The 52,478-nt window shown below is 73.4% G+C and carries 48 protein-coding genes, 1 tRNA gene and 1 pseudogene; 13 read left to right on the top strand and 37 right to left on the bottom strand.

Going from position 1 to position 52,478, the window contains the following annotated elements; genetic code table 11:
• Nucleotides 1–28 precede the first annotated feature (28 nt).
• Nucleotides 29–103: transfer RNA gene (locus tag ACWEV0_RS22595), tRNA-Val, on the top strand.
• 93 nt (nt 104–196) lie between these two features.
• Here ACWEV0_RS22595 and ACWEV0_RS22590 read toward each other — a convergent pair.
• From ACWEV0_RS22590 to ACWEV0_RS22580, 3 genes are all read right to left on the bottom strand, one after another.
• Nucleotides 197–469: a TFIIB-type zinc ribbon-containing protein gene (locus tag ACWEV0_RS22590; protein ID WP_453151198.1), complete on the bottom strand. Its 273-nt coding sequence runs from the start codon at nt 467–469 to the stop codon at nt 197–199.
• 40 nt (nt 470–509) lie between these two features.
• On the bottom strand, nt 510–1,604 hold the full coding sequence (locus ACWEV0_RS22585) for a phosphotransferase (protein ID WP_453151197.1): 1,095 nt from the start codon (nt 1,602–1,604) through the stop codon (nt 510–512).
• Between the two features lie 145 nt (nt 1,605–1,749).
• Nucleotides 1,750–1,917: a hypothetical protein gene (locus ACWEV0_RS22580; RefSeq protein ID WP_453151195.1), complete on the bottom strand. Its 168-nt coding sequence runs from the start codon at nt 1,915–1,917 to the stop codon at nt 1,750–1,752.
• Nucleotides 1,918–2,393: 476 nt separating this feature from the next.
• Between ACWEV0_RS22580 and ACWEV0_RS22575 the strand changes: the two genes are divergently transcribed.
• Complete coding sequence (locus tag ACWEV0_RS22575; RefSeq protein WP_453151194.1) at nt 2,394–3,656, top strand: serine/threonine-protein kinase; 1,263 nt, start codon at nt 2,394–2,396, stop codon at nt 3,654–3,656.
• Nucleotides 3,657–3,781: 125 nt separating this feature from the next.
• Here ACWEV0_RS22575 and ACWEV0_RS22570 read toward each other — a convergent pair whose 3' ends face one another.
• From ACWEV0_RS22570 to ACWEV0_RS22535, 8 genes are all read right to left on the bottom strand, one after another.
• Complete coding sequence (locus ACWEV0_RS22570; protein ID WP_453151193.1) at nt 3,782–4,600, bottom strand: TrmH family RNA methyltransferase; 819 nt, start codon at nt 4,598–4,600, stop codon at nt 3,782–3,784.
• 115 nt (nt 4,601–4,715) lie between these two features.
• Nucleotides 4,716–5,960: a uroporphyrinogen-III C-methyltransferase gene (gene cobA / locus ACWEV0_RS22565; RefSeq protein WP_453151191.1), complete on the bottom strand. Its 1,245-nt coding sequence runs from the start codon at nt 5,958–5,960 to the stop codon at nt 4,716–4,718.
• A gap of 207 nt (nt 5,961–6,167) precedes the next feature.
• Entirely contained in the window at nt 6,168–9,422 is a 3,255-nt protein-coding gene (cobT, locus tag ACWEV0_RS22560; RefSeq protein WP_453151189.1) for a nicotinate-nucleotide--dimethylbenzimidazole phosphoribosyltransferase, read from the bottom strand.
• A 401-nt stretch (nt 9,423–9,823) separates the two neighbouring features.
• Entirely contained in the window at nt 9,824–11,017 is a 1,194-nt protein-coding gene (gene cbiE, locus ACWEV0_RS22555; protein WP_453151187.1) for a precorrin-6y C5,15-methyltransferase (decarboxylating) subunit CbiE, read from the bottom strand.
• Nucleotides 11,018–11,074: 57 nt separating this feature from the next.
• Complete coding sequence (locus tag ACWEV0_RS22550) at nt 11,075–11,722, bottom strand: GNAT family N-acetyltransferase (RefSeq protein WP_453151186.1); 648 nt, start codon at nt 11,720–11,722, stop codon at nt 11,075–11,077.
• A 203-nt stretch (nt 11,723–11,925) separates the two neighbouring features.
• Nucleotides 11,926–12,783 carry a MetQ/NlpA family ABC transporter substrate-binding protein gene (locus ACWEV0_RS22545; RefSeq protein ID WP_453151185.1) on the bottom strand — a complete coding sequence of 286 codons (858 nt, stop codon included), beginning with the start codon at nt 12,781–12,783 and terminating at the stop codon, nt 11,926–11,928.
• A 102-nt stretch (nt 12,784–12,885) separates the two neighbouring features.
• The gene (locus ACWEV0_RS22540; protein ID WP_453151183.1) at nt 12,886–13,554 is read right to left on the bottom strand and encodes a methionine ABC transporter permease; all 669 of its coding nucleotides are present in this window, start codon (nt 13,552–13,554) and stop codon (nt 12,886–12,888) included.
• Nucleotides 13,551–14,624: a methionine ABC transporter ATP-binding protein gene (locus ACWEV0_RS22535; protein ID WP_453151182.1), complete on the bottom strand. Its 1,074-nt coding sequence runs from the start codon at nt 14,622–14,624 to the stop codon at nt 13,551–13,553. Before ACWEV0_RS22535 ends, ACWEV0_RS22540 begins: the two co-directional genes overlap by 4 nt.
• Nucleotides 14,625–15,215: 591 nt before the next feature.
• Between ACWEV0_RS22535 and ACWEV0_RS22530 the strand changes: the two genes are divergently transcribed.
• Nucleotides 15,216–15,578, top strand: coding sequence for a hypothetical protein (locus ACWEV0_RS22530; protein ID WP_453151181.1), 363 nt, complete (start codon nt 15,216–15,218; stop codon nt 15,576–15,578).
• Nucleotides 15,579–15,580: 2 nt separating this feature from the next.
• Entirely contained in the window at nt 15,581–16,042 is a 462-nt protein-coding gene (locus ACWEV0_RS22525; RefSeq protein WP_453151179.1) for a hypothetical protein, read from the top strand.
• Nucleotides 16,043–16,055: 13 nt separating this feature from the next.
• Here the strand turns inward: ACWEV0_RS22525 and ACWEV0_RS22520 are convergent, their stop codons facing one another.
• From ACWEV0_RS22520 to ACWEV0_RS22510, 3 genes are all read right to left on the bottom strand, one after another.
• Nucleotides 16,056–16,544 (bottom strand): GNAT family N-acetyltransferase, encoded by a 489-nt coding sequence (locus ACWEV0_RS22520; protein WP_453151178.1) that lies wholly within the window; start codon nt 16,542–16,544, stop codon nt 16,056–16,058.
• A gap of 37 nt (nt 16,545–16,581) precedes the next feature.
• Nucleotides 16,582–17,118, bottom strand: coding sequence for a sigma-70 family RNA polymerase sigma factor (locus ACWEV0_RS22515; RefSeq protein WP_453151177.1), 537 nt, complete (start codon nt 17,116–17,118; stop codon nt 16,582–16,584).
• An 80-nt stretch (nt 17,119–17,198) separates the two neighbouring features.
• Nucleotides 17,199–18,389, bottom strand: coding sequence for a glycerophosphodiester phosphodiesterase (locus tag ACWEV0_RS22510; RefSeq protein WP_453151176.1), 1,191 nt, complete (start codon nt 18,387–18,389; stop codon nt 17,199–17,201).
• A gap of 249 nt (nt 18,390–18,638) precedes the next feature.
• On the opposite strand from ACWEV0_RS22510, the gene ACWEV0_RS22505 reads away from it, so the two are divergent.
• On the top strand, nt 18,639–19,313 hold the full coding sequence (locus ACWEV0_RS22505) for a lysophospholipid acyltransferase family protein (protein WP_453151175.1): 675 nt from the start codon (nt 18,639–18,641) through the stop codon (nt 19,311–19,313).
• Nucleotides 19,314–19,437: 124 nt separating this feature from the next.
• Here the strand turns inward: ACWEV0_RS22505 and ACWEV0_RS22500 are convergent, their stop codons facing one another.
• Together ACWEV0_RS22500 and ACWEV0_RS22495 are read right to left on the bottom strand one after the other, a co-directional pair.
• A complete protein-coding gene (locus ACWEV0_RS22500; RefSeq protein WP_453151200.1) occupies nt 19,438–20,976 on the bottom strand; it encodes an MFS transporter in 1,539 nt (512 codons plus the stop codon).
• A gap of 26 nt (nt 20,977–21,002) precedes the next feature.
• Nucleotides 21,003–21,557: a TetR/AcrR family transcriptional regulator gene (locus tag ACWEV0_RS22495; protein WP_453151174.1), complete on the bottom strand. Its 555-nt coding sequence runs from the start codon at nt 21,555–21,557 to the stop codon at nt 21,003–21,005.
• 66 nt (nt 21,558–21,623) lie between these two features.
• On the opposite strand from ACWEV0_RS22495, the pseudogene ACWEV0_RS22490 reads away from it, so the two are divergent.
• Nucleotides 21,624–21,917, top strand: a pseudogene (locus ACWEV0_RS22490) (hypothetical protein); the annotation flags it as partial.
• A gap of 12 nt (nt 21,918–21,929) precedes the next feature.
• On the opposite strand, the gene argH reads toward ACWEV0_RS22490, so the two are convergent.
• Together argH and ACWEV0_RS22480 are read right to left on the bottom strand one after the other, a co-directional pair.
• Nucleotides 21,930–23,357, bottom strand: coding sequence for an argininosuccinate lyase (gene argH / locus ACWEV0_RS22485; protein WP_453151173.1), 1,428 nt, complete (start codon nt 23,355–23,357; stop codon nt 21,930–21,932).
• A gap of 98 nt (nt 23,358–23,455) precedes the next feature.
• Nucleotides 23,456–24,649, bottom strand: coding sequence for an argininosuccinate synthase (locus tag ACWEV0_RS22480; RefSeq protein WP_453151172.1), 1,194 nt, complete (start codon nt 24,647–24,649; stop codon nt 23,456–23,458).
• A gap of 129 nt (nt 24,650–24,778) precedes the next feature.
• Here ACWEV0_RS22480 and ACWEV0_RS22475 point away from each other — a divergent pair, with 129 nt between their 5' ends.
• From ACWEV0_RS22475 to ACWEV0_RS22465, 3 genes are all read left to right on the top strand, one after another.
• Nucleotides 24,779–26,122 (top strand): hypothetical protein, encoded by a 1,344-nt coding sequence (locus ACWEV0_RS22475; protein ID WP_453151171.1) that lies wholly within the window; start codon nt 24,779–24,781, stop codon nt 26,120–26,122.
• A 137-nt stretch (nt 26,123–26,259) separates the two neighbouring features.
• The gene (locus ACWEV0_RS22470) at nt 26,260–26,865 is read left to right on the top strand and encodes a pyridoxamine 5'-phosphate oxidase family protein (RefSeq protein ID WP_453151170.1); all 606 of its coding nucleotides are present in this window, start codon (nt 26,260–26,262) and stop codon (nt 26,863–26,865) included.
• Nucleotides 26,866–26,903: 38 nt separating this feature from the next.
• Nucleotides 26,904–27,584 (top strand): L,D-transpeptidase family protein, encoded by a 681-nt coding sequence (locus tag ACWEV0_RS22465; RefSeq protein ID WP_453151169.1) that lies wholly within the window; start codon nt 26,904–26,906, stop codon nt 27,582–27,584.
• Nucleotides 27,585–27,598: 14 nt separating this feature from the next.
• Here the strand turns inward: ACWEV0_RS22465 and ACWEV0_RS22460 are convergent, their stop codons facing one another.
• From ACWEV0_RS22460 to argC, 5 genes are read right to left on the bottom strand one after another with little or no spacing between them, the layout of a single operon-like run.
• Nucleotides 27,599–28,135, bottom strand: coding sequence for an arginine repressor (locus tag ACWEV0_RS22460; protein ID WP_403796947.1), 537 nt, complete (start codon nt 28,133–28,135; stop codon nt 27,599–27,601).
• 7 nt (nt 28,136–28,142) lie between these two features.
• On the bottom strand, nt 28,143–29,339 hold the full coding sequence (locus ACWEV0_RS22455) for an acetylornithine transaminase (RefSeq protein ID WP_453151168.1): 1,197 nt from the start codon (nt 29,337–29,339) through the stop codon (nt 28,143–28,145).
• Nucleotides 29,336–30,283, bottom strand: a complete 948-nt coding sequence (gene argB, locus ACWEV0_RS22450) for an acetylglutamate kinase (RefSeq protein ID WP_453151167.1) — start codon at nt 30,281–30,283, stop codon at nt 29,336–29,338. The genes ACWEV0_RS22455 and argB overlap by 4 nt, the downstream gene beginning before the upstream one ends.
• Nucleotides 30,280–31,446 carry a bifunctional glutamate N-acetyltransferase/amino-acid acetyltransferase ArgJ gene (gene argJ / locus ACWEV0_RS22445; RefSeq protein ID WP_453151166.1) on the bottom strand — a complete coding sequence of 389 codons (1,167 nt, stop codon included), beginning with the start codon at nt 31,444–31,446 and terminating at the stop codon, nt 30,280–30,282. The genes argB and argJ overlap by 4 nt, the downstream gene beginning before the upstream one ends.
• Nucleotides 31,443–32,471, bottom strand: coding sequence for an N-acetyl-gamma-glutamyl-phosphate reductase (gene argC, locus ACWEV0_RS22440; RefSeq protein ID WP_453151165.1), 1,029 nt, complete (start codon nt 32,469–32,471; stop codon nt 31,443–31,445). Before argC ends, argJ begins: the two co-directional genes overlap by 4 nt.
• A 315-nt stretch (nt 32,472–32,786) precedes the next feature.
• Between argC and ACWEV0_RS22435 the strand changes: the two genes are divergently transcribed.
• A complete protein-coding gene (locus tag ACWEV0_RS22435; RefSeq protein WP_453151164.1) occupies nt 32,787–34,388 on the top strand; it encodes an ABC-F family ATP-binding cassette domain-containing protein in 1,602 nt (533 codons plus the stop codon).
• Here ACWEV0_RS22435 and ACWEV0_RS22430 read toward each other — a convergent pair.
• The 4 genes from ACWEV0_RS22430 to ACWEV0_RS22415 form a co-directional block, all read right to left on the bottom strand.
• Nucleotides 34,375–35,547, bottom strand: a complete 1,173-nt coding sequence (locus ACWEV0_RS22430; protein WP_453151163.1) for a methyltransferase — start codon at nt 35,545–35,547, stop codon at nt 34,375–34,377. The genes ACWEV0_RS22435 and ACWEV0_RS22430 overlap by 14 nt on opposite strands.
• Nucleotides 35,548–35,616: 69 nt before the next feature.
• On the bottom strand, nt 35,617–36,195 hold the full coding sequence (locus ACWEV0_RS22425) for a histidine phosphatase family protein (RefSeq protein ID WP_453151162.1): 579 nt from the start codon (nt 36,193–36,195) through the stop codon (nt 35,617–35,619).
• 68 nt (nt 36,196–36,263) lie between these two features.
• The gene (locus ACWEV0_RS22420; protein WP_453151161.1) at nt 36,264–36,725 is read right to left on the bottom strand and encodes a GNAT family N-acetyltransferase; all 462 of its coding nucleotides are present in this window, start codon (nt 36,723–36,725) and stop codon (nt 36,264–36,266) included.
• Nucleotides 36,726–36,839: 114 nt separating this feature from the next.
• Nucleotides 36,840–38,282, bottom strand: a complete 1,443-nt coding sequence (locus ACWEV0_RS22415; RefSeq protein WP_453151160.1) for an aminotransferase-like domain-containing protein — start codon at nt 38,280–38,282, stop codon at nt 36,840–36,842.
• Here ACWEV0_RS22415 and ACWEV0_RS22410 point away from each other — a divergent pair.
• Together ACWEV0_RS22410 and ACWEV0_RS22405 are read left to right on the top strand one after the other, a co-directional pair.
• Nucleotides 38,281–39,204, top strand: a complete 924-nt coding sequence (locus ACWEV0_RS22410) for a DMT family transporter (protein ID WP_453151158.1) — start codon at nt 38,281–38,283, stop codon at nt 39,202–39,204. The genes ACWEV0_RS22415 and ACWEV0_RS22410 overlap by 2 nt on opposite strands.
• Before the next feature lie 65 nt (nt 39,205–39,269).
• Nucleotides 39,270–39,473: a DUF1918 domain-containing protein gene (locus tag ACWEV0_RS22405; RefSeq protein ID WP_453151157.1), complete on the top strand. Its 204-nt coding sequence runs from the start codon at nt 39,270–39,272 to the stop codon at nt 39,471–39,473.
• A gap of 48 nt (nt 39,474–39,521) precedes the next feature.
• Here ACWEV0_RS22405 and ACWEV0_RS22400 read toward each other — a convergent pair whose 3' ends face one another.
• Nucleotides 39,522–40,760 carry a glycoside hydrolase family 10 protein gene (locus ACWEV0_RS22400; RefSeq protein ID WP_453151156.1) on the bottom strand — a complete coding sequence of 413 codons (1,239 nt, stop codon included), beginning with the start codon at nt 40,758–40,760 and terminating at the stop codon, nt 39,522–39,524.
• Nucleotides 40,761–40,930: 170 nt separating this feature from the next.
• On the opposite strand from ACWEV0_RS22400, the gene ACWEV0_RS22395 reads away from it, so the two are divergent.
• Entirely contained in the window at nt 40,931–41,791 is an 861-nt protein-coding gene (locus tag ACWEV0_RS22395; protein ID WP_403796974.1) for a 3-hydroxybutyryl-CoA dehydrogenase, read from the top strand.
• 115 nt (nt 41,792–41,906) lie between these two features.
• Here ACWEV0_RS22395 and ACWEV0_RS22390 read toward each other — a convergent pair whose 3' ends face one another.
• From ACWEV0_RS22390 to rpmI, 9 genes are all read right to left on the bottom strand, one after another.
• Nucleotides 41,907–42,437, bottom strand: a complete 531-nt coding sequence (locus ACWEV0_RS22390) for an NUDIX domain-containing protein (RefSeq protein WP_453151199.1) — start codon at nt 42,435–42,437, stop codon at nt 41,907–41,909.
• A gap of 77 nt (nt 42,438–42,514) precedes the next feature.
• Complete coding sequence (locus ACWEV0_RS22385) at nt 42,515–43,885, bottom strand: transcriptional regulator (protein WP_453151155.1); 1,371 nt, start codon at nt 43,883–43,885, stop codon at nt 42,515–42,517.
• Nucleotides 43,886–44,170: 285 nt separating this feature from the next.
• Complete coding sequence (locus ACWEV0_RS22380; protein ID WP_453151154.1) at nt 44,171–45,238, bottom strand: PP2C family protein-serine/threonine phosphatase; 1,068 nt, start codon at nt 45,236–45,238, stop codon at nt 44,171–44,173.
• 211 nt (nt 45,239–45,449) lie between these two features.
• Nucleotides 45,450–47,981: a phenylalanine--tRNA ligase subunit beta gene (pheT, locus tag ACWEV0_RS22375; protein ID WP_453151152.1), complete on the bottom strand. Its 2,532-nt coding sequence runs from the start codon at nt 47,979–47,981 to the stop codon at nt 45,450–45,452.
• Nucleotides 47,981–49,108 carry a phenylalanine--tRNA ligase subunit alpha gene (gene pheS / locus ACWEV0_RS22370; RefSeq protein ID WP_403796988.1) on the bottom strand — a complete coding sequence of 376 codons (1,128 nt, stop codon included), beginning with the start codon at nt 49,106–49,108 and terminating at the stop codon, nt 47,981–47,983. The genes pheT and pheS overlap by 1 nt, the downstream gene beginning before the upstream one ends.
• A gap of 179 nt (nt 49,109–49,287) precedes the next feature.
• Entirely contained in the window at nt 49,288–50,520 is a 1,233-nt protein-coding gene (locus tag ACWEV0_RS22365) for an ATP-binding protein (protein WP_453151151.1), read from the bottom strand.
• A 79-nt stretch (nt 50,521–50,599) separates the two neighbouring features.
• On the bottom strand, nt 50,600–51,439 hold the full coding sequence (locus ACWEV0_RS22360; protein WP_453151150.1) for a TrmH family RNA methyltransferase: 840 nt from the start codon (nt 51,437–51,439) through the stop codon (nt 50,600–50,602).
• 125 nt (nt 51,440–51,564) lie between these two features.
• Nucleotides 51,565–51,951 carry a 50S ribosomal protein L20 gene (gene rplT, locus ACWEV0_RS22355; protein ID WP_225799578.1) on the bottom strand — a complete coding sequence of 129 codons (387 nt, stop codon included), beginning with the start codon at nt 51,949–51,951 and terminating at the stop codon, nt 51,565–51,567.
• A 106-nt stretch (nt 51,952–52,057) separates the two neighbouring features.
• Entirely contained in the window at nt 52,058–52,252 is a 195-nt protein-coding gene (rpmI, locus tag ACWEV0_RS22350) for a 50S ribosomal protein L35 (protein ID WP_041128339.1), read from the bottom strand.
• Between the last annotated feature and the right edge of the window lie 226 nt (nt 52,253–52,478).

Here is a 52,478-nt window from a genome sequence, read left to right as displayed (position 1 = left end):
CTTCGGATCCTCGACTCTCGGATCGCCCGCGCGATTAGCTCAGCGGGAGAGCGCTTCCCTGACACGGAAGAGGTCACTGGTTCAATCCCAGTATCGCGCACCAGAGATGAGCCCCCGGCCGCTGCTCGCGGCCGGGGGCTTCGTCGTGTCGCGCCCCTGGGGAAGGGGGCCGCCCCCGTAGGGGCGGCGCGCAGCCTCAGGAGGAGAACAGCAGCCGGCCGAAGCCGCCCTTGTGGTGGCCGTGGTGACCGTGGTGACCGCCGTGGTGCGGGGCGCCCCAGGCCGGGGCCGCGGGCTGCGCCGGGTAGGCCGGCGGCGGGGCCTGCTTCACCCACTGCGACTCCAGCTGGGTCAGGGCCTCCAGCTCGCCGTAGTCCAGGAAGATGCCGCGGCAGCCGCTGCACTGCTCGATCTGGACGCCGCTGCGGTTGTAGGTGTGCATGGGCGCGTGGCACTTGGGACACTGCATGCGGATCTCAACTCCCTGCCGTTCGAATGGTGCTCTCACCCTAGGGGGACGCGGGCGGGGCCAACTCGGTTCGGAGCGTACCGATTCGGGCACAGGTGTCGATCATCACGTCCTCCACCTCGTCCAGCGGGCGCCCCTCAGCGGTGGACTTGGCGACGGCGAGCGCCGCGGTCTGCACGGTCAGCGCGCGGGCCGGGACGTCGAGCCGCGACCAGGGGTCGGAGCCCGGGTCGCCGCCGGGGCCAGCGGTCGCCGGGCCGCCGGCCGCCTCGTACGCGCCCAGGAAGCGCGCCCAGACCTCCGGCGCCAGCAGTCCCGCCGCGAACCACGCGGCGGGGCGGGCCAGGTCCCAGGCCGGGTCGCCGAGGCCGAGGTCGTCGACGTCGATCAGCCGCCAGTGCGGGCCGCCGCCCGGCCGGACCAGCTGGCCCAGATGGAAGTCGCCGTGGCAGAGCGCCCGGTACGGCCCGGGCCCGCCGGCGTCCGGCTCCGGGACGGTGCGCCAGGCGCGCAGCACCGTGGCCGTGGCCGGATGGTCCGGGGCCGCGCGGCACATCCGCTCCACCGCGAGCGCCGCCTTCACGGGCGCCCGCATGGCCGGCAGGCCCGGCGGGGCCGGGGTGCGGTGCAGCAGGGCGAGCAGCCGGGCCGCCGCCTCCCAGGGTGCGGCGTCGGGGTCGTCCGGGTCGACGGGGCTGCCGTACGGCCAGACGGTGAGCGGGCGTCCCTCCGCGCGCGCGGGCGTGCGCGGCGCGGGGAGCGAGGCCGGGAGCAGCGGGGCTGCGGTCGGGAGGGGCAGGGCCGAGGGCGCCGAAGCCGGGAGCGGCTGGGCCGGGGCAGCCGTGGTCGGAAGGGGCAAGGCCAGGAACGGCGAGGCCGGGAGAGCCGGGGGCGGGAGGGGTGGGAGGAGCACGTCCGTCAGGGCCGGGAGGGCCGCGACGGCGGTGCGCGAGCGCAGCTCCTCGGGGTCGCCGCCGGGGGCGTGCGCCTTCAGGACGAGGTCTCCGTGCCGTACGACCGTGCCGTCGTCCCGGTCCGCGAGCAGGTCGACCGGGCAGGGGCAGGACGACGTCCCCTCGGGGTGTGCCGCGGCCCGTGCGAGCGCGCGCAGGCGTATGAGATCGGTTTCCTCCACCCCGGGAGCCTAAGGGGAAAGCGCGAGGGCCGGTCAGCTCCCCAGCTGACCGGCCGCACGCTGCCGTCCGCCGCACCCCCGTCCCCACGGGGTTGTTGGCCGGATGTCCCCGACCCGGGCCGCTCTCCCGGGTCCGGGGCGCCGCTCAGCGCCCCAGCATCACGCCCACGGACGACGCCTGTGTGACCACCGCGTCCCAGCCGCCGAAGACGACCACGAGCAGGGCCGCGAGAGGGAGGACCATGGCGGTCGCCACCAGCGGGTGACGGCGGCCGGTGGGACGGGGATTCATCCGCGGGGCCGGGAATGCCATGGTTCCTCTCCTGTCGATGGGCGCTGTTCGGACCGTCCGGGCCGTTCGGACCGGTGGGTCGGCGCGGCGGGTGCGGTGACCTCGGGGGACGAGTGCTGCACCCGCCGCTTGACATCCAATCTAGGCAGCGCGGGCCGCGCGGACGTCATGCCCGCGTACCGACTTGCGGGCCTCCCGGAGGATGACGTCCGTCCGTCCGGAGTACTCCCCTGGGTGGAGACGGATCCTCCCGGCCCAGGGTCTTCCCGGAGGGGGTGGGTGACGTCGGTCACGTTTCACCCGCGCGCTCGGGGTGTCGGCCGGACGGATCGCCAACAAGCCTGGTACGAGGGGGTGTTGGCGGCCGCTTGTGCTGACCGGGCCTCAAGTGTCCCCCTCAGCACTGACAATCGACGCGGCCCGGAGGGCGCGGCCTGTGAGCACGCCGCTGCGGCGGTACGTAAGCTGTGCCACGTCGAACGGACGAGGGGACGGACATGGCGATGATGCGGCTCCGGCGCGAGGACCCGCGGATCGTCGGGTCCTTCCGGCTGCACCGCCGGCTCGGGGCCGGCGGGATGGGGGTCGTGTACCTCGGCTCCGACCGCCGCGGGCAGCGGGTGGCGCTCAAGGTCATCCGGCCCGACCTGGCCGAGGACCAGGAGTTCCGCTCCCGCTTCGCGCGCGAGGTGTCCGCCGCCCGGCGGATCCGCGGCGGCTGCACCGCCCGGCTCGTCGCCGCCGACCTGGAGGCCGACCGGCCCTGGTTCGCCACCCAGTACGTGCCGGGGCCCTCGCTGCACGACCGGGTCGCCGAGGAGGGTCCGCTGCGGGCCGCGGACGTCGCCGGGATCGGCGCCGCCCTCTCCGAGGGCCTGGTCGCCGTGCACGAGGCCGGGGTCGTGCACCGTGACCTCAAGCCGTCGAACATCCTGCTCTCCCCCAAGGGCCCGCGCATCATCGACTTCGGCATCGCCTGGGCCACCGGCGCCAGCACGCTGACGCACGTGGGCACCGCCGTCGGCTCCCCCGGCTTCCTCGCGCCCGAGCAGGTGCGGGGCGCCCCGGTCACCGCCGCGACCGACGTCTTCTCGCTCGGCGCCACCCTGGCGTACGCGGCGATGGGCGACTCCCCGTTCGGGCACGGCAGTTCCGAGGTCATGCTCTACCGCGTCGTGCACGAGGAGCCGCAGCTGTACGGCGTGCCCGACGCGCTCGCGCCGCTCGTCCGGGCCTGCCTGGCGAAGGATCCGGAGGAACGTCCCAGCACCCTCCAGCTGTCCATGCGGCTCAAGGAGATCGCCGCCCGCGAGGCCCAGGGCCTGCCCGCCGCCCCTCGACCCCCCGTGCCGCAGGGCCGCGAGCGGGGCGACGAGCGCGGCGCCGGGGGCATGCGGCCCACGGAGCGGTACACCGAGCGGACGACGGAACGGTCGGCGGCGGAGCGGGCGGCCGCGGAACGGGCCGGCGAGCGGGCGCCCGAGCGGGCCGGCGAGCGCGGCGAGCGCAGGCCGGCCGGTGACCGGCCCACCGGCGGGCAGGGGCGTCCGGGCGGCACCAGGGCCTCGGCTTCCCGGCCGTCGTCCTCGCGTACGGGCGGGAGCTCCCGGGCCTCGCAGTCCCGGCCGGGCGGCCGCAGCACCTCCACCGGGCTGCGGCCCGCCAACCCGCGGTTGCTGCGGCAGCGGATCTTCGTCTTCGTCGTGGTGACGCTGGTGGTGGCGCTGGGGATCGCGGCGGCGCAGGCCCTGCAGGGCTGACGCCACGCAGGCGGCTCAGGGGCTCCAGGGCTGACGCCGCGGAGGCGACTCGGGCGCTGCAGGCTGACGCCACGGAGGCGACTCAGGCCCCGCGGGCGCCTGCCGTAGGGCGGAGCGGCCGGCGCTCAGTCCTGGGGGCGGCCGCTCGTCACCGCGTAGAAGGCCACCGCGGCGGCCGCGCCCACGTTCAGCGAGTCCACGCCGTGCGCCATCGGGATGCGGACCCACTCGTCCGCCGCGCGCAGCGCCTGCGTCGACAGGCCGTCGCCCTCCGCGCCCAGCATGAGCGCCACCCGGTCCAGCTTGTGCGGGGCCGCCTCGTCGATCGAGGCCGCCCGGTCAGCCGGGGTCAGCGCGAACAGCTTGAAGCCCGCCTCGCGGACCGCCTCCAGGCCGCGGGGCCAGGTGTCCAGACGGGCGTACGGCACCGAGAACACCGCGCCCATCGAGACCTTCACGGAACGGCGGTACAGCGGGTCCGCGCAGTCCGGGGACAGCAGCACCGCGTCCATGCCGAGCGCCGCCGCGCTGCGGAAGATCGCACCGATGTTGGTGTGGTCGTTCACCGCCTCCATCACCGCCACCCGGCGGGCGCCCGCGAGCAGCTCCGGCGCCGTGGGCAGCGGCTTGCGCTGCATCGACGCCAGCGCGCCGCGGTGCACGTGGTAGCCCGTCACGCGCTCGGCGAGGTCCGGGCTCACCGCGTACACGGGAGCCGGGAGTTCGTCGATGACGTCGCGCATGACGTCGACCCACTTCGCCGAGAGCAGCATCGAGCGCATCTCGTAGCCGGCGTCCTTGGCGCGGCGGATGACCTTCTCGCCCTCGGCGATGAACAGGCCCTCGGCGGGCTCGCGTCTGCGGCGCAGCTCGACATCGGTCAGTCCGGTGTAGTCGCGCAGACGCGGGTCGTCGGGGTCGTCGATCGTGATGAGTTCGGCCACGAGGTGATACTGCCTTGTTCCTGAGGTGGTGCCAATGCGTACGGGTGGGGGCGCGGGGCCCCGGGCCTGTCCGGCGGACCGGACCCGTCGGTCCGGTGCCGTCGGTCCGGACCCGTCAGTGGTCCGAAGGCTGCGGCGGCTTGTTCGGGCCCTCGTGCACCACGTCGCCGATGACGATCACCGCCGGCGGGCGCACCTCCTCGGCCTGCACCGTCTCCGCCACCGTCGCCAGGGTCGCGTCCACCCGGCGCTGGGTGGCCGTCGTACCCTCCTGGACCAGGGCCAGCGGGGTGTCCGGCGACTTGCCGTGCGCGATCAGCGTCTCCGCGATCTTGCCGATCTTGTCGACGCCCATGAGGATCACGAGGGTCCCGGTGAGCTTCGCGAGCGACCCCCAGTCGACCAGCGAGCGCGGGTCGTCCGGCGCGACGTGCCCGCTCACCACGGTGAACTCGTGCGCCACGCCCCGGTGCGTCACCGGGATGCCGACCGCGCCCGGCACCGAGATCGAGCTGGAGATGCCCGGCACCACGGTGCACGGGATGCCCGCGGCGGCCAGCGCCTGCGCCTCCTCCATGCCACGGCCGAAGACGAACGGGTCGCCGCCCTTCAGGCGGACCACCGACCTGCCCTGCTTCGCGTGCTCGATCAGCGCGTTGTTGATGGCCTCCTGGGCCATGTACCGGCCGTACGGGATCTTCGCCGCGTCGATCACCTCGACGTGCGGCGGCAGCTCGCTCAGCAGGTCGCGCGGGCCGAGCCGGTCCGCGATCACCACGTCCGCCTCGGCGAGCAGGCGGCGGCCGCGGACCGTGATCAGGTCCGGGTCGCCGGGGCCGCCGCCCACGAGGGCGACGAAGGGGGTACGGGCGCGGTGCGCGGGCGCCGCGAGCGAACCGTCGCGCAGGCCCTCCACGATCGCGTCCCGCACGGCCGCCGAGCGGCGCGGGTCGTGGCCGGTGAGCACCGCGACCGTCACGCCCTCGCTGGCCCCGGTCGCCGGGGTCCATGCGGTGGCCGCCTCGGCGTCGTCGGAGCGCACGCACCAGGTCCTCGTGCGCTCGGCCTCGGCGGAGATGGCGGCGTTCGCGACCGGGTCGCTGGTCGCGACGAGCGCGTACCAGGCGTCGGTGAGGTCGCCCGCCTCGTACCGGCGCCTGATCCAGGTGATCTCGCCGGCCTCGGCCATCGCGTCCACGGAGGGGGTGGCCGAGGGAGAGACCAGGGTGACCCGCGCGCCCGCCGCGATCAGCGCGGGCAGCCTGCGCTGGGCGACCTGGCCGCCGCCGAACACGACGACGCGGCGGCCGGCGAGGCGGAGTCCGACGGGGTAGGCGGGGTGCTCGGCGTGCTCGGCCATGGTGCGGGCGGCTCCTCGGGACGGCTGGAGTGGTGCGGTGCTTGGCGCACCTCACCCTATCGGTGACCTGCGGGGTTCACGCTGTGACGGATGTCCCCCCGGCCGAGCGCCGTTGGTCGGTGCGCGGGGGACGTGCACGTCCCCCACCCCCGGTCGTTCATGGGGGTGGGGGACGTCCTGCTGCTGCTTTCGCTACTGCTCTGGCCGCTACTTCTCGGTGACGCCCGCCGAGTCGAACGTCGCCACCTCGTGCATCGCGCGCGCCGCGCTCTGCACCACCGGGAGGGCGAGGAGGGCGCCCGTGCCCTCCCCGAGGCGGAGGTCCAGGTCGACCAGCGGGCGCAGGCCCAGCTTGTTGAGGGCCGCGACATGGCCCGGCTCGGCGCTGCGGTGGCCCGCGATGCAGGCCGCGAGGGACTCGGGCGCGATGGCCCGGGCCACGAGCGCGGCCGCGCCGGTGGAGACGCCGTCCAGGATGACCGGGGTACGGAGCGAGGCCGCGCCCAGGATGAGGCCGACGAGCGCCGCGTGCTCCAGGCCGCCGATCGCCGCGAGGACGCCGATCGGGTCCGCCGGGTCCGGCTTGTGGAGGTCGAGCGCGCGGCGGACCACGTCCACCTTGCGGGCGTGCATCTCGTCGTTGATGCCCGTGCCGCGGCCGGTGACCTCGGTCGGGTCCACGCCGGTGTAGACCGAGATGAGGGCGGCGGACGCGGTGGTGTTCGCGATGCCCATCTCGCCGGTGAGGAGCGCCTTGTTGCCGGCGGCCACCAGGTCGCGGGCGGTCTCGATGCCCACCTCGATGGCGGCGACGGCCTCTTCGCGGGTCATGGCCTGGCCGATGGTGAAGTCGGCGGTGCCGGGCCTGACCTTGCGCGGCAGCAGGCCGGGGGTGGAGGGCAGGTCGCCCGCGACGCCCACGTCGATGACGCAGACCTCGGCGCCGACCTGGTTGGCGAACGCGTTGCAGACCGCTCCCCCGCCGAGGAAGTTCGCGACCATCTGGCCGGTGACCTCCTGCGGCCAGGCGGTGACGCCCTGGGCGTGCACTCCGTGGTCACCGGCGAAGATCGCGACGGCGGCGGGCTCCGGGATCGGCGGCGGGCAGACCCGGGAGAGCCCGGCGAGCTGCGCGGAGATGATCTCCAGCATGCCGAGCGCCCCGGCGGGCTTCGTCATGCGCTTCTGCCGCTCCCACGCCTCGCCGAGCGCCTTCGCGTCCAGCGGGCGGATGTTGGCGACGGTCTCCTGGAGCAGGTCGTGCGGCTCCTCGCCGGGCAGCGCGCGGCGGCCGTACGTCTCCTCGTGGACCACCCAGGACAGCGGACGGCGCTTGGACCAGCCCGCCTGCATCAGCTCGGGCTCGTCCGGGAACTCGTCGACGTAGCCGACGCACAGGTAGGCGACCACTTCGAGGTGCTCGGGCAGGCCCAGGGCGCGGACCATCTCGCGCTCGTCGAAGAAGCTGACCCAGCCGACGCCCAGACCCTCGGCGCGGGCCGCGAGCCACAGGTTCTCGACGGCGAGCGCCGAGGAGTACGGGGCCATCTGCGGCTGCGTGTAGCGGCCGAGGGTGTGGCGGCCGCCCCGGGTGGGGTCGGCGGTCACGACGATGTTCACCGGGGTGTCGAGGATGGCCTCGATCTTCAGTTCCTTGAACTGCTTCGCCCGGCCCTTGGGAAGCGACTTGGCGTACGCCTCGCGCTGGGTCTGGGCGAGCTCGTGCATCGTCCGGCGCGTCTCCGCGGACCGGATGACGACGAAGTCCCACGGCTGCGAGTGCCCGACGGACGGCGCCGTGTGGGCCGCCTCCAGGACGCGCAGCAGCACCTCGTGCGGGATCGGGTCCGAGCGGAAGCCGTTGCGGATGTCGCGGCGCTCACGCATCACGCGCAGCACGGCCTCGCGCTCGGCCTCGTCGTAGCCGGGGGCCCTTTCGGTGACCGGGGTCTCCTCCTGCGGCTGCTCGCTCTCGGCCTCGGCCTCGGCCTCCGCCGTGGGGGCTTCGGCCGTCACGGTCTCTGCCGCCACGGGCTCTGCTGTCAGGGGCTCTGCTGTCAGGGCCTCTGCGGCCGGGGCCTCTTCCGCCAGGGCCGCCGGCTGGGCTTCGGCCTCGGCTTCCGGCGCCTGCGCGGCTTCCTGCGGGGCCTCGGGGGCGGCGGCCACCGGGGCCTCCTCGGCGGCCACCTCGACCGGGGCCGGGGCCTCTGCCACGGGCTCTGCCGCCACGGGGGCCTCCGCCACGGGGGCGGGCTGCTCGGGGGTGGCCTCGACCGGGACCTCCGGCTCGGCCTCGCGCGGCGCGGGGACGGCGGCCGGGGCCTCCTGCGCGACCGGCTCGGCTTCGGCGGCCGGTACGGGTACGGGCTCGGGCTCGACGACCGGCTCCTCGGCCACCGCCTCGGCCACCGGCTCGACCACCGGCTCCTCGGCGGGCGCCTCGGCCACCGGCTCGGCGGCCACCGGAGCCTCCGCCACGGGCGCCTCCGCGGCCACCGGCGACTGCTCGGCGGCCGGCTGCGGCTCGGCAGCGGGCTCGGGCGCGGGCTGCGGGGTCGGGGCCAGGTGCGGGGCGGTCGGGACGGAGCCCTCGACCGGGACGAACTGGGCGACCGGCGGCACGGCCGCTTCGGCCGGCGCGGCCACGGCGGCCGGGGCCTCCTGCGGCTGGGCGGTCCACGGCACGGCGCCCTGCGGGGCGGTCTGCTGGTCCTGCGGGATGTCCAGGTACTCCGGACCCATGGTCGGCGGGCCGGGCGTGGGGACGGGCATCGGGGCCGGCACGGTGGCGGCCACGGGCGCCGGGGCCGGTGCGGCGGGCGCCGGGACGGCCACGGGCTGCGGGGCGGCGACCGGCGCGGCCGGGCCGCGGTCGGCCAGTGAGCGGACCACGCCGCCGGTGGCGTCCGACGGCACGGGCGGGCCCATGTGCAGCGGACGGCGGGCGGGCGGCGGAGTCTGCGCGGCCTGCGGCTCGGGCATCCGGACGCCGCCGAGGTCGACGGAGCCGGAGTCGCGGCCGGCCGCCTCGTGGGCGCCGGTGTCGAGGATGCCGGGCTCGTAGCCGTGCTCGGTGACGACGGGCTGCTCCTGCGGAACGGTCAGCGGCACGCCGTGCGCGGGGGTGGGCAGCGGGGGCAGCGGGACGCCCTGCGGCGGGGTGGCGCCGGTGACCTGCTCCAGGGGGGCGGTCAGCGGGTCGACGTCCAGCGCGGGCGGGGCGGGCACGGTGACCGGCGGCGCGGGCATGACGCCCGGCGGCTGCTCGCTCCAGGCGCCCTGCGCGCCCGGCATCAGGAGCACTTCGTCGTCCTCGGCCGGGTTCGCCGCGTTCGCCGGGTCGGCTGTGTCATCGGAGGGGCTCGGGTAGGTGAACGCACCGGGAGCGGGAACGCCCGGCTGCTCGACCATGCCCGCGTTCTCCGGCAGCCCCTCGCCGGGGACCTGGCCGGTGTCCGTCATGCTGCGTACCCCTCGCCCATCGGTTGTGCTCCTTCAGACCTGCGCCCGTCGACAAGAACGAGCGTGCGCGCCGCTCGGCACGAGCCCCGCGGCCACCCATGCATTGTCGCGGTCTTCGGCCATCGTGGCAGGCGGATCCGCCACGGTGCGCTGTGGACTGCGCCACGTCGCGCGGTCCCCCGGTTGTTCCGTACCACACCAGGAGTCCAAGAGGGCCCCTTTTTCCGGACATTGGAGAACAAACCGCCGACTGTCCGGGCGCGGTACAACAATCGGCCAGCCTACCCCGCTTGATGGGCGACGCGATCACGGGTGGGGTCCCGTGAGACGCGAGGGAGTCCGGGCGGGAGTCCGCGGGAGATGAGGCGGGAGACGTGCGCGGGAGAGTTCGCGAGGGGGCGTCAGGTCCGGCGGCCGGCCAGGAGGAAGACGACGGAGCGGGCACGCTCGGTCCAGTCGGCCGGGTCGAGGCCGACGGTCTGCAGCAGGGCGCACTCGACCTCGTAGCCCCCGTCGGCCAGGGCGTTGCTCATGGCCTCGGCCTCGTCGCGGGTGGCTGCGTGCGCGACGATCCGTTCGGGCCTGCGGTCGGTGCAGGCGGTGACGACGGGGACGCCGCCGCCCCCGATGCGTACGACATCGGGCTCGGGCAGCCGTTCCAGTACGTGCGGGGCGCGCCCGGGGACGGCCTGGAGCTGGACGCCGGCGGCGCGGGCGGCGGTCTCGGTGCGGGCGCACGCCTCGGGGTCGGCGTCGACGGCGATGACGGCGGCGCCGAGGCGGGCGGCCTCGACGGCGAAGGCGCCGCCGGCGCAGCCGACGTCCCAGACGAGGTCGCCGACGCGCGGGCCCAGGCGGCCGAGTTGGGCGGCGCGCAGGGTGGGGTCCTGGCCGGTGCGGCCGCCGGTGTCCTCGGCGGGCAGCGCCCAGCCGCGTACCGCCGGGGTGTCGTGGCCCATCAGCCAGCCGCCGGTGGAGGCGCTGCCGGTGGCGCCGCCGCCGATGACGAGGACGACGTTGGGGTCGCGCCAGACGTGGTCGGCGGCCTTGTCGGAGGTGAGGACGGTGACCTGTTCGCGTTCGGTGCCGAGTTCCTCGCAGATGACGAAGGTGCGGTGGACCCCGTCGAGGAGCAGGGCGAGTTCGGCGGGGCCGGCGCCGGGCGAGGTGAGGACGGCGACCTTGGGGTGGGCGCGGCAGACGTTGACGGCGCGGCGCAGGGTGCGCTGGTGGGCGACGACGACGCGGGCGTCGTCCCAGGGCATGCCGGCCCTGGCGAAGGCGGCGGCGACGGAGGAGACGGCGGGCACGACCTCGACTTCCAGGCCGTGTTCGGGGGCGCGCAGGGTGCGGACGACGCCGAAGAGGCCGGGGTCGCCGTCGGCGAGGACGACGGCGGTGCCGCGGTGGACGGCGATGCGGCGGGCGGCGAGGTCGACGCTGCCGAGCCGGACGCGTTCGGCGTCGGCCGGTACCTCGGGAAGCGCCAGGTGGTGCGCGGCGCCGGCCACGAGCGTGGCGGCGGCGAGCGCGGACCGGGCCGCCTCGGTGAGGGGCGAGCCGTCCCAGCCGATCACCGTGACCCGGTCGGCCATCTGTGTCTGTCTCCCTGGGGTGTGCGGGGCGGGGGCCTGTCGAGCCTACCCGGGCGGTCAGCCCCAGTCGGCGTAGGTGGAGAGGCCGGCCTCGGCCATCTGGTCGGCGACGCCGTCGAGGTCCTCGGGGAGCAGGCTCCACACGATGAGGTCGGTGCGGATGTCGGTCCATTCGCCGCTCTCCGTCTGGCTGCGCGCTATCCAGGCGTTGCGGAGCACGCCCTCGCTGATGCAGCCGATCTTCTGGGCGACCTGCTGGGAGGCGGTGTTGTCGGCGGCGGTGCGCAGTTCGAGGCGTTCGAAGCCGCGGTCGCCGAAGAGCCACTGGGCGACGGCGAGGACGGATTCGGTGGCGTATCCCTCGCCGCGGGCCCAGGGGGCGGTGACGTAGGCGACCTCGGTCGCGCGGGTGCGCCAGTCGGTGTGGTGGAGGTGGACGGTGCCGACGAGGCGCTGGGTGAGGAACTCGGTGACGGCGAAGACGATGCCGCGGCCCTCGGCGCGTTCCGCAGGAGCGATCCTGCGGACCCATTCCTCGGCGTGGGCGCGGGTGTACGGGTGCGGTACGGAGGTCCAGGCGACCACGAGCTCGTCGTTCATCATCTCGGTGAACGCGGGGATGTCGGCCTCTTCGAAGGGGCGCAGCTCCAACCGGTCCGTGCTGATGGAGAGGGACGGGAAGGTCGTAGTCATGCGCAACTCCATACGTGAATGACCGTGAACGGACAGCATGCAGCATGCGGCTGTCGCCGCGCATGCGCGGGTGACATGCGGGGGTGACGTCCAGGGGTGGCATGCGGGGTGACACGGGCGAGCCGAAGGCCCCGTGCGCCGGACGGGGCGCACGGGGCCTTCTGGGCAGTGGACGGTACCGCGTGGGCGCTGTCCACGGGGGTGGTACGCGGGGACTACTGGGCGGCGGCGCCGAAGGCCGGGACCACGGAGCCCTTGTAGGTGTCCTCGATGTACTTCTTCACCTCGGGCGAGTTGAGGAGCTTGGCGAGCTTCTGCACGCGGGCGTCCTTCTCGTTGCCGGCCTTGACGGCGAGGAAGTTGGCGTAGGGGTTGCCCTCCGCCTTCTCAAGGGCGAGGGCGTCCTTCGCCGGGGACAGCTTGGCCTCGATGGCGTAGTTGCCGTTGATGACGGCGGCGTCCACGTCGTTCAGGGCGCGGGGCACGGTGGCGGCCTCCAGCTCCTTGAACTCCAGGCCCTTCTTGTCGGTGATGTCGGAGAGCTTGGCGTCGGTGCCGACGCCCGGCTTCAGGGTGATGAGGCCGTTGTCGGCGAGCAGGTGGAGGGCGCGGCCCTCGTTGGTGGTGTCGTTGGGGACGGCGACGGTCTGGCCGGCCTTGATGTCCTTCACCGACTTGACCTTCTTGGAGTAGAGGCCGAGCGGCTCCAGGTGGACGTTCACCACCGGGACGATGTGGGTGCCGTTCTTCTTGTTGAAGTCGTCGAGGTACGGCTTGTGCTGGAAGTAGTTGGCGTCGACCTGGCCGGACTCGGTGGCGGTGTTCGGCAGGACGTAGTCCGTGAACTCCTTCACCTCCAGCTTCAGGCCGGCCTTGGCGGCGAGGTTGTCCTTGACGAAGTTGAGGATGTCGGCGTGCGGCGTCGGGGACGCGGCGACGACCAGCGGCTTGTCGGCCGAGCCGGCGCCGTCCTTGGTGGAGGACGGGTCGGAGGAGGTGCCGCAGGCGGTCAGGCCGAGGGCGAGGGCGGCGGTGGCGGCTATGCCCGCGGTGAGCTTGATGTTCTTGCGCACGAAGAGTGCCTCTTTCCGGGTGGAGCGGTTACTTCGCCTGGACAACAAGTCCGGGCTGTTTCTTCGGGTTGCGAAGTCTGGGGGTCCTGCGCGGCGGGGCGGTTACGAGGCGCGGCCGCGGCGGGCGAGGAGGCGGACGGCGCCGTCTCCGATCAGCTGGACGACGGTCACGATCGCGACCAGGACGACGACGGTCACGAGCATGAAGGTGGTGTCGAAGCGCTGGTAGCCGTAGGTGATGGCCTTGGATCCGAGGCCCTCGCCGCCGACCGCGCCGGCCATGGCGGAGTAGCCGATGAGCACGATCACGGTGGTGGTGACGGCGGAGACCAGGGACGGCAGGGCCTGCGGGAGCAGCACCTTGCGGACGATGGTGGGGATGCCGCCGCCCATGGACTGGACGGCTTCGACGAGCCCGTGGTCGACCTCGCGGATCGCGGTCTCGACGAGGCGCGCGAAGAACGGGATGGCGCCGATGGCGAGCGGCACGATCATCGCGGTCGGTCCGATGAAGGTGCCGACGACGAAGGTGGTGAAGGGGATCAGGGCGATCAGCAGGATGATGAAGGGCAGCGAGCGGCCCACGTTCACGATCGCGCCGACGACCTTGTTCACCGGCCGGTTCTGCAGCAGTCCGCCCTTGTCGGTGAGGACGAGGAGGATGCCGAGGGGGAGGCCGCCGAGGACGGTGACGACGGTGGCCCACAAGACCATGTAGAGGGTGTCGACGGTGCCCTGCTCGAGCAGCGGCTGCATCTCGGACCAGGTCACTTGGCACCTTCCTTGACCAGCGCGGAGTCCTGCGCGGGGGCCTGCGCGGGCACGTGCGCGTCCTGCGCGTCTTCGACGATCTCGACCTGGAGGCCCTGCTCGCGCAGGAAGCCGACGGGGACGACGTTCTCCTCGTAGCGGCCGGGGAGCTCGATGCGCATCCGGCCGATCTGGCGGCCGCCGACGGTGTCCATGGCCGCGCCGAGAATCGAGATGTCGATGTTGTACGTACGGGAGAGCTGCGAGATCACCGGCTGGGTGGCGGTCTCGCCGTGGAACGTGACGTCGACGACCGTGTGCTCGGGGCCGGTGGCGGCGCCGCTGACCGGGAACAGCTCGGCGGCCAGCTGGGAGCCGGGCGTGGCGAGCAGTTCGCCGACGGTGCCGGACTCGACGATGCGGCCCTTCTGCATGAGGGCGGCCGAGTCGCAGATGGTCTTGACGACGTCCATCTCGTGCGTGATCAGCAGGACGGTGAGGCCGAGCTGCTGGTTGAGGTCGCGCAGGAGCTGGAGGATGGAGCGGGTGGTCTCCGGGTCGAGGGCGCTGGTGGCCTCGTCGGAGAGCAGCACCTTGGGCTCGCCGGCCAGGGCGCGGGCGATGCCGACGCGCTGCTTCTGACCGCCGGAGAGCTGGCCGGGGTACGCCTTGGCCTTGTCGGCGAGGCCGACGAGGTCGAGGAGTTCCAGGGCGCGGCGGGAGCGCTCGGCGCCGGAGACGCCGAGGATCTCCAGGGGGAGCTCGATGTTGTCCTTGACGGTGCGTGAGGACAGCAGGTTGAAGTGCTGGAAGACCATGCCGATGCTGCTGCGCGCCCGGCGCAGGTCCTTGCCCGCGCGGCGGCCCCTGCCGGCGAGGGCGGTGAGGTCGACGCCGTCGACGGTCACGGTGCCGGAGGTGGGGCGCTCCAGAAGGTTGACGCAGCGGATGAGCGAGGACTTGCCGGCGCCGCTCTGGCCGATCACGCCGAACACCTCGCCCTCGCGGACGTGGAGGTCGACACCGTCCAGAGCGGTGACCTGGCGGCCTCGCGACTCGTAGACCTTGGTCAGGCCCGTAGTGGTGATCACAGGGTTTCCGTCACTGTCGAGTGCGCGGCGCGTGGGTCCGCCGTGCACGGCTTTCGTCATGAGGACAGTCAGGCGCAGGGCGGCCGGCCGCCGGATGTGACCGGCGGGCAGCGCGTGCGCGGGGCGGCTCGGTCCGCCGCCTGGATTGGCGGGACCGGCTCGACCGTCGGGGCTCGCTTCGGGGCGCGAGCTCAGGCGGGGGCCCTCAGTTGGCGCACATTCGACACATACAACGAGCACCGGGCGTCTGGTTCGCCTCGGTCGCAAGGTTGCGGCTGCTCGTCGTGGTCATGGCTGCAAGTAAAGCATGCGCAGCTGCGAACGAAAGGGGACTGTCCGAATAGCGGACATCGCTGAGACGACATCCGGACAGGAGTCCGTGCGGAGGCGGACCCCGGAGTCGGCGGCGGTCCCCGCTCCCCCGGGCGCGGCCTGGGCCGATACGGGGCCGGATCGGCCACCGCCGGGAGGGTGGGAGGCACCGCCTGACGGGTGGGTGTGGTCAAGACCACTGCGCGGCCGGCTCGGGTCACGGCCTCGGGGGCGGGGCCGCGCGCATCGGGCCATTCGGCCCGTAATACCCTCGGGCGCATGCTTGACGCCCTGACGGTCGCGGTCTCGGTGGCCGCGCTCGCCCTCGCCGCCTGGTGCGGCTTCGCCTTCAGCCGTGACCAGTCCACCAAGGACTGGCACTTCATCGGCATGGCCGTGGTGACCTTCCTCGCCCTGGTGCAGCTCGTGGTCGGAATCGTGCAGCTGGCACGCGGCGAGAAGGCCGACGAGGGCTCGGCGATCTTCATCGCCTACCTCATCGGCGCGCTGTGCGCGGTGCCGGCGGCCGGCCTCATGTCGCTCACCGAGCGCAGCAAGTGGGGCTCGGCGACCGTGACGGCGGGCGCGGTCGTGCTCGCCGTCCTCGAAGTGCGTCTCTACGACATCTGGACGGTGGGCTGATCATGACCGCGACCGAGAACGGGGCCGGCACCGCGGCCGAGGCCGAGGCCGGGACCGAGGGGCGGCGGGCCGGGCGCCTGGTGTCGGGCCCGGGCATGGTGGTCGTCTGGCTGTACGGCGTGATGTCGGTGGGCGCGGTCTCCCGCTCGATCTACCAGATCGCCACCGACTTCGACCGCGCGCCGCTCGCGTACAGCCTCTCGGCCGTCGCCGCCGTGGTCTACGCGTTCATCACGTACACGCTCGTACGCGGCGGGGAGACGGCCCGGAAGGCGGCGCTGGTGTGCTGCGCCGCCGAACTCGCGGGCGTGCTGACCGTGGGCACCTGGACCCTGGTCGAACCCTCGGCGTTCCCGGATGCGACGGTCTGGTCCGACTACGGCTACGGCTACGTCTTCATTCCGGTGCTGCTCCCGCTGACCGGCATCTGGTGGCTGCGGAAGGCACGCGCCGAGGCCGTCTGAGGCCCGAGGCCGCCTAGGCGGCCTTCTCCAGGGTGACCAGGGTCAGCGTCGGGCCCACCTCGCGGGTGGCGACCTGCTCGTACCCCTTGCTGCGGTAGAGCCGCAGGTTGCCCTCGCTGCGGTGGCCGGTGAAGAGCTGGAAGCGCTTGGCGGCGGCCGGGGTCGGCTCGTCGGCGAAGTGGCCCTCGATCGCGTCGAGCAGCCGGCCGCCGAGGCCGTGGCGCTGCATCCGCGGGTGGACGATGAGCTTGGCGATCCGCACGGTGCCGTCCTCGTCGAGCCGGCCGCGCACGGAGGCGACGATCTCGTCGCCGAGGCGGGCGACGAAGGCCCGGCCCTCGACGAGTTCGGCACGCAGGTCGGCCAGGGACTGGGTGAGCGGTTCGATGGACCAGTCCTGGTAGATCTCGGCCTCACGCTGGTAGCAGAGGTACTGCAGCTTGAGGATGCTCTCCGCGTCCTCGGCCGCGTCCGCCGCTGAGATCGTCACGCTCATGCCCATGTGTGCATGCCTCCCGCTCACCTGGTCCGCCGTCGGTCTACGGCACCCTTCCCCGCGCGCCGGGGCCGGGAACCTCCGCAGCCAGCATTCTGCGCAGGCATCCCAGGCAACGGGAACGCATCGGCCCCAGACTCCCCTGTGAGATACCCAACGCCCCTGCGATTTCCCGGTAGGTGGGGTCGTCCGGGTGCAGCATCGCGGTCAGCAGCCGCGGACAGTGGCCGGGGGTGCGGCGGACGGCGGCCCGCACGGTGCGGCGGCGCTCGGCGACCAGCGCGGAGCCCTCCGGTGACGCCGCCTCGGGAACCGGGGCCGGTTCGCCGCGGTACGGCCGCTCGCGGGCGCGCGCCCGGCGGGCCCGGCGCGCCTCGGCCCGTACGGCCCGGCGCAGCCATTCGGCGGGCCGCTCGGGCGCGGCCCCGTCCTCCTCGATGCGTTCCAGGAGCCGCAGCCACACGGCCTGTTCGAGGTCGCCCGCCTCGACTCCGGCCGCGGACGCCTCGGCCCGGGACTCGGCGGCGAGCAGCGGCGTGAGGGTGGTGAGCAGGGATTCGCGGGAGGTGCGGGAAGTCATGCCCGCCACGATGCGGGGCGGGCCGGGCCCGGTTGCGGGCCCGGCGGTGAATCACCCGGTCGGAGGTACGGGGTTGAGCGTCAGCGCCCCGCGAAGTCCGCCGCCGCGAGCAGCGCCGTGTCCGAGTTGTCCGAGAAGATCGCGTCGATGCCGGTCTCGAAGTAGCGCTTCAGCACCCCGAACACGTCGCCGTACGCCGTCGGGTCGGTGCCCTTGCGGTACTCCACCGGCAGGAAGGTGTTCTCGTTGCGCTGGGTGTACGGGTGGAGGATCAGGTCCTCGGCGTGCGCGTCGCGGACGAGCGTGGTCTCGGTGCCGAGCCGGCCGCTCGCGTCGCGGGGCAGGATCAGGTCGATGGTGGGCCCGATGCCCTGCGCGTACGAGGCGATCCAGCGCAGCCCCTCGGGCGTGACCAGGTCGGCGACGGTGCGCGGGTCGCCGGCGGCGACGAAGTCGTAGGGGCGGCTGGTCGCGGCGGAGAGCAGCACGACGCGCGGGGAGTCGACCAGCTCGGCGAGCCGCTGGATGCTGCTGGGCTCGAAGGACTGGAGGAAGAGCGGGGAGTTCGCGCGGTGGCGTCCGTAGCGGCGCAGCAGCCTGGCGAGCCGCTCCTCCAGGGGAAGCCCGATGGACCGGAAGTAGGTGGGGTGCTTGGTCTCGACGTGCAGCCACACCTCGCGGCCGAGGCGGCGGCCCTCGTCCTCGGCCCAGCGCAGCACCTCCTCGAAGGTGGGCACGGTCCAGCGGCCGTCGTAGAGGGTGTTCTCCTGGCGGACGGCGGGGATGCGCTCCTTGGCCCGCAGGGTCCTGAGCTCGGCGAGCGTGAAGTCCTCGGTGAACCAGCCGGTGACGGCGGTGCCGTCGACGGTCTTCGTGGTCCTGCGGGAGGCGAACTCGGGGTGGTCGGCGACGTCGGTGGTGCCGCCGATCTCGTTCTCGTGACGGCAGACCAGGTGCCCGTCCTTGGTGGGGACGAGGTCCTGCTCGACGACGTGGGCGCCGAGGTCGAGGGCGAGCTGGTAGGAGCCGAGGGTGTGCTCGGGTCGGTAGCCGCTGGCGCCGCGGTGGCCGATGACGTACGGGACGGGCAGCGCGCGGTAGCCGCGGCCGCGGCCCTGGCTGCGGGCGGCCGGCTCGCCGTCGGCGGCGACGGCCGACCGGACGGCCTGCGCGGTGCCGCCGGCGAGGACGGTGGAGCCGCCCAGGACCGCGGCTCCGGCCGCTCCGAGGACCGCTCGTCGGGCCGGGGTCCGGCGCTCGGGCTGGGTCATGAACACTCCTTCGGTGGGCTTCGGTGTGATGTCCCGCACCTGTCAAAGACGGGCACGACGCTAGGCGTCGTCGCCCTCCGTGCGGCAGACCTGGGCGGAACATGGCGGAAACACACGTCAACACCACGTATCCACTCCGTGAACCCGATGTGCGACACACCGTGACCCGCGAGTATCGTCGCCACCTGCACGACGTCGGCTCCGTCCCGAGCCGCCCGCCCCGACACCGCCCCGACACCGGAGGAACCGTTGTCCCGTCTCGCGATCATGAAGGCCATCCTGGGCCCGGTCCTGCGCCTCATGTTCCGGCCTCGCGTCGAGGGCGTCGAGAACATCCCCGGCACCGGGCCGGTCATCCTCGCGGGCAACCACCTGACGTTCATCGACTCGATGATCATGCCGATCTGCCTGGACCGCCCGGCCTACTTCATCGGCAAGGACGAGTACGTGAAGGGCAAGGGCGTGAAGGGCCGGCTGATGGCCTGGTTCTTCACCAGCGTGGGCATGATCCCGGTGGACCGCGACGGCGGCCGCGGCGGTGTGGCCGCGCTGATGACGGGCCGCCGGGTCCTGGAGGAGGGCAAGATCTTCTCCATCTACCCCGAGGGCACCCGCTCCCCCGACGGGCGCCTCTACCGTGGCCGCACCGGCATCGCCCGGCTCACCCTGATGACGGGCGCGCCGGTGGTGCCGTTCGCGATGATCGGCACCGACAAGGTCCAGCCGGGCGGCTCGGGCATCCCGCGCCCCGGCCGGGTGACGGTCCGCTTCGGCGAGCCGATGGAGTTCTCCCGCTACGACGGCATGGACCGCGACCGGTACGTGCTGCGCGCGGTGACGGACTCGGTGATGGCGGAGGTCATGCGGCTGTCGGGCCAGGAGTACGTGGACATGTACGCCACGAAGGCGAAGGAAGCCGCGTAGCGGCCGCGAACGCGAGCGTGAGGGCGCCCCGTACGGAAGTCTCCGTACGGGGCGCCCTGACGTGTGCGCCTCCGCGTGTCGTACGTCTCGTGGGCGTCGTGCGCGTCGTCGGCGTCGTGTGGCGTCAGTGCTCGACGCCGTCGGCCAGCTTCTGGCCCTTGAGCAGGAACCAGGCCGCGACCGCCGTCGCGAGCAGGACCGCCGCGCCGGCGCCGGCGGCGATGCGCAGGCCGTCGACGAAGGCGTCCTGGGCGGCGGTGACCAGGGCGTCGGCCTGGGCCGGGGCGAGGCCCGCGGCGGCCTCTACGGCGCCGCCGAGTGAGTCGTGGGCCGCGGCGGCGGTGCCGGCGGGGAGGCCGGCCGGGGCGGTGAAGTCCCGGTAGACGCCCGTCACGATGGAGCCGAGGAGCGCGATGCCGAGGGCCGCGCCCAGCTCGTACGCCGTCTCGGAGACCGCGGAGGCGGCACCGGCCTGGTCCCTGGGGACGCTGGACAGGATGACGTCGGCGGTGACGGTGAAGGCGAAGCCGGCGCCCACGCCGACGACGAGCAGGCTCGCGCCGAGCAGCGGGTATCCGGTGGACTGGCCGAGCGCGGTCAGGGCCGCGAGGGCGAGGCCGATGGCGGCGAGGCCGCCGGAGACGACGGACCTGACGGAGAACCGGCGGGCCACGTTGCCCGCGACGAGACCGGCCGTCACCGCGCCGACGGCGGCGGGCAGTTCGGCGAGTCCGGCCTCCAGCGGCTGGCGGCCCTGGACCAGCTGGAAGAACTGGGACAGGAAGAACACCAGGCCGGACAGGCCGAGGATGGTCAGCAGGTCGGCGAGGACGGCGCCGGAGAAGCCGCGGTGGCGGAACAGACGCATGTCCAGGAGCGGGGCCGGCAGGGTGAGCTGACGGCGCACGAACCAGGTCAGACCGCCGACTCCGAGGACCGCGGCGACCGCCGCTTCGAGCGTGGGGCCGTGGGCGGCCAGCTCCTTGACCGCGTAGACGACGCCGATCATGCCGACGAGGGAGAGACCCACGCTGGGCAGGTCCCAGGGGCCGGACTTGGGGTTCTTCGACTCGGGGATCAGCTTGGCGCCGACGAGGACCAGGACGGCCATCACGGGCAGGTTGATGAGGAAGACGGAGCCCCACCAGAAGTGTTCGAGCAGGAAGCCGCCGACGACCGGGCCCACGGCCGCGCCGGCCGAGGCCATGGCGCCCCAGATGCCGATCGCGAGGCTGCGCTCGCGCGGGTCGTGGAAGAGGTTGCGGATCAGGGCGAGCGTGGACGGCATCAGGGTGGCACCGGCGACACCGAGCAGGGCGCGGGCCAGGATCATCATCTCGGGGCTGCTCGCGTAGGCGTTGAGCACGGAGAGGGCACCGAACGCGACGGCGCCGCTGAGCAGCAGCTTCTTGCGGCCGATGCGGTCACCGAGGCTGCCCATGGAGACCAGGAGTCCGGCGATGACGAAGGAGTAGACGTCGCCGATCCACAGCAGCTGGGTGCCGGACGGCTTGAGGTCCTCGGAGAGGAAGGGCGTCGCGAGGCCGAGCACCGTGGCGTCCACGGCCACGAGCAGCACGGCCAGGACGAGCACGGAGAGGGCGAGCCATCGGCCGGGGCGGCGGACGCCCTCGGTATGGCTCTCGGTATGGCTCTCGTGCACGGTCGCGCCCTCGGCGCTGTCGGTGATCACTTCTCCACGCTCCTGCGTGCTCCGCCGAGCAGCAGCTCGGCGATCATGTACTGGTAGTCCTTGGCGGCCACCCGGCCGTCCATCACGGCCCAGGCGCCGGAGCCCACGAGCCCGTAGAAGGCTTCGGCGAGCCAGACGGGCGTCAGGTCGATCCGGAAGACGCCCTGCTCCTGCCCGCGCCGGAAGAGCGCGGCGATCCGGGCGTCGAGCCGGGCCCAGCCCTCGTGCTGCTCCTCGCCCTCGAACAGCTGGTTCTCGGTGACGAGGAACGAGAGCAGCGGCGCGACCGGTTCGACGCCGGCGATCAGCCTGCGTACGGCCTCGTCGGCGGGCCCCTCGTCCAGCCGGGCCGCGTCGAGCGCGGCCTCCAGCTCCTCGATGGCCTTCTGCTCCAGGGCCCGGATCAGCGCCTCGCGCCCCGCGAACATCCGGTGCAGCGTGGCCCGCCCGATCCCGGCGGCCCGGGCGACCTCGTCCATGGTGGCGGTCGCGCGGACGGTGAGGGTGGCGGCGGCGGAGTGGAGCACCTGGGTGCGGTCGACGGGTGGCATGAGACAACCATACACCGGATGAGACATGAATGTCTCACACGATAAATCGACGCCTCACCGAGGCGGGACGAGGCCAACGACTGGATCGGGCCGCATCTCGGGCTGCCGGAGCTGCCGTACATCGACTGGCCCCAGATGCACGGAAAGGCCCCTCGCGGGACCTTCTGGAAGACGCAGTACATCCTGGAGTACGCGCAGGGGCGGCCGTTCGCCTGGGTGGACGACGACATCACGTCCTACGACCACGAGTTCGTGGGGCAGAACCACCTCGCCGCCGCCCTGTTGCTGCACGTCGACCCCCGGCTCGGACTGCTCCGGCCGGACTTCGACAGGCTCGCGGACTGGGCGGCGGCGCTGTGACGATCTGAGCTGCTACTTCTTGGCGGCGGCCCAGGCGTGCTGGATGACCAGGTCCGCCTTGACCTCGACCAGCTGGGCGGCGACCGCCGACGGGGCCGTGCCGCCGCGGCCGTTGCGGGAGGCGAGGGCGCCGGGGACGTTGAGGACGGTGCGGACCTCGGGCGTGAGGTGCTCGGAGATCTTGGCGAACTGCTCGTCCGTCAGCTCGTCCAGCTCCTTGCCCTCCGCCTCGGCGACCTTCACGCACTCGCCGGCCACCTCGTGCGCCACCCGGAACGGGACGCCCTGCTTGACCAGCCACTCGGCGATGTCGGTGGCGAGGGAGAAGCCGGCCGGGGCGAGCTCCTCCATCCGCTCCCGGTTGACGGTGAGGGTGGCCATCATGCCGGTGAAGGCCGGCAGCAGGACCTCCAGCTGGTCGCAGGAGTCGAAGACCGGCTCCTTGTCCTCCTGGAGGTCCCGGTTGTAGGCCAGCGGCAGCGCCTTCAGCGTGGCCATCAGGCCGGACAGGTTGCCGATGAGCCGGCCGGACTTGCCCCGGGCGAGCTCGGCGATGTCCGGGTTCTTCTTCTGCGGCATGATCGACGAGCCGGTGGAGAAGGCGTCGTGCAGGGTCACGAAGGAGAACTCCTTCGTGTTCCAGATGATGATCTCCTCGGCGATCCGGGAGAGGTTCACGCCGATCATCGCGGTGATGAAGGCGAACTCGGCGACGAAGTCACGGGAGGCCGTGCCGTCGATCGAGTTCCCGGCCGAGCCCCGCTCGAAGCCGAGGTCCTTGGCGACCGCCTCCGGGTCGAGGCCGAGCGAGGAGCCGGCGAGCGCGCCGGAGCCGTACGGGGAGACCGCGGTCCGGGTATCCCACTGCCGCAGCCGCTCGGCGTCCCGGGAGAGCGACTGGACGTGCGCGAGGACGTGGTGGGCGAAGAGCACCGGCTGGGCGTGCTGGAGGTGCGTCCGGCCGGGCATGGCGACGTCCGGGTGCGCCTCGGCGAGACCGACGAGCGCGTCCTGGAGCTCGGCGATCAGCCCGCCGATGATCCGGGCGTGGTCGCGCAGGTACATCCGGAAGAGCGTGGCGACCTGGTCGTTCCGGGACCGGCCGGCCCGCAGCTTGCCGCCGAGCTCGGCGCCCAGCCGCTCGAGGAGCCCGCGCTCCAGGGCGGTGTGCACGTCCTCGTCGGCGATGGTGCCGGTGAAGGAGCCGTCGGCGACGTCCGCCTCCAGCCGGTCGAGACCGGCCAGCATGCGGGTCAGCTCGTCCTCCGTGAGCAGCCCGGCCTTGTGCAGCACGCGGGCGTGCGCACGGGAACCGGCGATGTCGTACGGCGCGAGCCGCCAGTCGAAGTGGACGGACGCGGACAGCTTCGCCAGGGCCTCGGCGGGACCGTCGGCGAACCGGCCGCCCCAGAGCCGGACGTCACCGTTGTTGCTGCTCACAGCTGATGCTCCTCAGGACAAGGTCTGGATGTGCCACCGCCCCCCTGCCGTACCAACGGCGTACGAGACAGGGAGGCGGCTTGTTCAACGTGCGGGGGTCAGCCCAGGTCGCGCTTCGCGGCGATCTTCGCCGAGAGGGCGAAGATGTCGATGAAGCCCTGCGCCTTCGACTGGTCGAAGGTGTCGCCGGTGTCGTACGTGGCCAGGTTGAAGTCGTAGAGCGACTCCTCGGACTTCCGGCCGGTGACGACCGCGCGGCCGCCGTGCAGGGTCATCCGGATGTCGCCGGTGACGTGCTGGTTGGCCTCGTTGATGAAGCCGTCCAGGGCGCGCTTCAGCGGCGAGAACCACATGCCGTCGTAGACCAGCTCGCCCCAGCGCTGCTCGACCTGCCGCTTGTAGCGGGCCAGCTCGCGCTCGACGGTGACGTTCTCCAGCTCCTGGTGGGCGGTGATCAGGGCGATCGCGCCGGGAGCCTCGTACACCTCGCGGGACTTGATGCCGACGAGGCGGTCCTCGACCATGTCGATCCGGCCGATGCCCTGGGCACCGGCGCGCTCGTTGAGCTGCTGGATGGCCTGGAGGACGGTGACGGGCTTGCCGTCGACGGCGACCGGGACGCCCTCCTTGAAGGAGATGACGACCTCGTCGGGCTCGCGGACGACCGCCGGGTTCTGGGTGTACTCGTAGATGTCCTCGATCGGGGCGTTCCAGATGTCCTCGAGGAAGCCGGTCTCGATGGCGCGGCCGAAGACGTTCTGGTCGATGGAGTACGGGGACTTCTTGGTGGTCGCGATCGGCAGGTTCGCCTTCTCGGCGAAGGCGATGGCCTTGTCGCGGGTCATCGCGTAGTCACGGACCGGGGCGATGCACTTCAGGTCGGGGCCGAGGGCCTGGATGCCGGCCTCGAAGCGGACCTGGTCGTTGCCCTTGCCGGTGCAGCCGTGGGCGACGATCGAGGCGCCGTGCTTCTTGGCGGCGGCGACGAGGTGCTTCACGATGGCCGGCCGCGAGAGGGCGGAGACCAGCGGGTAGCGGTCCATGTAGAGGGCGTTGGCCTTGATCGCCGGGAGGCAGTACTCGTCGGCGAACTCGTCCTTGGCGTCCGCGACCTCGGCCTCGACCGCACCACAGGCGAGCGCGCGCTTGCGGATGACGTCCAGGTCCTCGCCGCCCTGGCCGACGTCCACGGCGACGGCGATGACCTCGGCACCGGTCTCCTCGGCGATCCAGCCGATGGCGACGGAGGTGTCCAGGCCGCCCGAGTAGGCGAGTACGACGCGCTCGGTCACGGGGTTCTCCTTACCTTGCAACCACTGATGGGTATAACTATGCAGTCCTCCGTATGGTTTGTCAAAGCACTCTCGCCGCAGAGGGAAAATCGCAGGCCAGAGGGGATGTACGAGCCCTAGGCTCCGTGCATGAACCGCGAGGAGAAGCCGCTGGACGCGGCGGTACGGGGGCTCGCGCGCGGGCGGCAGCCCGCCCGGGTCATCGACACCACCCACCCCGGCGCGTGGACCGCCCTCGACGAGGGCATCCGCGTCGCGATCGGCTACGGCGAGATCGAGCGGCCCGCCCATCCCTGGCTGAGCACGAGCCGCCTCGCCGCCGCCGTGCGGGCCGCCCTGCGCGCCCCGGCACCCACGGACGCGCAGCTCGCCCTCGCCCTGTGCGACCCCAGCGGCCTCATCCGCGAAGCCGCCCTGCCGCACGCCGCCCGCCGCCCCGCCGTCCTGCCCCTGGTCGCCGTCCGCGCCACCGACTGGGCCGCTCCGGTACGGGACCGGGCCCGTGAGGTCCTGGCCGCGGCCCTGCCCGTTGCGGACGCCGCCACCCTCGGCACGACCGCCCCGGTGATCCTCCGACTGAAGGGCCGACTGCGCGGCGGCGAGGGCGTGGCCCTCCTCCAGGACGCCCTGCGCTCCGTCCCGCCCGCCACCGTCACCGCCCTCTACCTCAACCGGGACCGCCCCACCCGACGACTCGCGTTCGCCGTGGCGATCGAGCGCGGCCTGCTCGGCGCGCGCGAGCTGGCCCGGATCGCCGCGTACGACGACGACGCGGCCGTACGGAACCGGGCCACCGACGCCGCGCTCGCCGTGGGCGTGCCCGACGAGACGCTGCCGCTGCTGCTCGGCGCGCGCTCCGGCGCGGTGCGCTCGGCCGGGGTGATCGCGCTGCGGAAGGCCGGCCGGGCTGCGGAGGCGGAGCCGTTCCTGTACGACCGGTCGGGTCTCGTACGGGCCTGCGCCCGCTGGACGCTCCGCCAGGACGTCCGTGATCCTCTGCCGCTCTACCGGGCCGCCTGCGCGGATCCGGCGACCGTGCCCGACCGGGCGCCGCTCGGGCTCGCCGAGTGCGGCGACCGGAAGGAGGACGTGACGGTGCTGTGGGAGCTGGCCGGGCACGAGCGGGCGCCGGTGCGCGCCTCCGCCGTCATGGGCCTGCGCGCCTTCGAGGCGGACTTCACCCGGCTGCTGCCGCTGCTCGACGACCCCGCGCCCGGAGTCGTACGGGAGGCGGCGCGGGCCCTGCTGCCGTGGGCGGACCGACTGCCGGAGGCGGAGCTGCTGCGCCGCACCCGGCCGGGCCGGCCGGTGCACGTCCGCGTCCGGGCGCTGCGGCTGCTGCGCGAGCACGGCTCCGCCGCGTACCGGGAGACGGCCCGGCGGCTCCTCGCGGACCCGGATCCGGTGCTGCGGGCGCGGGTGCGACGGGCACTCGGCGTCGAGGAGGGCCGCACCCCGTCGCGGAGCAGATGACGCGGCTGACCGCGCCGAGCACCACGCGCGTCCTCCGGGGCGAACGCCGGGCCGGCAGCCGGGCGGTGCCGATGGTGCCGCGCCCGACAGGTGAAACGGCCCGCAGCGCACGGCCGGGGAAACCGATAATCCGTCACATGGGAAAAACGTATGAACGCATCGACGGACGTCTCCGCGCCTTCATCGAGGCCCAGCCGGTCTTCTTCACCGCCACCGCGCCCCTCGCGGGCGACGGCCATGTGAACCTCTCCCCCAAGGGCCGCCAGGGCACGCTCGTCGTGCTCGACGAACTGACCCTGGCCTACGTGGACTTCGGTGGCAGCGGCGCCGAGACGCTGGCGCATCTGCGGGAGCCGGGCAACGGGCGGATCACGCTCATGTGGACGGCGTTCTCCGGGCCGCCGACCGTGGTGCGGGTGCACGGCACGGGCGAGGTGGTGCTCCGGGACGACCCGCGCTTCGCCGGGCTGTTCGCCCGCTTCCCGGCCGAGGCGGTCGAGGGGCAGGGTGGCGTGCGGGCGATCGTCGTGGTGCACGCCCGGCGGGTCAGCGACGCCTGCGGCTACGCCGTGCCGCTGATGGAGTACCAGGAGGACCGGCAGCTGCACGCGGACTACTTCAACCGCAAGACGGAGGAGGAGTTCGACGCGTACTGCGCCCGCAAGGACCACGTGGCGACCAGCCTGGACGGGCTGCCCGCGCTGCCGCTCCCGCTGCCGCCGCTCCCCCGCCCGGGTCAGTAGCGTGGCGGAGCCCTGTCGGGGCGCCTAGCGTCGCCGCCATGCGTACCCTTCTGGCGCTCGGCGCGCTGCTGTTCCCGCTCGCCCAGCCGCCCGCTCCCCTCCCCGCGCGGATGGCGCACACCGGCGGCGGCTCGCAGCTGATCACGGCCGAGGCCGCGGACACCGGCACCACGGCCGGGACCCTCACCTGGTGGGACCGGCGCGGCGGCCGGTGGGTCAGGGCGGGATCCGCGCCCGCGCGCTTCGGGGCGAACGGGCTGGCCGAGGGGACGACCCGGCGCCAGGGCACGAACACCACGCCGACCGGGCTCTACGGGCTCCCGTACGCCTTCGGGACCGCGCCCGCGCCCGCCGGGACGGCGTACGGGTACGCGCGGGTCACCGAGCGGTCCTGGTGGTGCCAGGACAACGCGTCGGCCTCGTACAACCGCTGGGTGGAGGGGCTGCCCCGGGACTGCCGGGCCGCCGAGGCGGAGCACCTGTCGGCGTACCGCACGCAGTACGCGCACGCGCTCGTCATCGGCTTCAACTACGCCCGTCCGGTGCGCGGGCGCGGCGCCGGGATCTTCCTGCACGTGAACGGGCGCGGGGCGACGGCCGGTTGTGTGTCCGTGCCGGCGGAGGCGATGCGCCGGATCCTGGCCTGGGCGGATCCGGCCCGCCGGCCGCACATCGCCGTCGGCACGCGGGGCGGGCCGACGGCGATCACGCGGTACTGAGCGGCTGGGCCGCGTCAGCGCTCCTTCTGCGCGAGGCGCAGCAGGTGGTCGGCGAGCGCCTGCCCGCCGGTCGGGTCGCGGGAGATGAGCAGCAGCGTGTCGTCACCCGCGATCGTGCCGAGGATCGCGTTCAGTTCGGCCTGGTCGATGGCCGACGCGAGGAACTGGGCGGCGCCCGGCGGGGTGCGCAGCACCACCAGGTTGGCGGACGCCTCGGCGGAGATCAGCAGTTCGCCGGAGAGGCGGCGCATCCGCTCCTCCTTGGCGGACTCGCCGAGCGGGGCCTGCGGGGTGCGGAAGCCGCCCTCGCTGGGCACCGCGTAGATCAGTTCGCCGCCCGTGTTGCGGATCTTCACCGCGCCGAGCTCGTCGAGGTCGCGGGAGAGCGTCGCCTGGGTGACGCTCAGTCCGTCGTCCGCGAGGAGCTTGGCCAGCTGGCTCTGCGAGCGCACCGGCTGCCGGTTGAGGATGTCGACGATCCTGCGGTGGCGGGCGGTGCGGGTCTGCGGAACGGACGGCCCGGCGTGTTCGTGTTCCTGCGCGTCGGTCATCGTCGTCTCATTCTCCGGTTCGTCCTTCCCCGTACACCACGTCGAGGACGCCGGGCAGAGCCCGCAGGAAGGCGTCCACCACCGCGTCTCCGACGATCAGCGGCGGCATGAGCCGTACGACATCGGGGGCGGGCGCGTTCACCAGGAGACCGGCGTCCTGAGCCGCCTGCTGCACCTGCGGCGCGAGGGACTCGGTGAGCACGATACCCAGGAGCAGGCCCGAGCCACGGACATGGGAGACCAGCGGGTGGCCGAGACCCTCGATTCCGTCGCGCAGTTTCTCGCCGAGCCGCTTCACCTCGTCGAGGACGGCGTCGCCGCCGAGGGTGTCCAGGACGGCGAGTCCGGCGGCGCAGGCGACCGGGTTGCCGCCGAAGGTGGTGCCGTGGTGGCCGGGCGTGAAGAGCTCCGCGGCCGGGCCGAAGGCGACGGTCGCGCCGAGCGGGAGGCCGCCGCCGAGGCCCTTGGCGAGGGTGACGATGTCGGGGTCGACGCCTTCGTGGGCCTGGTGCTCGAACCAGGTGCCGCAGCGGCCGACGCCGGTCTGCACCTCGTCGAGGACGAGCAGGGTGCCGGTGGCGCGGGTGATCTCGCGGGCGGCCTTCAGATAGCCGGCGGGCGGGACGACGACGCCGTTCTCGCCCTGGACGGGCTCGATGATGACGAAGGCCGTCTCCTCGGTGACGGCGGCGCGCAGGGCGTCCGCGTCCCCGTACGGCACGTGCGTGACGTCGCCGGGCAGCGGCTGGAACGGGCCCTGCTTGCCGGGCTGGCCGGTGAGCGCGAGGGAGCCCATGGTCCGGCCGTGGAAGCCGCCGGTGGTGGCGACCATGTGCCGGCGGCCGGTGAGCCGGCCGAGCTTGAAGGCGGCCTCGTTGGCCTCGGCGCCGGAGTTGCAGAAGAACACCTTGCCGGGCCGGCCGAAGAGCTGGAGCAGCTTCTCGGCGAGGGCGACCGGGGGTTCGGCGACGAAGAGGTTGGAGACGTGGCCGAGGGAGGCGATCTGCTTCGACACGGCGTCGACGACGGCCGGGTGGGCGTGGCCGAGGGCGTTGACGGCGATGCCGCCGACGAAGTCGAGGTACTCGTTGCCGTCGGCGTCCCAGACCCTGGCGCCCTCGCCGCGGACGAGCGGCAGCCGGGGCGTGCCGTAGTTGTCCATCAGCGAGCCCTGCCACCGCTGGGTCAGGTCCTGGTTGCTCATTTCGCGTCCCCCTTGGTCCCGTCCGTCGTCCCGTCCGGCACGACCATCGTGCCGATGCCCTCGTCGGTGAAGATCTCCAGCAGGATCGAGTGCTGCACCCGGCCGTCGATGACCCGGGCGGTGTGCACGCCGTTGCGGACGGCGTGCAGGCAGCCCTCCATCTTGGGGACCATGCCGCTGGAGAGCTCGGGCAGCAGCTTCTCCAGCTGGCTCGCGGTGAGCCGGCTGATGACCTCGTCGCTGTTGGGCCAGTCCTCGTAGAGGCCCTCGACGTCGGTCAGCACCATCAGTGTCTCGGCGCCCAGCGCAGCAGCGAGTGCCGCAGCCGCCGTATCAGCATTGACGTTGTAGACATGGTCGTCGTCCTGGGAGCGGGCGATGGAGGAGACGACGGGGATGCGCCCGTCGGCGAGGAGGGCCTCGATCGCGCCGGTGTCGATGTGGGTGATCTCGCCGACCCGGCCGATGTCGACGGTCTCGCCGTCGATCTCCGGCAGGTGCTTGACGGCGGTGATGGTGTGGGCGTCCTCGCCGGTGAGGCCGACGGCGAGCGGACCGTGCTGGTTCAGCAGGTTGACCAGCTCGCGCTGGACCTGGCCGGCGAGCACCATCCGTACGACGTCCATGGCCTCCTCGGTGGTGACGCGCAGGCCGGCCTTGAACTCGCTGACGATGCCGTGCCTGTCGAGCGCGGCGCTGATCTGCGGGCCGCCGCCGTGCACGACGACCGGCTTGAGGCCGGCGTGGCGCAGGAAGACGACGTCCTGGGCGAAGGCGGCCTTGAGGTCCTCGTCGATCATGGCGTTGCCGCCGAACTTGATGACGACCGTCTTGCCGTGGTGGCGGGTGAGCCAGGGCAGCGCCTCGATGAGGGTCTGCGCCTTGGGGAGGGCGGTGTGCTTCCGCGCGGCCGGGTTCGCGCCCGGGTTCTTGGGATCGCTCATGACGAGTAGGCGCTGTTCTCGTGGACGTAGTCGGCGGTGAGGTCGTTGGCCCAGATGACGGCGGTCTCGGACCCGGCGGCGAGGTCGGCGGTGATGACGACCTCCCGGTAGCGCATGTCGACCAGCTCGCGGTCCTCGCCGACGGAGCCGTTCCGGCAGACCCAGACGCCGTTGATGGCGACGTTGAGGCTGTCCGGCTCGAAGGCGGCGGAGGTGGTGCCGATGGCTGAGAGCACCCGGCCCCAGTTGGGGTCCTCGCCGTGGATGGCGCACTTGAGCAGGTTGTTGCGGGCGATGGACCGGCCGACCTCGACGGCGTCGTCCTCCGTGGCCGCGTTGATCACCTCGATCCGGATGTCCTTGCTGGCGCCCTCGGCGTCGCCGATGAGCTGGCGGGCGAGGTCGGCGCAGACGTCCTGGACGGCCTGGGCGAACTCGTCCTGCGCCGGGGTGACGCCGGCGGCACCGGAGGCGAGGAGCAGCACGGTGTCGTTGGTGGACATGCAGCCGTCGGAGTCGACCCGGTCGAAGGTGAGCCGGGTGGCGTGGCGCAGGGCCGCGTCGAGGCCGGTGGCGTCGACGTCGGCGTCGGTGGTGAGGACGACGAGCATGGTGGCGAGGCCGGGGGCGAGCATGCCCGCGCCCTTGGCCATGCCGCCGACGGTCCAGCCGTCCTTCTGGACCACCGACGTCTTGTGGACGGTGTCGGTGGTCTTGATGGCGATGGCGGCCTTCTCGCCGCCGTGCTCGGAGAGCTCGGCCGCGGCCTGCTCGACGCCCGGGAGCAGCTTGTCCATGGGGAGCAGGACGCCGATGAGACCGGTGGAGGCGACGGCGACCTCGCCGGCGCCGGTCTCACGGCCTGCCTTGGTGAGGACCTCGGCGACCTTCTCGGCGGTGGCGTGCGTGTCCTGGAAGCCCTGCGGGCCGGTGCAGGCGTTGGCGCCGCCGGAGTTGAGGACGACGGCGGTCAGCTCGCCGTCGGCGAGGACCTGCTGGGACCAGAGGACCGGGGCGGCCTTGACGCGGTTGGAGGTGAAGACTCCCGCGGCGGCGCGGCGCGGCCCGGTGTTGACCACGAGGGCCAGGTCCGGATTGCCGTTCTGCTTGATCCCGGCCGCGATGCCCGCGGCCGTGAATCCCTTCGCTGCGGTGACGCTCATGGAGCGACTCCAATCGTGGAGAGTCCCGTGTCCTCGGGGAGTCCGAGGGCGATGTTCATGCTCTGCACCGCGCCGCCGGCGGTGCCCTTGGTGAGGTTGTCGATGGCGCTGATCACGATGATCCGGTTGGCGGCCTCGTCGTACGCGACCTGCACGTGAACGGCGTTGGAACCGTAGACGGAGGCCGTGGCCGGCCACTGGTCCTCGGGGAGGAGGTGGACGAACGGCTCGTCGGCGTACGCCTTCTGGTACGCGGCGCGCAGGCTCTCGGCGGTGACGCCGGGCCTGGCGGTGGCCGAGCAGGTGGCGAGGATGCCGCGGGGCATCGGCGCGAGGGTGGGCGTGAAGGAGACGGTGACCCGCTCGCCCGCCGCCGCGCTGAGGTTCTGGATCATCTCGGGGGTGTGCCGGTGGCCGCCGCCGACGCCGTACGGGGACATGTTGCCCATGACCTCGCTGCCGAGCAGGTGCGGCTTGGCGGCCTTGCCGGCGCCGGAGGTGCCGGAGGCGGCGACGATCACGGCCTCGGGTTCGGCGAGCCCGCCCGCGTACGCCGGGAAGAGCGCGAGCGACACGGCGGTGGGGTAGCAACCGGGCACCGCGATGCGCTTGGACCCCTCCAGCGCGGCGCGGGCACCCGGCAGTTCGGGGAGGCCGTACGGCCAGGTGCCGGCGTGCGGGGAGCCGTAGAAGGCCTCCCAGTCGGCCGCGTCCTCGAGCCGGAAGTCGGCGCCCATGTCGACGACGAGGACGTCCGGGCCGAGCTGCTCGGCGACGGCGGCGGACTGTCCGTGCGGCAGGGCCAGGAAGACGACGTCATGGCCGGCGAGGGCCTCGGGGGTGGTCTCGGCGAGCACCCGGTCGGCGAGCGGCAGCAGGTGCGGCTGGAGGCCGCCGAGCCGCTGACCGGCGTTGGAGTGGCCGGTCAGGGTGCCGATCTCGACCTCGGGGTGGGCGAGGAGGAGGCGCAGGAGCTCTCCGCCCGCGTATCCGCTCGCGCCCGCGACTGCTGCTCGTACCGTCATCGAAACCCTCCTCATAGATGGCATGACTATACGAGCTCTCGCAGTTTTATGCAAAGCCCGGTGTCACGTCGCGCCGGGCGGCGGGCGTCAACGGACCGACGGCCGACCATCCCGGCCGCCCGGCCGTCTTCGGGCCGCCGCACCGTCTCGGCGCGGGGCCGCGCCGGCGCGCGGCGGCGGCTCCGGCGAAAAGCGGATGCGGCCGACGCCCCTCCCTCGTACCCTCGATCCCATGTCTACGCCCCGAATCTCCTAGCTACAGGACCCGCTTCCACGCCACCCGTGTGTCCTCAAGCTTGTTCGGAGCGTCATCCCATGATCACCATCCGTGGTGTCGACGTGCGCGTCGGCGCCCGTCTCCTGCTGTCCGAGATCTCCTTCACCGTCGCGCCCGGCGACCGGATCGGCCTCGTCGGCCGCAACGGGGCCGGCAAGACCACCCTGCTGCACACCCTGGCCGGGCTGCGCGCGCCGGCCGCCGGGCGCGTGACGCGCACCGGTCCCGTCGCGCATCTGGCGCAGGACTCGCGCGCCGCCGACCCCGACCTCTCCGTCACCGACCGGATCCTGTCCGCGCGGGGAATGGACGTGGCCGTGCGCAGGCTGCACGAGGCCGCCGACCGGCTCGCCGCGGCCGCCGACGACAAGGCCATGGCGGCGTACGCACGGGCCGAGGCCGCGTTCGAGGCGTGCGGCGGGTACGCGGCGGAGGCCGAGGCGGCGCGGGTGGCCGCGGGCCTCGGGCTGCCGGCCGACGTGATGGGCCGGCCCGTCGGCACGCTGTCCGGCGGGCAGAAGCGACGGGTCGAGCTGGCCCGGATCCTGTTCGCGGGCCACGGCCGGGAGGGCACGCTGCTGCTCGACGAGCCGACCAACCACCTGGACGCGGACTCGGTCGCCTGGCTGCGCGGCCATCTCGCCGCCCACCAGGGCGGTCTGGTGCTCATCAGCCATGACCTCGAACTGATCGAGGCCACCGTCAACCGGGTCTTCCACCTCGATCCGCAGCGCGCGACGGTCGACGTCCACAACACCGGCTGGGCCACCTACCTCACGCAGCGGGACGCGGACGAGCGGCGCCGTACCCGCGAGCGCGCCAACGCCGAGCGCAAGGCGGCGGCGCTGCACGCGCAGGCGGAGAAGATGAAGGCCCGCACGTCGACCTCGGTCACCGCGCGCAGCATGGCGCGCCGCGCCGACCGCCTCCTGGACGGCCTGGAGGCGGTCCGGCGCACCGAGCAGGTGGCCCGCATCCGCCTTCCGGAGCCGGCGCCGTGCGGCCGTACGCCGCTGGGCGCGGTGTCGCTCACCAAGGGGTACGGGGGCGGGCGCCCGGTCCTGGACGGGGTGGACCTCGCGGTGGACCGGGGCAGCCGCCTTGTCGTGCTCGGGCTCAACGGCGCGGGCAAGACGACGCTGCTCCGTCTGCTGGCCGGGCAGGAGACGCCGGACGCGGGCCGCGTCGTCCACGGGCACGGGCTGCGGCTCGGCTACTTCGCGCAGGAGCACGAGACGCTCGACCCGGCCCGCACGGTCCGCGAGAACCTGGCCGCCGCCGCCCCGCACCTCGACGACGGCGAGGTTCGTCGCGTCCTCGGCGCGTTCCTGTTCCGGGGCGACGACGCCGACAAGCCGGCCGGGGTTCTGTCGGGCGGCGAGAAGACCCGGCTCGCGCTGGCGGGCCTGGTCCACTCGGGCGCGAACGTCCTGCTCCTCGACGAGCCGACGAACAACCTGGACCCGGCCTCGCGCGACGAGGTCCTGGCCGCCGTCGGCACGTACCCGGGCGCGATCGTCATGGTCACGCACGACGAGGGCGCGATCGACGCGCTGCGTCCGGAGCGGGTGCTCGTGCTGCCGGACGCGGCGGAGGACCTGTGGAACGAGGGCTACCGGGACCTGGTCACCCTCGCCTGACGTCCCGCTTCACAGCCCTGAGGATCACGAACTTCGGGTCGCTCGCGACGAGTTCGCTGTTCCCGAAGATCCGCCGCAGGGTGACGTGGTAGCCGAGGTGCCGGTTGCCGACCACCCACAGCTCTCCGCCGGGCCGCAGGGCCCGGCGGGCGTCGGCGAACATCCGGCGGGCGGTGCGGTCGGTGGTCGCCTGGTGGCTGTGGAACGGCGGGTTGTTGAGCACCAGGTCCACGGAGCCGGGCGCCGCGTCGGCGAGCCCGTCCCCGACCCGGAACTCGGCCTTGCGCCCCTCCCCCGCGTGGTTGCGGAAGTTCTCCTCGGCGGAGGCGACGGCCTGGTACGACTCGTCGGTGAAGAGCAGCTCCGCGTCGGGCTCGGCGAGGGCGACCGCGAGGCCGACGACGCCGTTGCCGCAGCCGAGGTCGACGACCCGGGCGGAGCCGAGACCGGTCGGGAGGTGCTGCAGGAAGAACCGCGTGCCGATGTCGAGGCGGTCGGCGCAGAAGACGCCGGCCTGGTTGACCACGGTCCGCCCGGCGAGCCGGCCCGGGGCGTCGCCCGGCAGCTCGTACGCGTACGGCCAGGGATTGGCGTCCCGTACGCGAGCCGGATCCGGCGTCGTGTGGATCAGCCGGGCCTTCTTCACGGCGAGGGAGGTCCGGGTCGGGCCGAGGATCGTCTCGAACAGGCCCAGCGTCGAGGTGTGGATCTCCTTCACCATCCCGGTGCCGACGATCACGGTGCCCTCGTGCACGGCGGGGGCGAGCCGGTGCAGCTGGTCCTCCAGGAGCGCCAGGCTCTTCGGGACGCGGACGAGGAGCACGTCGACACGCTCGGGCGGCGGGTCCTGCGTCGTGAGCAGGCGCACGGCCTCGGGGGCGGCCCCCGAGCGGGCCAGGTTCTCGGCGGTCGCGGTGCGTCCGAGGTACGAGTCGGAGATCTGCGCCAGCTCACCGGCCCCGGCCGCCGCGAGCGCGGTGACGAGGGCGCCCCAGCGGTCGCCGACGACCACGACGGTCCCGGAGAGGTCGGTGCCGGTCTCGGCGAGGTGGTCGAGGAGGTACTCGTCGGCCGCGTCCCAGGCACGCAGCGGGTCGCGCGGGTCTGCCGGGTGGCGGGTGAGCGGGAAGGTGCCCCATGACGTGGTCAAACGGTTCATCGTGGCACCAGGCTAGCCGGTGCGGGGCGCATGACGGACGGCCCTCGGGCCACCCACCGCCCGCCGGTGCTACGAGACGGCCGCCGCCAGCTGCAGGTGCCACACGCCCGGGCCGCCCGTCAGGGTCACCGTCGACAAGGGGCGGACGTCCACGTTCCAGTACGTCGCGGGCGGGGCCTTCAGCGCGTAGACGAGGGCGGCGCGCACCACCGCCGGCTCGGCGACGGCCACGATGGCGACGCCGTCGTCGGCGGGCCGGGTGTCGAGCCAGCCGCCCACGCGCGTGATGAAGGAGAGCAGCGTCTCGCCGCCGTGCGGGGCGGTGCGCGGGTCGCTGAGCCAGGTGTCGACGGCGCCGGGTTCGAGGGCGGCGACCTCGGCGAGGGTGAGGCCGCGCCAGCGGCCCATGTCGCAGTCGCGGAGGGCCGGCTGGGCGAGCGGCGCGTAGCCGAGGGCGGTGCCGGTGGCGCGGCTGCGGGGCGTCGGGGAGCAGTAGCGGAGCTCGGCCGCGCCGAGCGGAATCAGCCGTGGCGCGGCGAGCTGCACCTCGTACCAGCCGGCCTCGTCGAGCGGCCGGTCGTCGTCGAAGCGTTCGGCGAGCAGGGAGGAGCTGCGTGCCGCCGCGACCAGCGTGACCCGAAGACCCATGGCGGGATCGTGAGGCCGGTGGCGCCGCTGGTCAAGGGGTTGTCGGCGGGGCCGGCCCGGTCAGGCGGTCACTGCTGCCCGAGTGCCATCCACTTGTCCGGATTCTGCAGTGGCGTGAATCCGACCTTCTCGTAGACGCCGTGGGCGTCGGTGGTGACGAGCAGGATGCGGCGCAGTCCGACCGGGGCGAGGTGGTCGCGGACGGCGGCGACGAGCGCGGTGCCGAGTCCGGTGCCGCGGGCGGGGCGGTCGACGTAGACGTCGCAGAGCCAGGCGAAGGTGGCGTAGTCGGTGACGATCCGGGCGTAGGCGGCCATGGCGCCGGTCTCCGTGTCGTAGGCGCCGAAGTTGAGGGAGCCGGCGATGGCGCGGTCCTGCTTCTCCCGGGATCGGCCCAGCGCCCAGTACGCGTCGGTGGAGAGCCACCGGTGGACGACGTCGGCGTCGATGCGGGCGGGGTCGGCTGAGATCTCGTACGCCCCGTGCATGACAGGTCCGGCGGCGGGTGCGGGGTCGATGATGTCGGTCATGGGCGCAGGGTTCCAGGACCGCGGTCCCGTGTCAGGTGAATTTGCCACGGGCGCGGTCGCGTCCGGGCAAGGGGCGGGGCGGCACCCGGGACGGCCGCCGGCCCCGCCCCGCTCTCACCCCGCCAGCTCGTCGATGGCGGTCCGCAGCCTCCGCACGCCCTCGATGATCTCCGCGGGTCCCGCGACACCCGCGAAACTCAGCCGGATGTGGCCGGCGGGCGGCTCGGCGGCGAAGTAGGGGCGGCCGGGGGCGACGGCGACGCCGGTGCGCAGGGCGGTGGGGAGGAGGGCGGCTTCGGGGAGGGTGTCGGGGAGGCGCAGCCAGAGGTGGTAGCCGCCGGAGGGGATGTGGGGCAGGTCGAGTTCGGGGAGGTGGCGGGCGACGGCGGCGGTCATGGTGTCGCGGCGGCTCTTCAGCTCCTGGGAGACGGCCCGCAGATGGCGGCTCCAGGCCGGCGACCCGACGAGTTCGAGGGCGGTCTCCTGGAGCGGGCGCGGCACGAAGAAGCTGTCGACGACCTGGATGGCGCGGAGCCGTTCGAGGACGGGGCCGCGGGCGGCGAGCGCGCCGACGCGGAGGCTCGCGGAGGTGATCTTGGTGAGCGAGCAGACGTGGACGACGACGCCGTCGGGGTCGTCGGCCGCGAGGGTCGGCGGCAGCGGGCCGGCGTCCTCGTGGACGAGACGGCGGGCGAAGTCGTCCTCGACGACGAAGGCGCCGGCGGCGCGGGCGATGCGGACGACGGCGGCCCGCCGTTCGACGGGGAGCGCGGCGCCGGTGGGGTTCTGGAAGAGCGGCTGGCAGACGACGACGCGCGCGCCGGTGGCGCGGAAGGCGGCTTCGAGGAGGTCGGGGCGGATGCCGTCGGCGTCGGTGGGCACGGGCACGGGCCGCAGGCCGGCGGCGCGGGCGACGGCCAGCATGCCGGGGTAGGTGGGCGATTCGACGAGGACGGGGGTGCCGGGCGCGCCGAGCGCGCGCAGGGCGGTGGTGAGGGCGGACTGGCCGCCCGCGGTGACGAGGACCTCGGCCGCGGTGACGCCGCCGCCGATCTCCCGGGCGAACCAGGCGCGCAGTTCCGGCAGTCCGTCGGCGGGCGGGCGGCCCCAGGCGCCGGGGCGGCGGCCGGCCCGGGCGAGGGCGGCGGCGAGGGCGCGTTCGGGCTGGAGGCCGGGGTGGAGGTAGCCGCCGTTGAACTCGATGACTCCGGTCGGGGGCGTGGCCAGGGTGACGAGGAGGCCGGACGCGTCGACGGCGCGCGGGACGGCGTCGCCGCCCGCCCCGGTGTCGGCGCTGAGGGCGAGTTGCTGCCAGGAGGTGTCGCCGGTGGCGGGCGTGGCGGCCCGGGTCTCGGCGCGGTAGGCGCCGGCGCCGGGGCGGGTGACGACGAGGCCTTCGGCGGCGAGCTGGGCGAGGGCGCGGGTGACGGTGACCGGGGAGACGTGGTGGCGCTCGACGAGGGCACGACTCGACGGCAGCTTCTCACCAGGTGAGTAGCGGTCGAGCTCCGCTTTCAGCAATACCGTCAGTTCATCGACACTGCTACGCTGTTGCATGACAGCACAGAATAGCGCTACCAGCCCGAGCACGATAGCGGTCACCGCTACCGGTACCCGCCCCGCCGTGAACACGGGCACCCTGCTCGCCGCGCTCGGCGTGGTCTGCTTCTCCCTCACCTTCCCGTCCACCGTGTGGGGCCTGGAGAGCTTCGGCCCCTGGTCGTTGGTCGCCGTCCGCTCGGTGCTCGCCGCGCTGATCGCGGGCGCCTTTCTGCTGACCGGCCGGGTGCCGCTGCCGGAGCGCCGCCACTGGGCCGGGCTCGCCGTCGTCGGGGGCGGGGTCGTGGTGGGCTTCCCGCTGCTCACGACGCTGGCGCTGCAGACCTCGACGACCTCGCACGCGGCCGTGGTCGTGGGCCTGCTGCCGCTCACCACGGCGACGTTCGCCGCGATCCGTACCGGCCGGCGCCCGTCCCGTACGTTCTGGATCGCGGCCGTCGCCGGCGCGGTCGTCGTGCTCGCGTTCACCCTCCAGCAGAGCGGCGGCGCGCTGTCGACCGGCGACCTGTACCTCTTCGGCGCCCTGCTGGTGTGCGCCGCCGGCTACACCGAGGGCGGGCGGCTCGCGAAGCTCATGCCGGGCTGGCAGGTGATCGGCTGGGCGCTGGTGCTGTGCCTGCCGCTGATGGCCGCGGCCGCGGTCGTGGCCCTCGCGCACGAGCCGGTGCACCTCACCGCGCACGGCGTCGTCGGGCTGCTGTGGGTCGCGGCCGGCTCGACCTTCTTCGGCCTGTACGTCTGGTACCGGGGCATGGCCGCGATCGGCATCCCGCGCGCCAGCCAGCTCCAGCTCGCCCAGCCGCTGCTGACCCTCGTCTGGTCGGTGACCGTGCTCGGCGAGGATCTGGCTCCCGCCGCGCCGCTCGCGGCCGTCGGCGTCCTGGTCTGCATCGCGGTGACCCAGCGGGCGAAGAGCTGAGAGGCACGTCACAATGGCAGACGTAGACTCCGAGTAGGGCAAGCCCAGCCGCGAGGAGGTCACCGATGCGTGCGTCCAAGGGCGACAGGCTGGTGGTGCACGGCCGTACGGTCGGCCAGCACGAACGTACCGCCGAGGTCGTGCAGGTCATGGGCGAGAACGGCAACCCCCCGTTCCGCGTGAAGTTCGACGACGACGGCCACGAGGCCGTGGTGCTGCCGGGCCCCGACACCACCGTCCGCCACCGTCCGGAGGCCGGGGGTCAGTGAGCCCCCGGCGGTCCCGCCGCTGACGCGGCGCCGGGCGTCGACGCGGCGCTAGGCGTCGACGGCGGACGTCAGCGCGCCCAGCGGATCCTTCGCCACCTCGCGGGCCGCGAAGTAGCAGTGGCCGCCGACGGTGGCGTACGTCCGGGCGAGCCGCACGTGCCGGGACAGCTCCGCCGGGTCCTGCCAGGCGGCCGGCTGCGCCGGGTCGCCGACCTTGTAGAGCGCCTCGCCGAGGTAGAGCCGCACGCCGGTGCCGCGGACCACCGCGTCCCACCAGGGCACCAGCTTGGCGTAGTCACAGGCCTCGTAGCCGATGTTCCAGTAGAGCTGCGGGATCACGTGGTCGAGCCAGCCCTCGCGGACCCAGCGACGGGTGTCGGCGTACAGGTCGTCGTAGCTCTGTCCGCCGCGGGTGTCCGAGCCCTCCGGATCGGTGTCGGCGTTGCGCCAGACCCCGAAGGGGCTGATCCCGAAGGCGACCCCCGGCTTGACCTCCTTGATCCGGGTCGCCGTCTCCTGCACCAGCAGGTCGACGTTGTTCCGCCGCCAGGCCGCCCGGTCCGCGAACCCGGCCCCGTAGCGCGCGTACGCGTCGTCGTCGGCGATGGTCTGCCCGGCGACCGGATAGGGGTAGAAGTAGTCGTCCCAGTGCAGCGCGTCGATGTCGTAGCGGCGCACGGCGTCGAGCATGGCGTCCTGGACGTGCCGCCGGACCTCGGGGAGTCCCGGGTTGTAGAGCAGCTTCCCGTCGTGGACGAGGGCCCACTCGGGGTGGCGCCGCACCGGGTGGCCCGGGGCCAGCCGTGACGGGTCCGAGTGGTTGGCGACGCGGTACGGGTTGCACCAGGCGTGCAGTTCCAGGCCGCGCGCGTGCGCCTCGGTCACGGCGGTGCCGAGCGGGTCCCAGCCCGGGTCGGCGCCCTGGACGCCGGTGAGGCACTGGGCCCACGGCTCGTACGGAGAGGGCCACAGGGCGTCGGCCGAGGGCCGGACCTGGAGGACGACCGCGGTCATCCGGCGCCGTACCGCGAGGTCGAGCAGGCCGGTCAGCTCGGCGCGCTGCTCGGCGGCCGTGAGGCCCGGCCGGGACGGGAAGTCCCGATTGGTGATCGTCGCGACCCACATGCCCCGGAACTCCTCCGCCCGGCGATCGCCACCCGCGCGCCCGCCCGCACGCTCGTCGGCGGGCCCGCACGCGTCCCCCGCGGCTCCGGCGTCCCCGGCCCCGAGCCCCCACGCGGCCAGCGCTGCCCCCGCCACAAACCCTCTTCTACCGATCCGCGGCATTTGTCACCCCTCGCTATCGGATACGTCACAGCCCATCGGACAGCATGCCCACCCCAGAACGATCGATCATCGGGCGTGTCGGGAGTAACGTCGTGGGGTCGAGGCGGACGCACCGGAATCACACGGGCCCGCCGCCAGCACAGAGCGAAAGGCACGAGGTGACGGACTCCATGGCCGACATTGAGCGCGTCGGAGTGGTGGGCTGCGGCCAGATGGGCGCGGGCATCGCGGAGGTGTGTGCCCGCAGCGGGCTCGAGGTGAAGGTCGCCGAGACCACCGGCGAGGCGCTGGAGCTCGGCCGCACGCGGCTGACCAACTCGCTCACGAAGGCCGCCGAACGCGGCAAGATCAGCGAGGAGGAGCGCGACCAGGCGCTCGCCCGGCTCAGCTTCACCACCGACCTGGGCGAGTTCGCCGACCGCGACCTCGTGATCGAGGCCGTCGTGGAGAACGAGCAGGTCAAGACCGAGATCTTCCAGGTGCTCGACCAGGTGGTGACCCGGCCGGACGCCATCCTGGCCTCGAACACCTCCTCCATCCCGCTGGTGAAGCTGGCGGTGGCGACCTCTCGCCCCGACAACGTCATCGGCATCCACTTCTTCAACCCGGCGCCCGTGCAGAAGCTCGTCGAGCTGATCCCCGCCCTCACCACCTCCGAGGGCACGATCAGCCGGGCGCAACTGTTCGCCGAGAAGGTGCTCGGCAAGCACGCGATCCGCGCCCAGGACCGCTCGGGCTTCGTGGTGAACGCGCTGCTCGTGCCCTACCTGCTCTCCGCGATCCGGATGTTCGAGTCGGGCATCGCGAGCCGTGAGGACATCGACAACGGCATGGAGTTCGGCTGCGCCCACCCGATGGGCCCGCTGAAGCTCTCGGACCTGATCGGTCTGGACACGATCGCGTCGATCGCCGACTCGATGTACGCCGAGTACAAGGAGCCGCTGTACGCCGCTCCCCCGCTGCTCCAGCGCATGGTGGACGCGGGCCGGCTGGGCCGCAAGACCGGCTCGGGCTTCTACCCGTACTCCTGAGGCACCGCCACCCCCCACACGCCACTCCTGAGACCCCGGGAGTGCCGATCGGACGGCCCGTACCACCGCACAGGTACGGGCCGTCCGGCTTTCTCGCGCACGGTGTGCTCCGGACTCAGCCGAGCCGCAGGTGGTGCAGCATCAGCAGCCCGGCGGCCGTGTTGGCGGCCGGGACCTGGCCCCGCGCGATCAGGTCGGGGACGAGCTTGAGCGGGACCCACTCCAGGCGCGAGGACTCGAAGGCGTCGCACGGCGGCCCGGTCCAGGTGGCCTCCTCGCTCCAGTAGAGGTGGTGGCGGGCGTCGCTGAGGCCGTTCGAGGGCTCGACGGTGAGCAGCGGGCACAGCGGGCCGGGGCGCCAGCCGGTCTCCTCCTCCATCTCGCGGGCGGCGGCGGCCTCGATCTCCTCGCCGTCCTCCACGACGCCGGCGGCGAGTTCCCAGCCCCAGCTGTCGGTGATGAAGCGATGGCGCCAGAGCAGCAGGACCTCGTCGGAGGCGTTGACGGCGGTCGCGGCGGCGACCGGGCGGAGCCGGATCAGATAGTGGTCGAGGCGGCGGCCGTCGGGGAGTTCGACGTCCGCGAGGTTGACCTGGAACCAGCGGTTCTCATAGACGGCTTGTTCGCTTAATTTCGTCCACTGCACGTTTCTTGCCACCTTCCGACCGGTAGGCGATTACTTGGTGGCAATATCGCAGCAGTCCATGGGTCGCAAGGAATCGCTCACAGGGGCACGCGCAGCGCACCACCGACGATCTCCGCCGCCGCCCTCGCATCCTCGCACCCGCTCGCCAGCAGCTCCTCCCTGACCAGCCGCAACCGGTCCCGCAGCCGCCGCGACTCCATCCCGCGCGCCCGCTCGGTCATCTCCACCGCCGTGCCCGCCGCCCGGTCCGGCTCGCCCTGCCGCAGCTCGATCCGGCACAGCATCGCGAGCCGGTGCACCCGCCCGCGGTCGTGCGCCGGGGTCCCGACGGCCGCCGCCGCGTGCTCGTGGGCCGCGGCGAGTTCACCCAGACTGAGGAGGGCCTCGGCGACCTGCACATTGACGAGCCCGGGCTGCACATAGCCGGTCTCGGCCGGTTCGCTGCCCGGCCGGATCCGCTCCGCCTCGGCCTCGGCCCGCAGGATGCAGCCCAGCGCCGCGGCCCCGTCGCCCAGATGCGCGTACGCCTTCGCCTGCATCGCCGTCAGATCGGCGGCGAGCGCGGGCGTGATCTCCCGCCCCGCCGAGCGCAGCGCCGCCTCCGCGAACGCCACCGCCTGCCGGAACTCCCCCATGAACAGCGACTGGTTGACGAGCAGCGCCACCACATAGGCGCCGAGCCCCCGGTCGCCGCTCGCCTTCGCGAGCCGCAGCGCCTGGTGGAAGTAGCGCTGGGCGAGGCCCTGGACGTCGGAGTCGTACGCGCAGATCCCGGCCACCGCCACCAGGCCGCCGGCCGCCCGGTGCAGCCGCCGGCCGAGCGCGTCCCCGTAGCCGCCCCGCAGCAGCGGCGCGGTCTCGGCGTTGAGGAAGCCGACGATCCGGGCGCCGGTCGCCATGCCGCCGGCCTTGCGGTACATCTGCTCGTAGTGCGCCCGCGCCGCGCCCAGCAAGGACACGTCCGCGGCCGAGACACGGGTGCGGCCGTCCCGGGAGACATCCATGTCCTCCGGCGGGTTCTCCCACTCCCACACCGGCAGCACGGCCGGGGTGCCGGTCACCGCGGGCGCGCCGCGGACGTGCGGGCGCCGCTGCTCGTCGGAGCGCCACAGGGCGGTGGCCCGCTCGACGAAGCCCGAGAGCGGAGTGCCGGGCGCCGGGAGGCCCGCGCCCGCCGCGCCGCTCACGTCGCCCACGCCGAGGCCGATGTCGTCGAGGGTGACCGCGCGGTGCAGCCGGCCCGCGAGCACCTCGCAGATCAGGTCGGGCACCTGGCCGCGCGGCCGCTGGCCCTTCAACCAGCGGGCGACGGCGGTGTGTTCGTAGCGCAGGGCGAGACCCCTGGCGCGGCCCGCCTGGTTCACCCGGGCGGCGAGACCGGCGTGGGAGATGCCCGCTTCGACGAGCAGGGCGTCCAGCAGGGCATTGGGGAGGGGGTTGGGCTGCATGGGACCGCTCCGGTGGCTCCTGGCTGCGGTGATTCGGTGCGCTCAGACTAGTAAATGCCGCTTTCGCACGGGGTGTGAACGAAGTACTCGTTTCTCCGCTCCACGCACGGTGCCGAAGTCAGCCCGGTCCGGGTTGACTTGGCTTCCTCGCCGCAAGGGCGAGAAAGACCGGGCCGCCGGCTCCCCCTCGTACAGTGCGGCCGCCCGGTCGGCGCGCCGTCCGCGCTGTCGATCTGCCCGACACTCCGTGGCAGCGCGGACGGCGCCGGCCACCGCCTTCTCCCGTCAGTGCGGGGAGGGCGTGGGCCGGGTGCGGCGCAGCCCGGGTTCGGCGGGCTGCGCCGGTACCCGGACACGGTCGTTGCGTACGACGAGCAGCGCGACGTCGTCGGCGAGCCGGCCGCCCGTGTGGCGGAGCAGCGCGGAGTGCACCCGGCGGACGACGGCGGCCGGCGGCTCGCACGCCGCACCGGCGAGGACCGCGGCCAGCGGGAAGAAGCGGCCCCGGCCGTCCCGGGCCTCCTCGGCGCCGTCGGTGTGCAGGACCAGCGTCTCGCCGGGCAGCAGCCGGGGCGCGCGGTACGGCACGAGCTCGGCGGGCAGCGGGAAGGCGCCGAGCGGCGGCAGCGGGTCGCCGACGGGCACGGGCTCGACCCGGCGGCCGCCGATCCGGTACGGACCGGGGTGACCGCAGTCGAGGACGTCGACGGCCCCGTCGGAGCGGATCTCCAGGAGCAGCAGGGTCACGAACTCCTCGGCCGCCGGATGCTCCGGCGCCCGCCCGGACCGCGCCGGATGCTCCTCCCGGGCCCGGTCGCACAGGTGCCGCCCGAGCGCCCGGTCGAGCCGGCGCAGCACGCCCGCGAGTTCGGGCTCGTCGTGGGCGGCCTCGCGGAAGCTGCCGAGCACGGCCACCACCGCCCCGAGCGCGGCGAGCCCGTGCCCCCGCACGTCCCCGATGACGATCCGCACCCCGTACGGCGTGGCCACCGCCTCGTACAGGTCCCCGCCGACCGAGGCTCCGCGCGAAGCCGACAGCTGTCCCGCCGCCACCGTCAGACCGTCGAGCCGCGCGGGCGGCGGCCGCAGCAGCACCTGCTGGGTGGCGTCGGCCACGGCCCGCAGCCGCGCCAGCTCCCGCGCGAGCCCTCGCCGCACCCCGTAGACGAGCCCGGCTCCGACGCCGAAGAAGACCGCGCCGGTCGTGCCCCGCACCGCGATCCCGGGCTCCCGCGCCAGCGGGCACCACAGCTGCCACGCGACGGCCACGACTCCCCAGCCGACCGGCAGCGCCCACGGAGCCGACCGTCGCACCCAGGAGCCTTCGGCAACCAATGACCTGTCACGGAACATCCACGGCCCTTCCCGAGGCCCGCCAGCGCCCGAAGACCCTGCGGCGCACAGGCTCGCCCCTGTGGCCGCGTCGATTCTCCCGACGGGGCGGGACCCGCGGGAGCCTCCCCCTCGGATCTCACCCGAAGGAGTGAGTAACCCCGAAAGACGAAAGGGGCCCTGCCCCGGGCTTGTTCGCCCGGGGCAGGGCCCCTGTCCGTCACACGTGCCGTCAGGCGCCGCGCAGCACCGCGCCCGTGTGCTCCGCGGCCATGGCGACCGCGGCGTCGCGGGCGGCCGTGGCCTCGTCGACCGTCAGGGTGCGGTCGGCGGCGCGGAAGCGGAGGGCGTAGGCCAGCGACTTCTTGCCGGCGTCGATCTGGTCGCCGGTGTAGACGTCGAACAGACGGATGGACTCCAGGAGTTCACCCGCGCCGCCGGCCAGGTAGTACTCGACCATGGCGGCCGGGACGGCCTGGTCGACGACCAGGGCGACGTCCTGGGTGGCGACCGGGAAGGCGGAGATGCGCGGGGCCTTGACCGGCCCCTCGCTCGCGCGCTCCAGGACGTCGAGGTCCAGCTCCATGGCGCAGGTGCGGGCCGGGAGGCCGAGCGCCTTCACCACGCGGGGGTGGAGCTCGCCGCCGTGGCCGGCCAGGACCTTCTCGCCGTCGATGACGACGTGGAAGGCGGCGCACCGGCCCGGGTGCCAGGGGGCGTGCTGGTCGGCGTCGATCAGCAGCTCGACACCGGACTCGGCGGCCACCAGGCGCGCCGCCTGGATGGCGTCGGCCCAGTCCGTCGGACGGCCCTTGCCCCACCAGCCGGCCTGCTCGCGGGCGCCGGCGAGGACGACGGCGGCGCGGCGCGGCTGCGCGGGCAGCGCGGCGTTGACGCGGGCGATGTCCTCGTCGCTCGGGCGGCGGTCGACGGGCAGGCGGACGGCGACGCCCGGCTGGCCCTCGGTCGGCCGGAAGACCAGACCGGTCTCGAAGAGCGCCAGGTCGTGGCTGCCGCGCCCGTCGTTGCGGCGCAGCGCGCCGAGCAGGCCCGGCAGCAGCGTCGTACGGAGCGCGGGCTCCTCGTCGGAGAGCGGGTTGACCAGCTTCACGACCCGGCGGCGGGCGTCGTCCGCGTCCAGGCCGAACTGGTCGAAGACCTGCTCGCCGATGAAGGGGTAGTTCAGCGCCTCGACGTAGCCGGCGCCGGCCAGCGCGCGGCCCACCCGGCGGTGGGTGCGCTGGCGCTCGGTGAGGCCGCGGCCCGCCGGGGGCTTGGGCAGCGTGGAGGGCAGGTTCTCGTAGCCCTCAAGCCGGATGACCTCTTCGGCGAGGTCGTTCGGCTCGTTCAGGTCGGGGCGCCACGAGGGCACGGTGACGACGAGCTCGTCCTGGCCGTAGACGTCGCAGCCGACCTCCTGGAGGCGGCGGACGACGGTCTCGCGGCCGTAGTCGACGCCCGCGACCCGGTCCGGGTGGTTCGCCGGGATGACGATCGTCCGGGGCGCGGACGGGGCGACGATCTCGGTGACGCCGGCCTCGGCCGTGCCGCCCGCGAGCAGCACGAGCAGGTCGACCGTGCGCTGCGCGGCGGCGGCCGCGGCCAGCGGGTCGACGCCGCGCTCGAAGCGCTTGGACGCCTCGGAGGACAGCTTGTGGCGGCGCGCGGTACGGGCGATCGAGATCGCGTCGAAGTGCGCGGCCTCGATGACGACCTCGGTGGTGCCGGTGACGGCGCCGGTCTCGGGGTCGGTGACCGGGTCGGCGATCTCGGTGTTGGCACCGCCCATGACACCGGCGAGGCCGATCGGCCCGCTGTTGTCGACGATGAGCAGGTCGGCCGGGTCCAGGACGCGCACCGTGCCGTCGAGCGTGGTGATCTTCTCACCGGGCTCGGCGCGGCGGACGCCGATGGGGCCGTCGACGCGGTTGCGGTCGTAGGCGTGCAGCGGCTGACCGAGCTCCAGCATCACGTAGTTGGTGATGTCGACGGCGAGCGAGATCGGGCGCATGCCGGCCTTCTGCAGGCGGCGCTTGAGCCAGATCGGGCTGTGGGCCTCGGGGTCGAGACCGGTGACCGTGCGGGCGGTGAAGCGGTCGCAGCCCATCGGGTCGGCGATCTGCACCGGGTAGCCGTACGCGTTGGGCGCGGGCACGTCGAGCAGCGCCGGGTCGCGCAGCGGCAGCCCGTACGCGATGGCGGCCTCGCGGGCGATGCCGCGCATCGAGAGGCAGTAGCCGCGGTCCGGGGTGACGGCGATGTCGAGGACCTCGTCGTACAGCTCAAGGAGGACCGTGGCGTCGATGCCGACCTCGTGCTCCGGCGGCAGCACGATGATGCCGTGCGTGCCGTCGTCGCCCATGCCGAGCTCGTCGCCGGAGCAGATCATGCCCTTGGAGACGCGGCCGTACGTCTTGCGCTCGGCGATGCGGAATTCGCCGGGCAGCACGGCGCCGGGCAGGGCCACGACGACCTTGTCGCCCTCGGCGAAGTTCCGGGCGCCGCAGATGATCTCCTGCGGCTCGCCGGTGCCGTTGGCCTGACCGACGTCCACGGTGCAGAAGCGGATCGGCTTCTTGAACTCGGTCAGTTCCTCGATCGTGAGGACCTTGCCGACGACGAGCGGGCCGGTGAGGCCCGCGCCGAGCTGCTCGACGGTCTCGACCTCGAGGCCGGCCGACACGAGCTTGGCCTGTACGTCACGGCCGGACTCGGTCGCCGGCAGGTCGACGTACTCCCGCAGCCAGGAAAGCGGGACCCGCATCAGATCTCCATCCCGAAAGGCCGGGTGAACCGGACGTCACCCTCGACCATGTCTCGCATGTCTTCGACGTTGTGGCGGAACATCAGCATCCGCTCGATGCCGAACCCGAAGGCGAATCCGCTGTACTTCTCGGGGTCCACACCGCAGGCGACGAGCACCTTGGGGTTGACCATGCCGCAGCCGCCGAGCTCGATCCAGCCCTCGCTGCCGCAGGTGCGGCAGGGCCGGTCCGGGTTGCCGACGGACTCGCCGCGGCACACGTAGCAGAGCATGTCCATCTCTGCGGACGGCTCGGTGAACGGGAAGAAGTTCGGGCGGAGCCGGGTCTTCATGTCGGGTCCGAAGAGCGCCTGGACCATGTGGTCCAGGGTGCCCTTGAGGTCGGCCATGGTGAGGCCCTCGTCGACGGCCAGCAGCTCGATCTGGTGGAAGACCGGGGTGTGCGTGGCGTCGAGCTCGTCGGTGCGGTAGACGCGGCCGGGGCACACCACGTAGACCGGGGGCTCCCGGTCGATGAGCGTGCGGGCCTGCACCGGCGAGGTGTGCGTGCGGAGCACGACACCCGACTCGTCGCCCGTGGTGCCTTCGGGACCCTGGACGAAGAAGGTGTCCTGCATCTGCCGGGCCGGGTGGTCCGGTACGAAGTTGAGCGCGTCGAAGTTGAACCACTCGGCCTCGACCTCGGGGCCCTCGGCGACCTCGTAGCCCATGGAGACGAACACGTCGGCGACGCGTTCCATGAGGGTGGTCAGCGGGTGGCGGGCGCCGGCCGGGATCCGGTCGTACGGCAGGGTGACGTCGACGGCCTCCTCGACGAGGACGCGGGCGTCGCGCTCGGCCTCCAGCTCTGCCTGGCGGGCGGCGAGGCCCTTGGAGACGGCGCCGCGGGCCTGGCCCACGAGCTTGCCGGCCGCGGCCTTGGCCTGCGGGGGCAGGGCGCCGATCTCGCGGTTGGCGAGCGCCAGCGGCGAGGTGCCGCCGGTGTGCGCGGTCTTCGCGTGGGTGAGCGCGTCGAGGTCGCCTGCGGCGGCGAAGGCCGCGAGCGCCTCGTCCCGCATGCGCTCGATCTCTTCCGGTTTCAAGGCTTCGACCTCGACCGGGTCGTACGACTTATTGGGTGCCGACATCTCTTCCCGTGCTTCCGTTGGCTGGCTGGGCGGCCCCGCTCGACGTCAAGGGCGCAAACGTGCCAAAGGACGAGTCTAACGGGGCGCAGGGACGCGAATGAGCCCGTGGGCGGCCCCGGGCGGCTCCTGACCTCGTGCGGTCTCGTCAGATGAGACGGGAGGCGACGTCGCGGAGGACGTCAGAGGAGGTGGGCCGGGGTGCCGACGGGCAGGATAAATCGGAACTCGGCCCCGCCACGGGGGCCGCGTCCGACGGTGATGGTGCCGCCGTGGGCCTCGACGACGCCCTTGACGATGTAGAGACCGAGCCCGGTGCCGCCGCGCTTGCTGCCCCGCCAGAAGCGGGTGAAGACGCGGCCCATCGACTCCTCGGGGATGCCGGGTCCTTCGTCGCTCACGCTGACCTCCGTCCCCTTCTCTCCGTCGGTGGTGGCCGTGGTGGGTGCCACTTCGATGGTGACGGTTCCCTCGCCGTGGCGCACCGCATTTTCGAGCAGGTTGCCGAGGATCTGGTCGATCTTGTCGGGGTCGGCCCACAGGTCCGGCAGATCGGGCCGGACGCGCACGAAGAAGCGGTCCGGGGACTGGCCCCGGGAGGTGTGGGCGTGGACGTGGCGGCCGACGGCGGCGGCGATGTCGACGCGCTGGCGGCGCACCTCGAGACGGCCGGAATCGATCCGCGAGATGTCGAGGAGCTCGGCGATGAGCCGCTTGATGCGGCCCGCGTCGGCGTCGACGGTCTCCAGCATGAGGCGCTTCTGGTCGTCGGTGAACCGCTCCCACTTGCTGAGCAGGGTCGCGGTGAAGCCCTTCACGGACGTCAGCGGGGAGCGCAGCTCGTGCGCGACGGTGGCGATCAGCTCGGCGTGGCTGCGCTCGGTGCGGCGGCGCGCCTCGGTGCCGCGCAGGCAGACCACGACCCGCTGCACGGGCCCGGTCGGGCGGTTGCGCACGTAACGGGCGGAGACGAGCACCTCGCGCCCGCCGGGCAGCAGCAGATTGCGCTCGGGCTGGCCGCGGCGGGTGGCGAGCCCGCCGTACGGGTCGGTGAGCGCCCACCAGCGGTGGCCCTTGAGGTCCTCCAGGGGCAGCGCCTGGTCGAGCGGCCGGCCGAGCGCCCGGTCGCCGGGCACGGCGGTGATCCGGCTGGCGGCGGCGTTGAAGCAGATGATCCGGCCGGTCTCGTCGGCGACGACGAGACCGTCGGGCAGGTCGTCCGCGTCGATCCCGAGACCGGGATCGAGACCAGGGCCGGGGCCGGGGCCGGGTCGGGGACCGCCGTCGTCGTCCCCGCCGCTCTCGGAGGCGTACGCGAGGGAGGCGCGACGCGGCTCCGGTACGGCTCCGGGCTCGGGTGGCGGCTGCGGCGCGTCGCTCCGTGCCTGTGCGGGACTGCCCGTACCGACCGTCATCCCCGTATCCCACCCCTCCGTGTAGCGCAGTGGGCCCCGAGTTCGTCACCCTACTAGGCGCGGCGGCCCCGTGGTGGGCTCAGGCGGTGGTTCGGGAGCGTTGGGCCCGCGCGGAGGCGTACAGGCACACGGCGGCGGCCGTCGCGAGGTTGAGGCTCTCGGCCTTGCCGTGGATCGGGACGCGGACGACGGCGTCGGCGAGGGCCCGGGTCTCCTCGGGCAGCCCCCATGCCTCGTTGCCGAAGACCCAGGCGGTCGGGCCGCTCATGGTGCCGGCGTCCAGCTCGTCGTCGAGGTCGTCCTCGCCGGCGCCGTCGGCGGCGAGGATCCGCACGCCGGCGCTCCTGAGGCCGGCGACGGCCTGCTCGACCGGGACGCCGACGGCGACCGGGAGGTGGAAGAGGGAACCGACGGAGGCGCGCACGGACTTCGGGTTGTAGAGGTCCACGGAGGCGTCGGTGAGGATCACGGCGTCGGCGCCGGCCGCGTCGGCGCAGCGCAGCACGGTGCCGGCGTTCCCGGGGTCGCGGACGTGGGCGAGCACGGCGACCAGCTTGGGGCGGGCGGCGAGGATGTCCTCGAACGGCGAGTCGAGGAAGCGGCAGACGCCGGTGAGGCCCTGCGGGGTGACGGTCTGGGAGACCTCGGCGAGGACGGCGTCGGAGGCGAAGTGGACGCGGGCGCCGGCGGCGCGAGCGGCCTCGACGATGGGGGCGTAGCGCTCGGCGGCCTCGACGGTGGTGAAGAGCTCCACGAGGGTGGCCTCACCGCTGCTGCCGCGGTGCTCGACGGCCTCGCGGACGGCCTGCGGGCCCTCGGCGAGGAAGAGACGGTCCTTGCCCCGGAAGTTGCGCTTGGCGAGCCGCCGGGCGGCGACGACGCGCGGCGAACGCGGGGAGATCAGCTCGGGGGTGGACATGTGCCTGCGGCTCTCTGTCTCGTTCTCGTCGGGTGGGGCGGCGAAACGGCCATGCGGCCGTCAACGCGCCGGACCCGCAGGCGCGGGGCCTGCGGGTCCGGGCAGAAGTACTGCGACCTGGAAGATCAGGCGGCGGCCTTCGGAGCGTTGACGTCGGCCGGGAGGGCCTTCTGCGCGACCTCGACCAGCGCGGCGAACGCGTTGGAGTCGTTGACGGCCAGCTCGGCGAGGATCTTGCGGTCCACCTCGATGTTGGCGGCCTTCAGACCCTGGATGAGGCGGTTGTACGTCATGCCGTTCAGGCGGGCAGCGGCGTTGATGCGCTGGATCCACAGCTGACGGAAGTCGCCCTTGCGCTTCTTGCGGTCGTTGTAGTTGTAGACCAGCGAGTGGGTGACCTGCTCCTTGGCCTTGCGGTAGAGGCGCGAACGCTGACCGCGGTAGCCGGAAGCCTGCTCGAGGATCGCCCGGCGCTTCTTGTGGGCGTTGACTGCCCGCTTGACGCGTGCCACTTCTTAACTCCTTGTAGCGGGGTCGTGGTGGTCCTCACACGACCCGAAAAACGGATGGGTCCCGGTCTCGACCGGATGCCCTCCACGCGGAGGGCGGGAGATCAACTCAGATGCCCAGCATCTTCTTGATCTTGGCGGAGTCACCCGGGGCCATCTCGGCGTTGCCCGTGAGGCGACGCGTCAGCTTGGACGACTTGTGCTCGAGCAGGTGGCGCTTGCCGGCGCGCTCCCGCAGGATCTTGCCGGAGCCGGTGACCTTGAAGCGCTTCTTGGCACCGGAGTGCGTCTTGTTCTTCGGCATGGCGCCGTTATCTCCTCGTCAGTGGCGCTCCCCCCGGTGCGGGCACCGGGCAACCGGGAGCGTCAATTCTTCGTTGGTGGTTCCGGGGCGAAACCCGGGGCCGCCGGTGCGGCGGCCCCTCGGGATCACGCCTCGGAGTTCTCGGCCGCGGGGGGGGGCCGGGCCGGGATGGCCGGTGATGCCCAGGGTTAACTTCATTCCCCAATCATTTCAAAAGGGTATGCGT

Source organism: Streptomyces sp. NPDC003943 (assembly GCF_053605265.1).
The sequence above is the reverse complement of the archived record's forward strand: the minus strand, read 5'-3'. Positions and strand labels throughout refer to the sequence as shown.

Excerpts from the sequence above, each read along its gene's own strand:
- ACWEV0_RS22460 (WP_403796947.1), bottom strand. The coding sequence starts at position 28,135 with ATGACCGACGCGCAGGAACACGAACACGCCGGGCCGTCCGTTCCGCAG.
- ACWEV0_RS22495 (WP_453151174.1), bottom strand. The coding sequence starts at position 21,557 with ATGCCACCCGTCGACCGCACCCAGGTGCTCCACTCCGCCGCCGCCACC.
- ACWEV0_RS22525 (WP_453151179.1), top strand. The coding sequence starts at position 15,581 with ATGACCGCGACCGAGAACGGGGCCGGCACCGCGGCCGAGGCCGAGGCC.
- ACWEV0_RS22365 (WP_453151151.1), bottom strand. The coding sequence starts at position 50,520 with ATGACGGTCGGTACGGGCAGTCCCGCACAGGCACGGAGCGACGCGCCG.
- ACWEV0_RS22475 (WP_453151171.1), top strand. The coding sequence starts at position 24,779 with ATGAACCGCGAGGAGAAGCCGCTGGACGCGGCGGTACGGGGGCTCGCG.
- pheT (WP_453151152.1), bottom strand. The coding sequence starts at position 47,981 with ATGCGGGTCCCGCTTTCCTGGCTGCGGGAGTACGTCGACCTGCCGGCG.
- ACWEV0_RS22470 (WP_453151170.1), top strand. The coding sequence starts at position 26,260 with ATGGGAAAAACGTATGAACGCATCGACGGACGTCTCCGCGCCTTCATC.
- ACWEV0_RS22380 (WP_453151154.1), bottom strand. The coding sequence starts at position 45,238 with ATGTTCCGTGACAGGTCATTGGTTGCCGAAGGCTCCTGGGTGCGACGG.
- ACWEV0_RS22360 (WP_453151150.1), bottom strand. The coding sequence starts at position 51,439 with ATGTCCACCCCCGAGCTGATCTCCCCGCGTTCGCCGCGCGTCGTCGCC.
- ACWEV0_RS22465 (WP_453151169.1), top strand. The coding sequence starts at position 26,904 with ATGCGTACCCTTCTGGCGCTCGGCGCGCTGCTGTTCCCGCTCGCCCAG.
- ACWEV0_RS22410 (WP_453151158.1), top strand. The coding sequence starts at position 38,281 with ATGACAGCACAGAATAGCGCTACCAGCCCGAGCACGATAGCGGTCACC.
- ACWEV0_RS22580 (WP_453151195.1), bottom strand. The coding sequence starts at position 1,917 with ATGGCATTCCCGGCCCCGCGGATGAATCCCCGTCCCACCGGCCGCCGT.
- ACWEV0_RS22515 (WP_453151177.1), bottom strand. The coding sequence starts at position 17,118 with ATGACTTCCCGCACCTCCCGCGAATCCCTGCTCACCACCCTCACGCCG.
- cobA (WP_453151191.1), bottom strand. The coding sequence starts at position 5,960 with ATGGCCGAGCACGCCGAGCACCCCGCCTACCCCGTCGGACTCCGCCTC.
- ACWEV0_RS22420 (WP_453151161.1), bottom strand. The coding sequence starts at position 36,725 with ATGACCGACATCATCGACCCCGCACCCGCCGCCGGACCTGTCATGCAC.
- pheS (WP_403796988.1), bottom strand. The coding sequence starts at position 49,108 with ATGTCGGCACCCAATAAGTCGTACGACCCGGTCGAGGTCGAAGCCTTG.
- cbiE (WP_453151187.1), bottom strand. The coding sequence starts at position 11,017 with ATGGCCGACCGGGTCACGGTGATCGGCTGGGACGGCTCGCCCCTCACC.
- argB (WP_453151167.1), bottom strand. The coding sequence starts at position 30,283 with ATGAGCGATCCCAAGAACCCGGGCGCGAACCCGGCCGCGCGGAAGCAC.
- ACWEV0_RS22395 (WP_403796974.1), top strand. The coding sequence starts at position 40,931 with ATGGCCGACATTGAGCGCGTCGGAGTGGTGGGCTGCGGCCAGATGGGC.
- ACWEV0_RS22405 (WP_453151157.1), top strand. The coding sequence starts at position 39,270 with ATGCGTGCGTCCAAGGGCGACAGGCTGGTGGTGCACGGCCGTACGGTC.
- cobT (WP_453151189.1), bottom strand. The coding sequence starts at position 9,422 with ATGACGGACACCGGCCAGGTCCCCGGCGAGGGGCTGCCGGAGAACGCG.
- argC (WP_453151165.1), bottom strand. The coding sequence starts at position 32,471 with ATGACGGTACGAGCAGCAGTCGCGGGCGCGAGCGGATACGCGGGCGGA.
- ACWEV0_RS22550 (WP_453151186.1), bottom strand. The coding sequence starts at position 11,722 with ATGGAGTTGCGCATGACTACGACCTTCCCGTCCCTCTCCATCAGCACG.
- ACWEV0_RS22400 (WP_453151156.1), bottom strand. The coding sequence starts at position 40,760 with ATGCCGCGGATCGGTAGAAGAGGGTTTGTGGCGGGGGCAGCGCTGGCC.
- ACWEV0_RS22590 (WP_453151198.1), bottom strand. The coding sequence starts at position 469 with ATGCAGTGTCCCAAGTGCCACGCGCCCATGCACACCTACAACCGCAGC.
- ACWEV0_RS22435 (WP_453151164.1), top strand. The coding sequence starts at position 32,787 with ATGATCACCATCCGTGGTGTCGACGTGCGCGTCGGCGCCCGTCTCCTG.
- ACWEV0_RS22510 (WP_453151176.1), bottom strand. The coding sequence starts at position 18,389 with ATGACCCAGCCCGAGCGCCGGACCCCGGCCCGACGAGCGGTCCTCGGA.
- ACWEV0_RS22415 (WP_453151160.1), bottom strand. The coding sequence starts at position 38,282 with ATGCAACAGCGTAGCAGTGTCGATGAACTGACGGTATTGCTGAAAGCG.
- ACWEV0_RS22425 (WP_453151162.1), bottom strand. The coding sequence starts at position 36,195 with ATGGGTCTTCGGGTCACGCTGGTCGCGGCGGCACGCAGCTCCTCCCTG.
- ACWEV0_RS22520 (WP_453151178.1), bottom strand. The coding sequence starts at position 16,544 with ATGGGCATGAGCGTGACGATCTCAGCGGCGGACGCGGCCGAGGACGCG.
- ACWEV0_RS22575 (WP_453151194.1), top strand. The coding sequence starts at position 2,394 with ATGGCGATGATGCGGCTCCGGCGCGAGGACCCGCGGATCGTCGGGTCC.
- ACWEV0_RS22385 (WP_453151155.1), bottom strand. The coding sequence starts at position 43,885 with ATGCAGCCCAACCCCCTCCCCAATGCCCTGCTGGACGCCCTGCTCGTC.
- ACWEV0_RS22530 (WP_453151181.1), top strand. The coding sequence starts at position 15,216 with ATGCTTGACGCCCTGACGGTCGCGGTCTCGGTGGCCGCGCTCGCCCTC.
- rpmI (WP_041128339.1), bottom strand. The coding sequence starts at position 52,252 with ATGCCGAAGAACAAGACGCACTCCGGTGCCAAGAAGCGCTTCAAGGTC.
- ACWEV0_RS22455 (WP_453151168.1), bottom strand. The coding sequence starts at position 29,339 with ATGAGCAACCAGGACCTGACCCAGCGGTGGCAGGGCTCGCTGATGGAC.
- argJ (WP_453151166.1), bottom strand. The coding sequence starts at position 31,446 with ATGAGCGTCACCGCAGCGAAGGGATTCACGGCCGCGGGCATCGCGGCC.
- ACWEV0_RS22430 (WP_453151163.1), bottom strand. The coding sequence starts at position 35,547 with ATGAACCGTTTGACCACGTCATGGGGCACCTTCCCGCTCACCCGCCAC.